51 protein-coding genes and 1 riboswitch (1 of these 52 cut by a window edge) are annotated in these 55,848 nt (G+C 72.9%); of the genes, 8 read left to right on the forward strand and 43 right to left on the reverse strand.

What is annotated here, in order from left to right:
• Positions 1-258 carry the 3' end of a glycoside hydrolase family 18 protein gene (locus ACFOSY_RS25680; RefSeq protein WP_394311007.1) on the forward strand. The gene continues 981 nt to the left of window position 1, outside the view, so only the last 258 of its 1,239 coding nucleotides appear in the window; its start codon lies beyond the left edge, outside the window; its stop codon occupies positions 256-258.
• Positions 259-352: 94 nt separating this feature from the next.
• Here ACFOSY_RS25680 and ACFOSY_RS25685 read toward each other — a convergent pair whose 3' ends face one another.
• The 3 genes from ACFOSY_RS25685 to ACFOSY_RS25695 form a co-directional block, all read right to left on the reverse strand.
• The gene (locus tag ACFOSY_RS25685; protein WP_394311009.1) at positions 353-1,009 is read right to left on the reverse strand and encodes a TetR/AcrR family transcriptional regulator; all 657 of its coding nucleotides are present in this window, start codon (positions 1,007-1,009) and stop codon (positions 353-355) included.
• Positions 1,010-1,121: 112 nt separating this feature from the next.
• Positions 1,122-1,262 carry an SCO1431 family membrane protein gene (locus tag ACFOSY_RS25690; RefSeq protein ID WP_394311011.1) on the reverse strand — a complete coding sequence of 47 codons (141 nt, stop codon included), beginning with the start codon at positions 1,260-1,262 and terminating at the stop codon, positions 1,122-1,124.
• A 154-nt stretch (positions 1,263-1,416) separates the two neighbouring features.
• Positions 1,417-2,790 (reverse strand): peptidase C39 family protein, encoded by a 1,374-nt coding sequence (locus ACFOSY_RS25695; protein ID WP_394311013.1) that lies wholly within the window; start codon positions 2,788-2,790, stop codon positions 1,417-1,419.
• Between the two features lie 315 nt (positions 2,791-3,105).
• On the opposite strand from ACFOSY_RS25695, the gene ACFOSY_RS25700 reads away from it, so the two are divergent.
• Positions 3,106-3,663: a hypothetical protein gene (locus tag ACFOSY_RS25700; protein ID WP_394311015.1), complete on the forward strand. Its 558-nt coding sequence runs from the start codon at positions 3,106-3,108 to the stop codon at positions 3,661-3,663.
• A gap of 451 nt (positions 3,664-4,114) precedes the next feature.
• The gene (locus ACFOSY_RS25705) at positions 4,115-5,968 is read left to right on the forward strand and encodes an AAA family ATPase (RefSeq protein ID WP_394311017.1); all 1,854 of its coding nucleotides are present in this window, start codon (positions 4,115-4,117) and stop codon (positions 5,966-5,968) included.
• Between the two features lie 34 nt (positions 5,969-6,002).
• Here the strand turns inward: ACFOSY_RS25705 and ACFOSY_RS25710 are convergent, their stop codons facing one another.
• From ACFOSY_RS25710 to ACFOSY_RS25750, 9 genes are all read right to left on the reverse strand, one after another.
• Positions 6,003-7,079, reverse strand: a complete 1,077-nt coding sequence (locus ACFOSY_RS25710) for a hemolysin family protein (RefSeq protein WP_394311019.1) — start codon at positions 7,077-7,079, stop codon at positions 6,003-6,005.
• Entirely contained in the window at positions 7,076-8,407 is a 1,332-nt protein-coding gene (locus ACFOSY_RS25715; protein WP_394311021.1) for a hemolysin family protein, read from the reverse strand. The genes ACFOSY_RS25710 and ACFOSY_RS25715 overlap by 4 nt, the downstream gene beginning before the upstream one ends.
• 254 nt (positions 8,408-8,661) lie before the next feature.
• Complete coding sequence (locus ACFOSY_RS25720; RefSeq protein WP_394311023.1) at positions 8,662-9,123, reverse strand: PH domain-containing protein; 462 nt, start codon at positions 9,121-9,123, stop codon at positions 8,662-8,664.
• Positions 9,124-9,139: 16 nt separating this feature from the next.
• Positions 9,140-9,988 (reverse strand): ATP phosphoribosyltransferase, encoded by an 849-nt coding sequence (gene hisG, locus ACFOSY_RS25725; RefSeq protein ID WP_394311025.1) that lies wholly within the window; start codon positions 9,986-9,988, stop codon positions 9,140-9,142.
• A gap of 45 nt (positions 9,989-10,033) precedes the next feature.
• Positions 10,034-10,306: a phosphoribosyl-ATP diphosphatase gene (locus tag ACFOSY_RS25730; RefSeq protein WP_004990764.1), complete on the reverse strand. Its 273-nt coding sequence runs from the start codon at positions 10,304-10,306 to the stop codon at positions 10,034-10,036.
• 34 nt (positions 10,307-10,340) lie between these two features.
• Positions 10,341-10,826, reverse strand: coding sequence for a 6,7-dimethyl-8-ribityllumazine synthase (ribH, locus tag ACFOSY_RS25735; RefSeq protein ID WP_394311028.1), 486 nt, complete (start codon positions 10,824-10,826; stop codon positions 10,341-10,343).
• Between the two features lie 20 nt (positions 10,827-10,846).
• Positions 10,847-12,133 carry a bifunctional 3,4-dihydroxy-2-butanone-4-phosphate synthase/GTP cyclohydrolase II gene (locus ACFOSY_RS25740; protein WP_394311030.1) on the reverse strand — a complete coding sequence of 429 codons (1,287 nt, stop codon included), beginning with the start codon at positions 12,131-12,133 and terminating at the stop codon, positions 10,847-10,849.
• Complete coding sequence (locus ACFOSY_RS25745) at positions 12,130-12,771, reverse strand: nicotinamide mononucleotide transporter family protein (protein WP_394311033.1); 642 nt, start codon at positions 12,769-12,771, stop codon at positions 12,130-12,132. Before ACFOSY_RS25745 ends, ACFOSY_RS25740 begins: the two co-directional genes overlap by 4 nt.
• Complete coding sequence (locus tag ACFOSY_RS25750) at positions 12,768-13,382, reverse strand: riboflavin synthase (protein ID WP_369155021.1); 615 nt, start codon at positions 13,380-13,382, stop codon at positions 12,768-12,770. Before ACFOSY_RS25750 ends, ACFOSY_RS25745 begins: the two co-directional genes overlap by 4 nt.
• 144 nt (positions 13,383-13,526) lie before the next feature.
• Positions 13,527-13,657: riboswitch (FMN riboswitch) on the reverse strand.
• A 375-nt stretch (positions 13,658-14,032) separates the two neighbouring features.
• Between ACFOSY_RS25750 and ACFOSY_RS25755 the strand changes: the two genes are divergently transcribed.
• Positions 14,033-14,791 carry an SDR family oxidoreductase gene (locus ACFOSY_RS25755; RefSeq protein WP_394311036.1) on the forward strand — a complete coding sequence of 253 codons (759 nt, stop codon included), beginning with the start codon at positions 14,033-14,035 and terminating at the stop codon, positions 14,789-14,791.
• 86 nt (positions 14,792-14,877) lie between these two features.
• On the opposite strand, the gene ACFOSY_RS25760 is transcribed toward ACFOSY_RS25755, so the two are convergent.
• Complete coding sequence (locus tag ACFOSY_RS25760; protein WP_394311038.1) at positions 14,878-16,065, reverse strand: ROK family transcriptional regulator; 1,188 nt, start codon at positions 16,063-16,065, stop codon at positions 14,878-14,880.
• 169 nt (positions 16,066-16,234) lie between these two features.
• Between ACFOSY_RS25760 and ACFOSY_RS25765 the strand changes: the two genes are divergently transcribed.
• A complete protein-coding gene (locus tag ACFOSY_RS25765) occupies positions 16,235-17,440 on the forward strand; it encodes an MFS transporter (protein WP_394311041.1) in 1,206 nt (401 codons plus the stop codon).
• Here the strand turns inward: ACFOSY_RS25765 and ACFOSY_RS25770 are convergent.
• The gene (locus ACFOSY_RS25770) at positions 17,400-17,858 is read right to left on the reverse strand and encodes an acyl-CoA thioesterase (RefSeq protein WP_394311043.1); all 459 of its coding nucleotides are present in this window, start codon (positions 17,856-17,858) and stop codon (positions 17,400-17,402) included. The two genes, ACFOSY_RS25765 and ACFOSY_RS25770, sit on opposite strands and share 41 nt — an antisense overlap.
• Before the next feature lie 173 nt (positions 17,859-18,031).
• Here ACFOSY_RS25770 and ACFOSY_RS25775 point away from each other — a divergent pair, with 173 nt between their 5' ends.
• Entirely contained in the window at positions 18,032-19,426 is a 1,395-nt protein-coding gene (locus ACFOSY_RS25775) for a uracil-xanthine permease family protein (RefSeq protein WP_006136638.1), read from the forward strand.
• Here ACFOSY_RS25775 and ACFOSY_RS25780 read toward each other — a convergent pair.
• Positions 19,408-20,511 (reverse strand): glycoside hydrolase family 6 protein, encoded by a 1,104-nt coding sequence (locus ACFOSY_RS25780; protein ID WP_394311046.1) that lies wholly within the window; start codon positions 20,509-20,511, stop codon positions 19,408-19,410. The two genes, ACFOSY_RS25775 and ACFOSY_RS25780, sit on opposite strands and share 19 nt — an antisense overlap.
• 173 nt (positions 20,512-20,684) lie before the next feature.
• On the opposite strand from ACFOSY_RS25780, the gene ACFOSY_RS25785 reads away from it, so the two are divergent.
• Positions 20,685-21,371 (forward strand): DUF5995 family protein, encoded by a 687-nt coding sequence (locus ACFOSY_RS25785; protein WP_394311049.1) that lies wholly within the window; start codon positions 20,685-20,687, stop codon positions 21,369-21,371.
• A gap of 2 nt (positions 21,372-21,373) precedes the next feature.
• On the opposite strand, the gene ACFOSY_RS25790 is transcribed toward ACFOSY_RS25785, so the two are convergent.
• From ACFOSY_RS25790 to fmt, 14 genes are all read right to left on the reverse strand, one after another.
• A complete protein-coding gene (locus tag ACFOSY_RS25790) occupies positions 21,374-23,071 on the reverse strand; it encodes a flavin monoamine oxidase family protein (protein WP_394311051.1) in 1,698 nt (565 codons plus the stop codon).
• 31 nt (positions 23,072-23,102) lie between these two features.
• Entirely contained in the window at positions 23,103-23,891 is a 789-nt protein-coding gene (locus tag ACFOSY_RS25795; RefSeq protein WP_394311053.1) for a carbon-nitrogen hydrolase family protein, read from the reverse strand.
• 479 nt (positions 23,892-24,370) lie between these two features.
• The gene (locus ACFOSY_RS25800; RefSeq protein ID WP_394311055.1) at positions 24,371-25,570 is read right to left on the reverse strand and encodes an MFS transporter; all 1,200 of its coding nucleotides are present in this window, start codon (positions 25,568-25,570) and stop codon (positions 24,371-24,373) included.
• 139 nt (positions 25,571-25,709) lie between these two features.
• Positions 25,710-27,890, reverse strand: coding sequence for a bifunctional polysaccharide deacetylase/glycosyltransferase family 2 protein (locus ACFOSY_RS25805; RefSeq protein ID WP_394311057.1), 2,181 nt, complete (start codon positions 27,888-27,890; stop codon positions 25,710-25,712).
• Positions 27,890-28,612, reverse strand: a complete 723-nt coding sequence (locus tag ACFOSY_RS25810) for a hypothetical protein (RefSeq protein ID WP_394311058.1) — start codon at positions 28,610-28,612, stop codon at positions 27,890-27,892. Before ACFOSY_RS25810 ends, ACFOSY_RS25805 begins: the two co-directional genes overlap by 1 nt.
• A gap of 96 nt (positions 28,613-28,708) precedes the next feature.
• The gene (locus tag ACFOSY_RS25815) at positions 28,709-29,161 is read right to left on the reverse strand and encodes an Lrp/AsnC family transcriptional regulator (RefSeq protein WP_033275118.1); all 453 of its coding nucleotides are present in this window, start codon (positions 29,159-29,161) and stop codon (positions 28,709-28,711) included.
• A gap of 10 nt (positions 29,162-29,171) precedes the next feature.
• The gene (locus ACFOSY_RS25820; protein ID WP_394311060.1) at positions 29,172-30,650 is read right to left on the reverse strand and encodes an amino acid permease; all 1,479 of its coding nucleotides are present in this window, start codon (positions 30,648-30,650) and stop codon (positions 29,172-29,174) included.
• Positions 30,651-30,895: 245 nt separating this feature from the next.
• Positions 30,896-32,338: a GuaB1 family IMP dehydrogenase-related protein gene (locus ACFOSY_RS25825; protein ID WP_394311507.1), complete on the reverse strand. Its 1,443-nt coding sequence runs from the start codon at positions 32,336-32,338 to the stop codon at positions 30,896-30,898.
• Positions 32,339-32,430: 92 nt separating this feature from the next.
• Positions 32,431-32,799, reverse strand: coding sequence for a barstar family protein (locus ACFOSY_RS25830; protein ID WP_394311062.1), 369 nt, complete (start codon positions 32,797-32,799; stop codon positions 32,431-32,433).
• Entirely contained in the window at positions 32,796-33,197 is a 402-nt protein-coding gene (locus ACFOSY_RS25835) for a ribonuclease domain-containing protein (RefSeq protein ID WP_394311064.1), read from the reverse strand. The genes ACFOSY_RS25830 and ACFOSY_RS25835 overlap by 4 nt, the downstream gene beginning before the upstream one ends.
• A 40-nt stretch (positions 33,198-33,237) precedes the next feature.
• Positions 33,238-34,281 (reverse strand): sugar-binding transcriptional regulator, encoded by a 1,044-nt coding sequence (locus tag ACFOSY_RS25840; protein ID WP_394311066.1) that lies wholly within the window; start codon positions 34,279-34,281, stop codon positions 33,238-33,240.
• A gap of 78 nt (positions 34,282-34,359) precedes the next feature.
• Positions 34,360-35,046 carry a ribulose-phosphate 3-epimerase gene (gene rpe / locus ACFOSY_RS25845; RefSeq protein WP_394311068.1) on the reverse strand — a complete coding sequence of 229 codons (687 nt, stop codon included), beginning with the start codon at positions 35,044-35,046 and terminating at the stop codon, positions 34,360-34,362.
• A gap of 475 nt (positions 35,047-35,521) precedes the next feature.
• Positions 35,522-36,940 carry an RsmB/NOP family class I SAM-dependent RNA methyltransferase gene (locus ACFOSY_RS25850; protein ID WP_394311070.1) on the reverse strand — a complete coding sequence of 473 codons (1,419 nt, stop codon included), beginning with the start codon at positions 36,938-36,940 and terminating at the stop codon, positions 35,522-35,524.
• A gap of 75 nt (positions 36,941-37,015) precedes the next feature.
• Entirely contained in the window at positions 37,016-37,948 is a 933-nt protein-coding gene (gene fmt / locus ACFOSY_RS25855; protein ID WP_394311073.1) for a methionyl-tRNA formyltransferase, read from the reverse strand.
• A gap of 294 nt (positions 37,949-38,242) precedes the next feature.
• Here fmt and ACFOSY_RS25860 point away from each other — a divergent pair, with 294 nt between their 5' ends.
• On the forward strand, positions 38,243-38,791 hold the full coding sequence (locus ACFOSY_RS25860) for a hypothetical protein (RefSeq protein WP_394311075.1): 549 nt from the start codon (positions 38,243-38,245) through the stop codon (positions 38,789-38,791).
• A 156-nt stretch (positions 38,792-38,947) separates the two neighbouring features.
• Here the strand turns inward: ACFOSY_RS25860 and ACFOSY_RS25865 are convergent, their stop codons facing one another.
• The 14 genes from ACFOSY_RS25865 to pyrR form a co-directional block, all read right to left on the reverse strand.
• On the reverse strand, positions 38,948-41,104 hold the full coding sequence (locus ACFOSY_RS25865) for a primosomal protein N' (protein WP_394311077.1): 2,157 nt from the start codon (positions 41,102-41,104) through the stop codon (positions 38,948-38,950).
• Positions 41,105-41,268: 164 nt separating this feature from the next.
• The gene (gene metK / locus ACFOSY_RS25870; protein ID WP_394311078.1) at positions 41,269-42,477 is read right to left on the reverse strand and encodes a methionine adenosyltransferase; all 1,209 of its coding nucleotides are present in this window, start codon (positions 42,475-42,477) and stop codon (positions 41,269-41,271) included.
• 237 nt (positions 42,478-42,714) lie between these two features.
• Complete coding sequence (coaBC, locus tag ACFOSY_RS25875) at positions 42,715-43,917, reverse strand: bifunctional phosphopantothenoylcysteine decarboxylase/phosphopantothenate--cysteine ligase CoaBC (protein ID WP_394311080.1); 1,203 nt, start codon at positions 43,915-43,917, stop codon at positions 42,715-42,717.
• Positions 43,918-44,039: 122 nt separating this feature from the next.
• Positions 44,040-44,312 carry a DNA-directed RNA polymerase subunit omega gene (gene rpoZ / locus ACFOSY_RS25880; RefSeq protein ID WP_006131222.1) on the reverse strand — a complete coding sequence of 91 codons (273 nt, stop codon included), beginning with the start codon at positions 44,310-44,312 and terminating at the stop codon, positions 44,040-44,042.
• A gap of 62 nt (positions 44,313-44,374) precedes the next feature.
• Positions 44,375-44,968 carry a guanylate kinase gene (gene gmk / locus ACFOSY_RS25885; RefSeq protein ID WP_225655373.1) on the reverse strand — a complete coding sequence of 198 codons (594 nt, stop codon included), beginning with the start codon at positions 44,966-44,968 and terminating at the stop codon, positions 44,375-44,377.
• A 60-nt stretch (positions 44,969-45,028) separates the two neighbouring features.
• The gene (locus tag ACFOSY_RS25890) at positions 45,029-45,352 is read right to left on the reverse strand and encodes an integration host factor (protein WP_003977346.1); all 324 of its coding nucleotides are present in this window, start codon (positions 45,350-45,352) and stop codon (positions 45,029-45,031) included.
• A 297-nt stretch (positions 45,353-45,649) separates the two neighbouring features.
• A complete protein-coding gene (gene pyrF, locus ACFOSY_RS25895; RefSeq protein ID WP_394311083.1) occupies positions 45,650-46,495 on the reverse strand; it encodes an orotidine-5'-phosphate decarboxylase in 846 nt (281 codons plus the stop codon).
• Entirely contained in the window at positions 46,492-47,598 is a 1,107-nt protein-coding gene (locus ACFOSY_RS25900; RefSeq protein WP_394311085.1) for a quinone-dependent dihydroorotate dehydrogenase, read from the reverse strand. The genes pyrF and ACFOSY_RS25900 overlap by 4 nt, the downstream gene beginning before the upstream one ends.
• Positions 47,599-47,646: 48 nt before the next feature.
• Complete coding sequence (carB, locus tag ACFOSY_RS25905; protein ID WP_394311098.1) at positions 47,647-50,961, reverse strand: carbamoyl-phosphate synthase large subunit; 3,315 nt, start codon at positions 50,959-50,961, stop codon at positions 47,647-47,649.
• Complete coding sequence (gene carA / locus ACFOSY_RS25910; RefSeq protein WP_394311101.1) at positions 50,954-52,096, reverse strand: glutamine-hydrolyzing carbamoyl-phosphate synthase small subunit; 1,143 nt, start codon at positions 52,094-52,096, stop codon at positions 50,954-50,956. Before carA ends, carB begins: the two co-directional genes overlap by 8 nt.
• Positions 52,093-52,662 (reverse strand): PH-like domain-containing protein, encoded by a 570-nt coding sequence (locus tag ACFOSY_RS25915; protein WP_394311103.1) that lies wholly within the window; start codon positions 52,660-52,662, stop codon positions 52,093-52,095. Before ACFOSY_RS25915 ends, carA begins: the two co-directional genes overlap by 4 nt.
• Positions 52,659-53,945: a dihydroorotase gene (locus ACFOSY_RS25920; protein ID WP_394311105.1), complete on the reverse strand. Its 1,287-nt coding sequence runs from the start codon at positions 53,943-53,945 to the stop codon at positions 52,659-52,661. The genes ACFOSY_RS25915 and ACFOSY_RS25920 overlap by 4 nt, the downstream gene beginning before the upstream one ends.
• Positions 53,946-53,950: 5 nt before the next feature.
• Positions 53,951-54,934 carry an aspartate carbamoyltransferase catalytic subunit gene (locus ACFOSY_RS25925; protein ID WP_394311107.1) on the reverse strand — a complete coding sequence of 328 codons (984 nt, stop codon included), beginning with the start codon at positions 54,932-54,934 and terminating at the stop codon, positions 53,951-53,953.
• A 106-nt stretch (positions 54,935-55,040) separates the two neighbouring features.
• The gene (pyrR, locus tag ACFOSY_RS25930; protein ID WP_369155053.1) at positions 55,041-55,625 is read right to left on the reverse strand and encodes a bifunctional pyr operon transcriptional regulator/uracil phosphoribosyltransferase PyrR; all 585 of its coding nucleotides are present in this window, start codon (positions 55,623-55,625) and stop codon (positions 55,041-55,043) included.
• Positions 55,626-55,848: the final 223 nt, after the last annotated feature.

A 55,848-nucleotide genomic window follows, 5' to 3' on the forward strand; every position in this document is an offset into this window, starting at 1 on the left:
ACCGCGACCGGTCCCGCGCCGGGCACGTACGAGCCGGGGATCGACGACTACAAGGTCCTCAAGGACAAGTGCCCCGCGACCGGCACGGTCGGCGGCACCGCCTACGCCAAGTGCGGCGACCAGTGGTGGAGCTACGACACCCCGCAGACCGTCGCCGCCAAGACGGACTGGAAGAACGAGCAGGGTCTGGGCGGCACGTTCTTCTGGGAGCTCAGCGGCGACACCGCGGACGGCGAGCTGATCAAGGCCATCCGGTAAGGGCTGCCCGAGCCGGACGCGCGCGGGGCGGGGATTCCACGGGGGGATTCCCGCCCCGCGTGTGTCTCCCCCGGCTGTCGGCCGCGGCCCTCCGTCAGCCGTCGCGGCGCGCGGGCCCGGGGGCCGGGTGGGACGGATCCAGTTCCTCGATGGCGCGCATCGCCCCGCCGAGCGTCTTCACCAGCAGCTCGCACATGGTCTCGCGGGACAGGTCGGGGCGGTCGATCCAGGCCAGCACCGCGCCCTCCACGCTGCACACCCAGGCCAGCAGCCCCATCCGGGCCACCGGGGCGATGTCGGAGCGGCCGTAGGCGCCCTCGGCGATGGTCGCGACGATCGCCTCGCGCACCCCGTCCCGGACGGCGTGCACCTCGGCGTCGAAGCCGACGCCGCCGCTCACGATCGCGCGGTAGGCGGCCTGGTTGTGCTCGGCGTACCGCAGATAGCTGTCGATGGTGCGCTGCACGCGCTCCTTGGGCGGCAGTTCGTCGCCGCTCGCGGCCATCGTGACCAGCCCGGCCACCGAGTCCTCGATGATGGCCAGGTAGTAGCCGCGCTTGGAGTGGAAGTAGTAGTAGATCAGGCCCTTGGCGACCCGCGCCTGGCGTGCGATGTCGTCCATCGACAGCGCGTCGTAGGACCGGTCGGCGAACAAACGGCGTCCGATGGCGATGAGTTCGGCGCGACGGGCCGACGCGCGCCGGGTGTCGCGGGACGAGGTCGGCACGGCGGACTGCTGGATGGTCTTCAAGGGCGGCCCAGGTCTCCTGCGGGGGGCGGGACGGTCCGCAGGAGTATGGCAGGTCGGCCCGCGCGGCGGCAGGGCGCTTCGCGTCCCGACGAGCCCCGGGGCCTCAGCCGGGCTACAGCAGTCCCAGCTGCGTCACGAGCATGGCGACGACCACGACGAGGGTCCAGCCCAGCACATGCTCGACGATCTTCGGACCGTCCTCACGGGGGCCGCCGGTACGGGCACGGGTGACGGTGGCTGCGGTGGCGCTCATGACTTCTACCTGGTCTCCGTTGGTGCGTGGATCCCCCCAAGCGACGTCGTCCACCTTGCCACCGGAAACGGCGGTCGCGGCCGAGAGGTTGCTCACACGCGGCGGGCCCCGGTGGCGGCCGGGGCCCGCCGCGTGCCGGTTCGGCACGCGTCGGTCAGCGCACGCCCACCGCCGCGAGCGCCTTGCGCTGGCGCGGGGTCGGGCGGGCCGGGAAGTACAGGTAGCAGACGCCGCCGGTGCCGGAGACGACCTTTCCGGAGGCGTTGTACCGCTTGGTGCGCAGCCAGATGTTCTCCCACTCGCGCCGCTTGTAGATCCGGCGCACGGCCTCGTTGTCGTCCGAGGCGGGGTCGTTGGCGATCACGTCGCCGTCGGCGGTGAAGCCGATGACGGTCATCAGGTGCCCGGAGGTGCCGTAGCCCGCCCCGGTCAGCTCCTCCTTCAGGAACGACTGGGAGGTGATGGCCGGGATGCCCGCGGCGATCAGCGTCTCCAGGTCGGTCAGCGACCGCAGCCGGGTGACGACGCCCTGGAGGCCGGGGAAGGTCGCCGCGTAGGCCGCGTTGAACGGCCAGTTGCCGCACCCGGCGTACTGGTAGTCGTAGGTGTGGCGGGCCGCGTGGCAGATCTGCGGGTCGGCGTAGGCCGGGTCGACCCAGCGAAGCTGCTCCTCGGTGAGCCGGCCGCCCCAGTACTCGATGATCATCTGCGAGGAGGTGGGGCTGCACCAGGCCTCGCCGCCGTTGTCGTACTCCGGGTACTGGCCCTTGTGGACCTCCTGCGAGTAGCGCGGGACGAGCAGTTCCCTGGCGAGTCCGGGCGTCGAGGCGGGGACGGTGAACCGGTCGGGGACGTCGGAGCCCATCACGCCGAGCCGCCACACGGTCGGGGTGAGGCGGGTGCCGGGGCGGCGGTACAGGGTGAGGCGCAGCCGGCAGGAGGCGAGGCGCAGCCCCGAGGCCGCGTCGTCGACGGCGAACGTGTCCGTCCAGACGCTGCTCTTCCCGTCGCCCTGGTCGTCCACGGAGGTGCGCCTGATGTCGGCGTCGCCGGCCGCCCAGCGGCCCATCACGTACCAGGGGGTGTCCGTGCCGTCCGAGTACGTGCCCTTGAGCTCGACCTGGAGCCAGGTGCCCTCGGGGGTGCGGGCGTTCCAGGAGGCGATCGCCTCGGTGGCGGGGACCGCGAAGCGGTGGACGGGCGAGGTCCAGGTCGCGTACTCCCAGGCGGCCGTGCGGCCGGTGTGCGGGTCGGTGTAGTCCGTGGTGCCGGCCGCCCTGGCGAGCACCAGGCCGGGGCGGACGCCGGCCACCGCACGGGTGCCGGCGGCGCTGCCGGAGCGCCAGTCGGTGTACGTCGTCCAGGCACGGTTGTCGACGGTGCGGGCGGCGGCGCGCCCGGGCGCCGCGGGCCGGGTGGCGCCGGCGGTCGGGACGGCCGCGGACGCCGTCGCCGCGCTTCCGGCGACGGTGGCGACGACCGCCGCGGCCAGAAGGGTTCTGCGGGACGGCAGTTCGGCTCTGCTCATGGGCGGGGGACCCCCAGGTGTCGGAGTCGGGACGGGACCGGTGCACGGCCGCCGGACGGTGTGCGTCCGGCGGATGGAGCGGGTGTGCGCCCCACTATGAACGCAGCCGGGCGGGTCCTGCCAGCATCCGGGCCGCGCGGCGTCGACCAACATGGGACTCGACCAATGGCGGAAGCGCCGCAGGTGGCGACGGCGTCCGGGGTGCTGTCGTCCGGGGCCTAGAGTGCTCCCGTCCGCCCACCCTCACAGCCCCGGGAACCAGCCATTCACACGCTCGCCTCCCGCATCCGCCGGCTTCCTCCCTCGTGCGGCCCGGTGCGGCTCGTCGCCGTCGACGGGCACGCCGGGTCCGGGAAGTCGACGTTCGCCGGGCTGCTGGCCGACCGGCTCGGCGGCGCCCCGGTGCTGCGCCTCGACGACATCGCCCGCCACGACGAGCTGTTCGACTGGACCGCGCGGCTGCGCGACGAGGTGCTCGCCCCGCTCTCCCGCGGCGCGACCGCGCGCTACGCCCCCTACGACTGGCGCGCCCGCCGCCCCGGACCGCCGCGTCCGCTGCCCGCCGCGCCGGTGGTGGTGGTCGAGGGCGTCGGCGCGGGACGCGCGGCGCTGCGCCCGTACCTGGCGCTGCTGCTGTGGATGGACGTGCCGCGTGCGGAGTCCTGGGCGCGGGGGCGGGCGCGGGACGGCGAGGAGCAGCGGGAGTTCTGGGACGGCTGGGAGCGGGCGGAGCGAGCGCACTTCGCCGGTGATCCCTCACGCCCCTTCGCGCACCTGCTGGTACGGCAGCGACAGCAGGGGTACGAGCTGGTTCCCGGGCCTGCCGGGACGGGTGAGACACCCTGTTCGATCACGTACGGTGACGGGTCGTAGCCGATGTGGTGAACCTGTGAAGAGCGGCTTCGGACAAGTTGCCGCAGTCCCCCAACTCGGCTTGACCGAGGGCCCGTACAGGTCTTACGTTCTCAATGTGCGGCCCTTCGGGAGCCGCCGGCAGACACGAAGCCCCCGGTTGTTCCCCCGTGATCGGGGGCTTCGTTCTGCCCTTTTCACGCTTTCCGGGCGCGCAGCGGCATATGACGATCACCCTCGGTGAGGATCACCTTCCGCGCGCCTCCCACGCGCCCCCTTTCCCTCTCCGTTTCACCTGCTCCGCACCCTGCGGACGCGGCGCCCCCGCAGGTACGATGCCCTCGGTGCGACCGGCGACGAAGCTTCGCGCACCTTGCAACTCCGGTCCGCGGCACAGCGGTTCGGCCACAGGGCGCCGGCGGCCGAGGGGCCGGCCGGCACACCGACGGGGGCACGGTTTGTGGGGGACGTGATGGACTTCGGCGCGCAGGCCCCGGCCGACCTCGCCTGGCTGCGGGGCGTGGACGCGTACACGATGGGCGCCTATCCGCAGGCGGAGGAGGAGTTCCGGACCGCCGTACGGATCGACCCGGGGATGGCCGACGGCTGGCTCGGACTGCACGCGCTGCGCGTCGACACGACGACCGCGCTGCTGCGGATGTTCCGCCACCGCGACCGCTTCGGCGAACAGCGCACGCGGCACGACCGCACCCTCAACTCCTGGTACTGGCTGGGCTGGTGGGTGCAGCCCGTCCTGGAGACCCCGCGCGACCTGCTGCTCGCCCACGCCTCGCACTGGCTGGACGGGCGGCACGTCCCCGAGCTGGACCGCGCGCTCGCCGGACTGCCCCCGGTGGACGCCGACCCGCAGGTGCGCTTCCTGCACGCCTGCCGCGCCTATCTCGTCAAGGACTGGGAGCAGCTGGTCCGGCACACCGACCCGCTCGTCGACGACCCGCTGCTGGGCATCGAGGCGGGCCTGTTCGGCGGCATGGCCCGGGTGCGCCTCGAGATGTACGGGCAGGCGGAGCCGCTGCTGGCGGCGGCGCTGATGCGGTGCCGCAGCGAGCAGCCGCAGCGCAAGGAGCTGCGCTACTGGCTGGCGCGCGCCCGCGAGGGCACGGGCCGCAGTGCCGCCGCGCTCCCGCTGTACCGGGCGGTGCACCGGGTCGATCCGGCCTTCATGGACACCGCCGCCCGGCTCGCGGCGATCGCCGAGGGCGACGGCTACGACGACTCCGCCGACCTGGCCGCGATCACCCTCACCGGCGCGGGGCAGGACACCGTGGACGGCCCCGACACGCTGGACCCGCTCTTCGGGACGGAGGGCCGCGACCTGCGGCTGTCCGACGCGGACCCCGCCCCTCCCCCGATGCCGTCGTTCGCAGGGTCCGGGGTGCGCGAACGGGCCGGCGGCCCGGGCCCGGCGCTGCCGGCGGGGCCCACCGACCCGGCGCTGCTGGAGGAGGCGCTCGCGGAACTGGAGCGCATGGTCGGTCTGGAACCGGTGAAGCGCCAGGTCAAGGCGTTGTCCGCGCAGTTGAACATGGCGCGGCTGCGGGCCGGCCAGGGGCTGCCGGTGCAGCCGCCGAAACGGCACTTCGTCTTCTCCGGCCCCTCCGGCACGGGCAAGACCACGGTCGCCCGCATCCTCGGCCGGGTCTTCTACGCCCTCGGACTGCTCGGCGGCGACCACCTGGTGGAGGCCCAGCGCGCGGACCTGGTCGGCGAGTACCTCGGGCAGACGGCGGTGAAGGCCAACGAGCTGATCGACTCCGCGCTCGGCGGGGTGCTCTTCGTCGACGAGGCCTACTCCCTGTCGAACTCGGGCTACGGCAAGGGCGACGCGTACGGCGACGAGGCGCTCCAGGTGCTGCTGAAGCGCGCGGAGGACAACCGCGACCACCTGGTGGTGATCCTGGCCGGCTACCCGGAGGGCATGGACCGGCTGCTGGCGGCCAACCCCGGGCTGTCGTCCCGTTTCACCACCCGCGTGGACTTCCCCTCGTACCGGCCGCTGGAGCTGACGAGGATCGGCGAGGTGCTGGCCGCGGAGAACGGCGACGTGTGGGACGAGGAGGCCGTGGACGAGCTGCGTTCCATCGCCGGGCACGTGGTGGACCAGGGGTGGATCGACGAGCTGGGCAACGGCCGCTTCCTGCGCACCCTGTACGAGAAGAGCTGCGCCTACCGCGACCTGCGGCTGTCGGCGTACCCGGGGCCGCTGTCCCGGGAGGACCTGGCGACGCTGCGGCTGCCGGACCTGATGCAGGCGTACGGGGAGGTGCTGTCGGGGCGGGGCCCGTCGGACCCGTCGGGGCCGTAGAACCCCGACGGGCGTATCGACGTCAGGCCCCCGGTCAGGTGGCCATCGCCTCCTCCGGCGTCCCGCTCGCCCGCTGCGGGGTGAGCGTGACCTCCCGGTGGGCGGGGTCGCGCACCTCGCCGACGAGCATCTCCAGCACGTCCTCCAGGGCGACCAGGCCCAGCACCTTCCCGGACACGTCCGACACCTGGGCCAGATGGCTGGCCGCGCGGCGCATCACCGTGAGGGCGTCGTCCAGCGGGAGTTCGGGACGCAAGGTCGTCATCGGGCGCCACAGCCGCTGCGGGACGGCCCGGTCGGCGTCCTCCAGGTCCAGGACGTCCTTGACGTGCAGATAGCCCATGAAGGCGCCGCCCTCGGCGGCCACCGGGAAGCGCGAGTACCCGGTGCGGGCGGTCAGCTCCACGATCTGCCCCGGCGTGACCGCCGGGGTGACCGTCACCAGGGTCTCGCGGCGCAGCAGGACGTCCGTCACCGGGCGCGAGCCCAGCTCCAGTGCGTCCTCCAGGCGCTCCGCCTCCTCCGGGTCGAGCAGTCCGGCCTGGCCGGCGTCCTCCACCAGCCGGTTGAGCTGCTCGCTGGTGAAGACGGCCTCCACCTCGTCCTTGGGCTCCACGTGGAAGAGCCGCAGGACGCCCTGGGCGCAGGCGCCGAGGGCGACGGTGACCGGTTTGCACAGGCGGGCGAACCACACCAGTCCCGGGCTGAGCCACAGGGCCGCCTTCCCGGGCGCGGCCATCGCCAGGTTCTTCGGGACCATCTCGCCGATCACGAGGTGGAAGAAGACCACGGCGGCGAGCGCGATGACGTAGCCGAGCGGGTGGATCACCCCGTGCGGCAGGTGCATCCACGCGAACACCGGCTCAAGCAGTTTGGCCACGGTCGGTTCGGCGACCGCGCCCAGGGTGAGCGAGCAGACGGTGATGCCGAACTGGGCTGCCGCCATCATGTGCGGCAGATGCTCCAGGCCGTACAGCACCTGGCGGGCGCGGGCGGTGCCGAGCGGTTCGATCTGGCTGCGGCGGACCGACACCAGGGCGAACTCGGCGCCGACGAAGAAGCCGTTGGCGAGCACGAGCAGTGCGGCGAACAGCAGTTGCAGGACGCTCATCCGGCGGCCTCCGCGAGGGGCGCCCGGGCCGTGCGGACCAGGCGGACGCGTTCCGCGCGGTAGTGGCCGACGCGGCGCACCGACAGCCGCCAGCCCGGCAGTTCCGCGCGGTCCCCCACGGCCGGGATCCGGCCGAGCAGATCGGCGACCAGGCCGGCCACCGTCTCGTAGGGGCCCTCGGGGACCTCCAGTCCTATGCGGCGCAGCAGGTCGACCCGGGCGCCGCCGTCGACGTCCCAGGCCGGGTTGCCGTCCTCCGGCGGGGCCGGGGCGAGTTCGGGCACGTCCTGTCCGTCGTGCTCGTCGCGCACCTCGCCGACGATCTCCTCGACGATGTCCTCGAGGGTCACGACGCCGGCGGTGCCGCCGTACTCGTCGACGACGACCGCGATGGGCTGCTCGCTGCGCAGCCGGGTGAGCAGCGGGCGCACCGGCAGGGTCTCGGGGACCAGCAGCGCCGGGCGGGCGATGCGGGCGACCGGGGTGCGCAGCCGCTCGTGCGCGGGGACCGCGAGGGCGTCCTTGAGGTGGACCATGCCGGCGATCTCGTCGATCCGCTCCCGGTACACGGGGAAGCGGGACAGGCCGGTGGCGCGGGTGAGGTTGACCACGTCCTCCGCGGTCGCGGAGGCCTGGAGGGCGCTGACCCGCACCCGTGGGGTCATGACGTGCTGGGCGGTCAGCTCGCCCAGGGACAGGGTGCGGACGAAGAGGTCCGCCGTGTCCTGTTCGAGGGCGCCCGCGCGGGCCGAGTGCCGGGCCAGGGACACCAGTTCGCCGGGGGTGCGGGCGGAGGCCAGCTCCTCGGCGGGCTCGACGCCCAGGGCCCGCACGAGCCGGTTGGCCACGGCGTTCAGTCCGGCGATGACCGGGCGGAACAGGCGGGCGAAGGCGTGCTGCGGGCCGGCGACGAAGCGCGCGACCTGCATCGGCCGGGACACCGCCCAGTTCTTCGGCACGAGCTCGCCGATCACCATCTGCACGGCGGACGCGAGCAGCATGCCGATCACCACGGACACGCCGGGGACCGCGCCCTCGGGCAGGCCGGCGCCGGTGAGCGGGCCGTCCAGCAGCTGGGCCAGGGCCGGTTCGGCGAGCATGCCGACGACCAGGGAGGTGATGGTGATGCCGAGCTGGGTGCCGGAGAGCTGGAACGACAGTTCACGCAGGGACGCGACGACACGGTGGGCGCGCCGGTCACCGGCCGCCGCGGCCTCCTCGGCGTCCGCCCGCTCGACGGTGACCAGGCCGAACTCGGCGGCCACGAAGAAGCCGTTGGCCAGGATCAGCAGGAACGCGGCTGCGAGAAGCAGCAGGGGGGTGCTCATGATGCCGCCGCCTCCGCATGCGCGCCCACCGGGCGGTGAGCGCTATGTCGGCAGGGGGCGGCGCAGGTACTGCAGGACGATCCGTCCATCGCCGGAGAGGGTCACTCCTCGGATAGCTGGGGCCCCTCGGCGCACCGGGCGGGGCGGCAGGGGCGGAGGCGCTGTCGGCGCGCCTCCGCCCCACAGATTAATCAAGACAGGGGCGACTGCGGCAGGTCCGTTTCCCACGGCGCGACGGTGACGGATGTCTCGCGTCAGTCGCGGGGCGCCTCGGCCTCGGGCGCGGAGTGCGCCTCGGCGAGGGCCCGCAGGGCGCGGGCGTCGGCGACCGCGCGCTGCCGGGCGATGCCGGGCTGGATGCCGAGCGCGGGCAGGCTGGTGCCGTCGCTGAGGTCGAGGAAGACCCAGGGATCACCCGAGCGGAGGTTCACCTGAAGGATCTCCGCCCACTCCAGACGGCGCCGGTGCACGATGTTGACGACCGTGACGCCCGTCTCGTCGGCGACGACCTTCGGCCGGGCCAGCAGGAACAGCACACCGGCCAGCAGCGCGGCGGTGAACACGAAGCTGATGCGCTCCCCCGGGCCGAGACCGCTGAGGAGCAGCCCGATCAGGCTGACGACGACGAACAGCGCGACGCCCGCGGTGAGCAGCACGGCACGGGTGCGGCCGGGCCGGAACGTGACGGGCAGCGCGGGGAGTTCGGTGCCGGACATGGTGGTGGCTCCCCCGTCAGAGACGGCAGGCGTGGATCGCCGTGGTGAGGATGGCGCGCGCCCCGATGTCGTACAGGTCGTCCATGATGCGCTGCGCCTCCTTGGACGGGACCATCGCGCGGACGGCGACCCAGCCCTCGTTGTGCAGCGGCGAGACGGTCGGGGACTCGAGGCCGGGGGTCAGCGCGACGGCCTTCTCCAGCTGCTCGACCCGGCAGTCGTAGTCCATCATCACGTACGTACGGGCGACCAGGACGCCCTGGAGGCGACGCAGGAACTGCCGCACCTTGGGGTCTTCGCCGTCTGTGCCGGTACGGCGGACGACGACGGCCTCGGAGGTCATGATCGGGTCGCCGACGACTTCCAGGCCGGCGTTGCGCAGGGAGGTGCCGGTCTCGACGACGTCCGCGATGACCTGGGCGACGCCGAGCTGGATGGCGGTCTCGACCGCGCCGTCCAGGTGGACGACGGAGGCGTCGATGCCGTGCTCCGCGAGGTACGCGGCGACGATGCCCTCGTAGGACGTGGCGACGGTCTTGCCGGCGAGATCGGCGGGGCTGGTGACCGTGCCGGGCTTCGCGGCGAAGCGGAAGGTGGAGCGGGCGAAGCCGAGCGGCAGGATCTCCTCGGCGTCGGCCCCCGAGTCGATCAGCAGGTCGCGCCCGGTGATGCCGATGTCCAGGCGGCCGGAGGCGACGTAGATCGCGATGTCGCGGGGGCGGAGGTAGAAGAACTCGACCTCGTTGACCGGGTCGACGATCCGCAGCTCCTTGGACTCCCGCCGCTGCTGGTAGCCGGCCTCATGCAGCATCTCCGCCGCAGGTCCTGACAGGGAACCCTTGTTGGGGACGGCGATGCGCAGCATGAGGTCGGCTTCCTTTGCGTGAAGGGGTGGGCGGAGCGGGGGTTTCTACAGGTGGGCGTAGACGTCGTCGAGGGAGATGCCGCGGGCGACCATCATCACCTGGACGTGGTACAGCAGCTGCGAGATCTCCTCGGCGGCCGCCTCCTTGCCCTCGTACTCGGCGGCCATCCAGACCTCGGCGGCCTCCTCGACGACCTTCTTGCCGATGGCATGGACGCCCTTGTCCACCAGCTCGGCGGTGCGGGAGGTGGCGGGGTCCCCGTGGGCGGCCTTGTGCTGGAGCTCGGTGAAGAGCTCCTCGAACGTCTTCTTGGACATGGTGGTCCTTACCCTACGCGGTGACGGGGACTGCTCACCGCCAGGGTTCGGACACCGAGCGCAGGCATGCGGCGGTCGCGACGGCCGCGGTGACCGCCTCGTGGCCCTTGTCCTCGCTGGAACCGGGCAGTCCGGCCCGGTCCAGGGCCTGCTCCTCGTTGTCACAGGTGAGCAGGCCGAAGCCGACGGGGACGCCGGTGTCGACGGACACCTGGGTGAGGCCCTGGGTGACGCCCTGGCACACGTAGTCGAAGTGGGGTGTGCCGCCCCTGATGACGACGCCGAGGGCGACGATCGCGTCGTAGCCCCGGCCGGCCAGGACCTTGGCGACGACGGGCAGTTCCCAGCTGCCGGGGACCCTCAGCAGGGTCGGCTCGTCGATGCCGAGGTCGTGCAGGGCGCGCAGCGCCCCGTCCACCATGCCGTCCATCACCTTCTCGTGCCACTGTGCCGCGACGACGGCGACCCGCAGATCACCCACGTTGCGTACCGTCAGCTCCGGTGCACCCTTGCCGCTCACGTCTCTCCTCGTGGTTCGTGTTACTGGTTGCCGCAGGCGGGCACGGTCGGCGTGTCCAGCCAGGGCAGGTCGTGGCCCATCCGGTCCCGCTTGGTGCGCAGGTAGCGGAGGTTGTGCTCGCTCGCGGTGACGGGCATCGGCTCGCGCCGGACGACGTCGATGCCGTGGCGGGCGAGCGCGTCGGACTTGTCGGGGTTGTTGGTCATCAGGCGGACGCTGCGGACGCCGAGGTCGGCGAGGATCTGCGCGCCGGCCGCGTAGTCGCGGGCGTCGGCGGGCAGGCCGAGCTCCAGGTTGGCGTCGAGGGTGTCGCGGCCGCGCTCCTGGAGTTCGTAGGCGCGCAGCTTGGACATCAGGCCGATGCCGCGCCCTTCGTGGCCGCGCAGGTAGACGACGACGCCCCGGCCCTCGGCCTGGATGCGGTCCAGGGAGGCGTCGAGCTGGGGGCCGCAGTCGCAGCGCTGGGAGCCGAAGACGTCGCCGGTGAGGCACTCGGAGTGCATGCGGACGAGGACGTCCGCGCCGTCGCCGAGGTCGCCGTGCACCAGGGCGACGTGCTCGACGCCGTCGGCGGTGGAGCGGAAGCCGTACGCGGTGAACGTGCCGTGGGCGGTGGGCAGCCGGACCTCGGCCTCGCGGCGGACGGTGGGCTCGCTGCTGCGCCGGTAGGCGATGAGGTCCTCGATCGAGATGATCGACAGGCCGTGCTTGCGGGCGAACGGGACCAGTTCGGGCAGCCGCAGCATGCGGCCGTCCTCGCCGGCGATCTCCACGATGGCTCCGGCCGGGCGCAGTCCGGCGAGGCGGGCCAGGTCGACGGCGGCCTCGGTGTGGCCGTCGCGCTCGAGGACGCCGCCGGGGCGGGCGCGCAGCGGGAAGATGTGGCCGGGGCGGACGAAGTCGTCCGGCTCGGCGGTGCCGCCGGCCAGCAGCCGCAGGGTGGTGGCCCGGTCGGAGGCGGAGATGCCGGTGGTCACGCCGTGCGCGGCGGAGGCGTCGACGGTGACGGTGAACGCGGTGCGCATCGACTCGGTGTTCTGCGCCACCATCTGCGGGATGCTCAGCCGGTCGAGCTCCTCGCCCGTCATGGGGGCGCAGATCATGCCGCGGCACTCGGTCATCATGAAGGCGACGATCTCCTCGGTCACCTTCTCGGCGGCGACGATCAGGTCGCCCTCGTTCTCCCGGTTCTCGTCGTCGACGACCACCACGGGGCGGCCGGCGGCGATGTCGGCGATGGCCTGCTCGACGGGGTCGAGGCGGAGGTCGAGGTCTTCGGTGTCGTAAAGGACAGGTGCCGTGCTCATGCGGGCGCTCCTTCCAGTGCGGGCCGCGCGTCGCGGGAGCGCAGCCACCAGTCGCGCATGCCCCACAGGACGAGCGCGCCGTAGATGACGTAGACGAAGCCGGAGAAGGCGAAGCCGTTGGCGAAGTTCAGCGGGACGCCGACGAGGTCGACGAGCAGCCAGGCGAACCAGAACTCGACCATGCCGCGCGCCTGGGCGTACATCGCGACGACCGTGCCGACGAAGATGTAGGCGTCCGGCCAGGGGTCCCAGGACAGGGACGGGTAGGCGGTGAAGAGTCCGCCGACGGCGAGGGTGCCGAGGGCGGCCCCGGCGAGCAGCGCGCCCCGCTCGCGCCAGGTGGCGAACCGTACGGCGACGGAGCCGTCCTGGGCCTGCCGCCGGCCGCGGTGCCACTGCCGGAAGCCCCAGGCGGCGACGAGCATGACGACGACCTGCTTGCCGGCGCTGCCGGAGAGGTGGGCGGTGGCGAACGCGGTGAACAGGATGAGCCCGGAGAGGAACTGGGCGGGCCAGGTCCACAGGGAGCGGCGCCAGCCGAGGGCGAGGGCGATCAGGCCGATCACGTTGCCGGTCATGTCCGACCACTTGATGTGCTGGTCGAACAGGGTGAAGGCCTCGGAGTTGAGCCAGTTCACCGGGAGGCCTCCTCGCCCGCGACGCGGTCGCCGAGCATCCGCTCGACGTACTTGGCGATGACGTCCACCTCGAGGTTGACCGGGTCCCCGGGCTTCTTGATGCCGAGGGTGGTCAGGGCGAGGGTGGTGGGGATGAGGCTGACGGTGAAGTGGTCGCGCCCGGCGTCGACCACGGTGAGGCTGATGCCGTCGACGGTGATGGAGCCCTTCTCGACGACGTAGCGGCTCAGGTGCGCGGGGAGGGAGATCTTCACGATCTCCCAGTGCTCGGACGGGGTGCGGTCGAGGATCTCGCCGGTGCCGTCGACGTGGCCCTGCACGATGTGGCCGCCGAGGCGGTCGCCCACGGCGGTGGGCCGCTCGAGGTTGACGCGGGAGCCGACGGCGAGGGCGCCGAGGCTGGAGCGGTTCAGGGTCTCCGCCATCACGTCGGCGGTGAACTCGTCGCCCTCGTGCTCGACGACGGTGAGGCACACGCCGTTGACGGCGATGGAGTCGCCGTGTTTCGCGCCCTGGGTGACCACGGGGCCCCGCAGGCGGAAGCGACAGGCGTCGCCGAGGGTCTCGACGGCGGTGACCTCGCCCAGCTCTTCGACGATTCCGGTGAACACTTCCCGGGTCCTCCTGCCTCTTCGGGCACGGACTCCGGGGCTGTCGATGACGACAGGAACACGGGCGAGGACACCGGGGGCGACGCCGGACGGAGCTCGCCCGAAGGACGAACCGGTACGACGGCGCGCATGGATGCCCGCCCGCCGCGCACTGCCTCCCATCCGGACTTTAACCGTCGGTCCAGGAATTTCACCTGGTCAACCGGTCGCTGGAGGCGACCGGGTCGCGGACTGTAACCGCCGGTTCGGACTTTCACCGACCCCGGAGTGCGCTGCTACTGGTACAGCCCCAGTCTGCCACGGCCGGGACTCGGCCACGCGGGTGAGTCGTGTGGAGTGAGTCACAGCGCGCTACGTGGAGGCAACCGAGGGTCGCGCGATGCACAACTGCCGCGATTGTGCGCCCCCTTGGCGCCCCCTCCCGCATCCGGTGAGTGATCCACACCTATTGACCCAAGTGGTCTAGTCCTTTTAGTGTCCGAGCCACTCCCTGACCGGCCCGGCGGCGGTGACGACGGCCCTTGCCCGCCGCCGGGCCTCACCACGCGCGCGGATGCGCCCGGCGCCCGGCCCGTCGTAGCTTGATCCCGTACGGCGCCACGCACGACTCTCCCCCCAGGGCGCCGGTGTCCGAAGGGACGTGAGACAGCATGACCGCGATCCTGGTGACCGGCGGTACCGGCACCCTCGGCCGGCCCGTCGTCGAGCGGCTGCGGACGGCCGGCCACGAGGTACGGGTCCTCAGCCGCCGCACCCCGCCCTACGCCGTCGACCTCCGCGAGGGCGGCAGCGGGCTGGACCGGGCCCTGGAGGGCGCGGGCACCGTCGTCCACTGCGCCACCTCGGCGCGCGGCGGCGACGAACAGGCCGCGCGCCATCTGATCACCGCGGCGCGACGGGCCGGGGTGGAGCACCTCGTCCACATCTCGATCGTCGGCGTGGACCGCGTGCCGTACCCCTACTACCGCACCAAGCTGGCGGTGGAACGGCAGATCGAGGACTCCGGCATCGGCTGGACGGTGCTGCGCGCCACGCAGTTCCACGACCTGCTGTACCGGCTGTTCCAGGGCATGTCGAAGTCGCCGGTGATGCCGCTGCCCGCCCGGGTGAAGGACCAGCCGGTGGAGGTCACGGAGGTCGCGGCCCGCCTGGCCGAGCTGGCCCAGGGCGCACCCGCGGGACGCGCCGACGACATGGGCGGCCCCGAGGTGCGGACCTTCGACTCCCTGGCCCGCGCGTACCTCGCGGCGGCCGGCCGCCGCCGCGCGGTGGTGAAGATCCCGCTGCGCGGAGCGGCGTACGAGGCCTTCCGCGCCGGCGGCCACCTGGCCCCGGACCACGCGGTCGGCACCGGCACGTTCGAGGACTACCTGACGAAGCGGTTGGCCGTGACGGGGGCGCGCCGGTAGGCGGCGACCACCCGCGGGCATCGCGCCCGAGCCCCCGTCCCACCCCGGACCGGGGTGCCCCTCGAGCCCGCCCCCGCCGCAACCCCTCAGTGCCCCGGCACCCCGAAAAGCTCGTCCTGGGCGTGGTCACGGGCCGTCAGGAGGGCGCCTCGGAGGACCGCTCCTCCGCCCAGGGTGCTGGGGCGTACCTCGACGGGGAGCGGGGACATCGTGGTCAGGCGGTGCTGGACGCGGGCCGCCAGTTCCGTGCCGCCCGCCTGGCCGAGCTCGCCGCCCAGGACCACGCACCCGGGGTCGAGCAGCGCGACCACGGAGGCGACGCCCACGGCGACCCGGTCGGCCAGGGTGTCGAGGAACCGGGCGTGCGCCGCGCTCCCCGGCGCGGAGACGGCCGCCCGTACCGCGCCCGCCGCCTCCGGGTCGGCCCCGGGTTCCGGCGCGATGCCCTGGTCGGCGGCGAGCCGCGCGACCGCCGCCGCGCCGGCCAGGGAGTGGAAGCCGCCGGTGCAGTCGGTCGCGGACGGCAGCCCCCGGGTGCCCGGGACGGGCAGGAAGCCGATCTCGCCGGTGCCGCCGGAGGCTCCCCGGCGCAGGGCGCCGTCGAGGATCACGGCGGCGCCGGTGCCGTGGCCCAGCCACAGCAGCACGAAGGTGTCCCGGTCACGGGCTGCCCCGTCGCGCTGCTCGGCGAGCGCGGCGAGGTTGGTCTCGTTCTCCACGCTGACCCGGGCCTCGGGCAGCCGTTCCTGGAGCACGGCGACCAGACGCCGGTGCCACTCCGGCAGGCCGGTGGAGTCGCGGAGTTCGCCGGTCGCGGGGTCGATCAGGCCGGGCGCGCCGATGCCCACCGTGTGCAGCCGGTCGGCGCCCGCCTCCTTGGCCGTCCGCTCGACCAGGGCGACGGCCTGCTCGACGGCGGGGCCGGTGCCGGTGTCGTCGGCGATGGGCAGGGAGGCCTCGGCCAGCACCCCGCCGACGAGGTCGGACACGACGAGCGCGACGCCCTCGGTGCGCACGTCCAGGGCGGCGAGGTGGGCGCGGCCCGCGACGATGCCGTAGAGCTTGGCGTTGGGGCCCCGCCGCTGGGCGCGGGCCTCGCCTGCGACCTCGATCAGCCCGGCGGCGGTGAGGCGTTCGACGAGGTCGGCGACGGTGGGCCGGGAGAGTCCGGTGAGCTCTTTCAGCTGCCCCGCGGTCAGCGGGCCCTCCTGCTGGAGCAGGCGCAGGGCGAGCCGGTCGTTGATGGCTCGGGCGGTGCTCGGGGATGCGGCCATGCCGGGATCCTTCCAGATCGGCGGGCCCGGCCGGCGGGTGCCGTGCCCCGGATGCCCCGTTTCTTTCAGGCAGGGTTCCTGATAGTTTACGCCAGCGCACACGCCAGAGGTGGAACGCACACGACACAGGCGCAACGCGTACGACGGTGGATCAGGGAGGGGCGGGTCGATGAGTGCAGTGGTTCACACGCCATGCGAGGTGAGGCGGGCGCGGTACGCCGTGGGCGCGGTGTTCGCCGTGCACGGCGCGGTCACCGGTTCGTTCGCGACCCGGGTCCCCTGGATCCAGGACCACGCGGGGGTCAGCGCCGGGCAGTTGGGCCTGGCGCTGGCCTTCCCCGCGCTGGGCGCGTCGCTGGCGATGCCGCTCGCGGGCAGCATCTCGCACCGCTTCGGCGCCCGTACCGCGCTGCGCGGCCTGCTCGCCCTGTGGACGCTCGCGCTGGTGCTGCCGGCCCTCGCCCCGAACCTGCTCACCCTGTGTCTGGCCCTGTTCGTCTACGGCGCCACGGCGGGCATGTCGGACGTGGCGATGAACGCCCTCGGGGTCGAGGTGGAGAACCGGCTCGACCGGTCGATCATGTCGGGCCTGCACGGCATGTGGAGCGTCGGCGCGGTCGTCGGCTCGGCGGCCGGCACGCTCGCCGCGCACCTGGGCTCGGACGCCCGGCTGCACCACACGCTGGCGGCCGCCGTGCTGACGGTCGTGGGCTTCGCGGCCTGCGCCTGGGTGCTCGACCTCCAGCCGGCCGAGGACGAGGAGCCGCCGCCCCGGTTCGCGCTGCCGCCCCGCTCGGCGCTGCTCATCGGCGCGATCGGCTTCTGCGCGGTGTTCGCCGAGGGGGCGAGCCTGGACTGGTCGGCGGTCTATCTGCGCGACCAGCTGGAGACCTCCGCGGGCCTCGCGGCCGCCTGCACCACCGGCTTCACCCTCACCATGGCGGTCGCCCGGATCGCCGGCGACCGGGTGGTGGACCGCTACGGCGCGGTACGCACGGTCCGCGCGAGCGGTGCGGTCGCCCTGCTCGGCGGCCTCCTGATCGTGTTCGCCGGCCACCCCGCCGTCGCGATGACCGGCTTCGCGCTGATGGGCCTCGGCATCGCGGTGGTCGTCCCGCTCTGCTTCGCCGCCGCCGGCCGCAGCGGCTCCAACCCGAGCCTGGCCATCGCGGGCGTGGCGACCATCACCTACACCTCGGGGCTGATCGCCCCGAGCGCCATCGGCATGCTGGCACAGGCGACCAGCCTGATGGTGTCGTTCGTACTGGTGACGCTGCTGACGTGCGGCATCGCGGGCTTCGCCGGGGTGCTGCGCGCGGGCGACCGGGTGAAGGTCACGCGTCCGGACGCAGCAGTTCCCGAGCCGCGTTCCTGAACCCCTCGCTCCAGGGCGCCGGGCGCAGGGTGGTGGCGTCCAGCCGCACCAGCACCCGGCTGCCCCGGGCGTAGGTCACCGCGCCGTCCGCCGAGCAGAACCGGAAGCCGTAGGTGAGCCCGGTGGTGCCGAGCCGGTCCAGCCACAGGTGGACGGCGTAGGGGCCGGGCCGGGTCACCGGGGCCTCGTAGGTCAGGCGCAGTTCCTTGACCGCGTTGCAGGCGTCGCCGGCGGCCACCCAGTCGCCGTCGAAGGCGACGCCGTGGGCCTGCCACAGCTCGGACCAGGCGCGCTCGACGAGCAGCGGGTAGCGGGCGTTGTGCAGCAGCCCCAGCGCGTCGAGGTCGTCGAAGTGGACGGTCACGGGGATCAGACGGCCGTGGGCGAGGGCGGGCGCGGGCGGGGCTTCGGCGGTCACGGGCGGTGCTCCTGGAACGTACGGGTCGGTGCCGTGTGCATCGATCAACGGCGTGCCCTCATCCTAAGCGGACGCTCAGCAGCCCCCGGGGGCCCGCCCACCTGTGCGAACCACTCCCCGGCGGGCCGCACAATGGTCCGGACACGCTGGCCGCACGACGAAAGCGACAACCCATGGATCTCGGCGTCCGCTGGAAACTGCACGGAGACGGACGCACTCCGGCACCCGGGGCGGTGGTCCGCCCCGACGAGCGCCTCTCCTGGCCGCGCACCGCTGGCCTGGGCGCCCAGCACGTGGTCGCCATGTTCGGCGCGTCCTTCGTGGCTCCCGTCCTCATGGGTCTCGACCCCAACCTGGCGATCATGATGTCGGGCGTCGCGACCGTCGTCTTCCTGCTGGCCACCCGCGGCCGGGTGCCCAGCTACCTGGGCTGCTCGCTCTCCTTCGTCGGCGTCGCCGCGGTGATCCGGGCGGACGGCGGCTCCAGCGCCACGGTGACGGGCGCGGTGTTCGTGGTGGGCGGCGCGCTGTTCCTGGTGGGCCTCGCGGTCCGGCGCTTCGGCGCGCGGATCATCCACGCGGCGATGCCGCCCGTGGTGACCGGCGCGGTGGTGATGCTGATCGGCTTCAACCTCGCCCCGGTGACCGCCTCGACGTACTGGCCGCAGGACCAGTGGACCGCGCTGGCCGTGATGCTGTTCACCGGACTGGCCGTGGTCTGCCTGCGCGGCTTCTGGTCCCGCATCGCGATCTTCCTCGGCCTGATCTTCGGGTACGTGCTGTCCTGGGCGCAGGACCGGATCTTCGGGCAGATCCACTCCGCCGACGCGAGCGGCAAGGTCACCGACCACTGGCGCCTGGACCTGTCCGCCGTGGGCCGGGCCGACTGGATCGGCCTGCCCGACTTCCACGGGCCGTCCTTCGAATGGTCGGCGATCCTGGTCGCCCTGCCGGTGGTCATCGCGCTGATCGCCGAGAACGCGGGCCATGTGAAGGCCGTCGGCGAGATGACCGGCGACAACCTCGACGACAAGCTCGGCACGGCCATCTCCGCCGACGGCATCGGCTCCATGCTGTCCACCGCGGTCGGCGGCCCGCCCAACACCACCTACTCCGAGAACATCGGCGTGATGGCCGCGACCCGCGTCTACTCCACCGCCGCCTACTGGGCCGCCGCCGGCTTCGCCCTGCTGTTCGGCCTGTGCCCCAAGTTCGGCGCGGTCGTCGCGGCCGTCCCCGGCGGTGTGCTGGGCGGCATCACCGTCATCCTGTACGGCATGATCGGCCTGCTCGGCGCGCAGATCTGGCTCAACGCCAAGGTCGACCTGCGCAATCCGCTGAACCTGGTGCCGGCCGCGGCGGGCATCATCATCGGCGTCGGCAACGTGTCCATGGAGTTCACCGACACCTTCTCGCTCAGCGGCATCGCCCTCGGCACGGTCGTCGTCATCACCGGCTACCACGCGCTGCGCGCCTTCGCGCCCGCCCACCTGAAGACGCAGCAGCCGCTGCTCGACGAGGGCACGTCCTCCTACGACACGGGCGAGGATCAGCGCGCCAGGTCGTAGGCGTACGACGGGCTGAAGGTCCCCGGCGCGCCCTTGCAGCCGTCGGACTCACCGGGGAGCTTCACCCACAGGTAGGCGTCGATGCGGGCCTCGCCGGTGGTGAGCGTCGGGGCCCGGCCCAGCGCGCGGCCCTCCGGGTCGCACCACTCGCCGTCGGCGGGGGCGCCGTTGCCGTTGCGGCTGGTGTCGATCACCGCGCCGAGGCCCGTCCCGCCGAGGGCGTCGAGCACGGCACGGTCGTAGGCGATCTCGTCGGCGGTGGCGTGGAAGTTGGACACGTTGCTGAAGACGCCGTCCGACGAGTCGGACGAGGCGGCCCCCGCCTGCCGCAGCAGGTCCGCCTGCTTGGCGGGCGTGTGCCAGCCGGAGTGCCCGGCGTCGTAGTAGACGCGGGCGCGGGGATTGGCCTCCTTGAGCACCCGCCCGGCGCGGGCCAGCGAGGCGAACCGCCGCTCCCGCTGCCCGGCGGACAGACAGTCGGCCTGCGCGACCGAGTCGGGCTCCAGGATCACCACGACCTCCCCGCCGCCGAGCCCGGCGGCGAACCGGTCGATCCAGTCGTCGTAGGCGCCCAGGTCCGGCGCACCGCCCTCGGAGTGGCCGCCGCAGTCCCGCCCGGGGATCGCGTACGGCACGACGACGGGCACCCGCCCCTGCGCGGCCCCGCCGGACGTCACGGCCCTCACCCGCGCGGTGACGGTGTCCGGCGACCAGTCCGCGAACCAGACGGCCGCCGGCTGGTCGGCGATCCGCGACTCGATGACCGCCCGGCGCGGATCGTCGGGGTGCGCCCGCACCCAGTCGAGCACCCGGGACGCGGGATGCCGGTAGAGCCGCGCGGACGGAACAGCACGGCGCTCCTTCCGCGCACCGGTCGAGGCGGAAGGCGACCGCTTCGGCTCGACGGACGGCGAGGCGGACTTCGTGACGGAAGGAGACGCCGAGGGAACGGCGGGCAGCGGCACGAGACGGGGCGACGCGGACGCCACGGGCCGGGCCTCCGGGGCGTCCCGCCCCTGTCCGGCCGCCGAGATCACCCCGGACACGCTGCCGGCCACCACCACGACCGAGGCCGCAGCGACCATCGTGGTCCTCCGCGCGGCACGCCGCCGCTCCGCACGGCGCGCGGACAGTCTCCGGGCACGCGAGCCTGCCACCTTGTGCTTCCCCCTCCCCCACGGCGGGCGCGTTCCCCCGTTCCGGGGAAGCGCCGGGCCCGCCGCCACTGAAGTCAGACTAAAGGTGTCACCCTGCGCTCATGGCGCAATGCGAACAAGTCCTCACCCCGGTCGACGGGGTCGTCGCCCGTATGCGCGCCCTCGACGCGGCCCTGCCCGCGCGGGACGGGGTCGCGGTCTTCAACCGTGTCTACCTCGCCGTGACACGGGCGGTGGACCGGCGCATCGACGCCGGTCTGTTCCCCGACACCCGTGCGGTGATCACCCTGGACGTACGGTTCGCCGACCGCTACCTGGCCGCCGTCGACGCGGCGGCCAAGGGCCGGCGTCCCCCCGCCTGCTGGCGTCCACTGTTCCACTTCCGCCGCCATCCCGGGGTACGTCCGGTGCAGTTCGCGCTGGCCGGCATCAACGCGCACATCGGGCACGACCTCGCGCTGGCCGTCGTGGACACCTGCCGTACGCTCGACTGCGAACCCGTCGACCTGGAGGACGAGTTCGAGGCCGTGGGCGAGATCCTCCTGTCGCTGGAGGAACGCATCCGCGACGAGCTGGTACCCGGCCCCGACGTGCTGAGCATCGCCGACCCGCTGACCCATCTGCTCGGCGCGTGGAGCCTGGACCGCGCCCGGGACGCGGCCTGGACGGCGGCGCGCGCCCTGTGGGCGCTGCGCCGACTGCCCGACGTGGCGGCGGAGTTCACCGAACGGCTGGACACCGCGGTGGGGTTCGCGGGCCGCATGCTGCTCACCCCGCTGCCCGGCTGACCTCAGTCCTCCGGGAGTTCCACGGGCGCGATCTCGTCGTACAGGTCGCCGGGACCCGGGTTGGACGGGTCGGTGGCGCCGCCGAGCTGATGCATCACGCCCCACACCGCGTTGAGTGCGGTCTGCACGGCGCCCTCGGCCCAGCCCGCCGTCCACGAGATGTCGTCGCCGGCGAGGAACAGGCCCCGCTTGTCCTCCGGCAGCCGGTCCTGCATGAAGTGCGTGAACAGCCGCCGCTGGTAGCGGTAGTGCCCCGGCAGGTTCGCCTTGAACGCGCCCATGAAGTAAGGCTCGTTCTCCCAGGAAACGGTCACCGGGCTGCCGATGACGTGCTTCCGGATGTCGACCTTCGGGTAGATCTCGCCGAGCGACTTCAGCATGACCTCCATCCGCTCGTTGGCGGACAGCGGCAGCCACTTCAGACTGTCGTCGCACCAGGTGTACGACAGGCAGATGACCGCGGGCTGGTCGGGACCGTTGTCCAGCAGATAGGTGCCGCGGGTCATGCGGTCGGTGAGCGTCATCGACATGACGTCCCGCCCGGTGTCTTCGTCCTTGTCGAGCCAGAACGGCCGATCGACAGGCACGAACAACTTGCTGGACTCCATGTAGTGGGTGCGCTCGATGGCGGTCCAGTGATCGATCGGGAAGAGCGAGTCGTCACAGTCGATCTTCGACAGCAGCATCCAGGACTGCGCGGTGAAGACGGCGGCCCGATACGTACGGATGTCACCGCGGGCATCGGTCACGGTGATCCCGTTCCCGGCGGTCCGCCCCAGCCGCGTGACGGCGGGCCGCGGCTCCCCGTCCACGTGCAGCGACTTCAGCGACGTTCCGTACGGCCAGTGGACGATCTTCTCGGGCTCCCGCTCCCACAACCTGAGCGGCAACTGCTGCGACCCGCCGACGATCCCCCGGTGGTGATCGTCGGCCTCGGTGTAGACGACCCGCAGAATCTCCAAAATGGAATTCGGGAAATCGGTGTCCCACCCCCCGGTCCCGAACCCGACCTGCCCGAAGATCTCCCGGTGCCGGAACGACTTGAACGCCTCGGACTCGCACAGGAACCCGTAGAAGGTCTGGTTGTCGAGCTTCTCCACCAGCCGCGACCAGATCTCCCGGATCCGCGGCACGTCCCGCTCGCGCAGGGCCCGGTTCATGTCGGAGAAGTCGGCCCCCTCCTCCAGACACCGCGCCCAGGCATCGGCCACATCGCGGTAGACCTGCGGCAGATCGGCCATCGTCTCCGCGTAGTGCGACTCGCCCTTCAGATCCACGACGGTCGAAGGGGTCGCCTCGGCCAGCGGGTTGGGGAAGGGCCGGGTCTCCAGCCCCACGAGATCGATGTAGTGCTGCAACGCCGTCGAGGACGGCGGAAACCGCATGGCGCCCATCTCCGCCGTCAGCGACGGATCACACCCCTCGAACCCGACGGTCCGCAGCCGCCCGCCGATCCGGTCGGCCTCGTACACGACCGGCTTGAGCCCCATCTTCATCAGCTCGTAGGCGGCGACGATCCCGGACAGCCCACCGCCGATGACGGCGACCTCGGTGCCGTGCTCGGTGGCGGGCACCTGCCCGATCCCGGCGGGGTGGGCCAGGAAGTCGTCGTACGCGTACGGGAAGTCAGGGCCGAACATGGTGATCGGCGGCTGCTGCTCGTCGGCGTGCTCGACGGCGTTGGGCACCGTGGACGTCATGGGGTACGGACTCCTTGCAGTGGTGAAGAGATCAGACGAGGGACCCGTAAAGACGGGGCCGACGGTCCCGCAGATACGGATTGGCCTCGCGGGACGCGGCCAGAAGCACCGGGTCGACGTCGGCGAGGAGCAGTTCCTCACCCCGGCCGGCGCGGACGCGGGCGACCCCGTCGGGCCCGGCCAGCGTGGACAGCCCCACGAACTCGAACTCGCCCTCAACACCGACCCGGTTGACGTAGGCGATGTACAGCTGACTTTCGAAGGCCCGCACGGGCACGACGGACTCGGCGACGAACTGGTACGGGTGCAGCTGGGCCGTGGGCACGACCAGCAGGTCGGTGCCGGCGAGGGCGTGGGCGCGGACGTTCTCCGGGAACTCCACGTCGTAGCAGATCATCAGGCCGACGGTGAGGCCGTTCAGCTCGGCCTGGACGACCGTGTTCTCACCTGGGGTGAAGTGATCGTGCTCGAAGCAGCCGTAGAGGTGGGTCTTGCGGTAGTTCGCGAGACGGGTGCCGTCTGGGCCGATGAGCTGCACGGAGTTGTACACGGTGTCGCCGGCGCGCTCGGGGTACCCGTAGGCGACGGCGAGGCCGTGGCGGGCGGCGGTCTCGGCGACCTGGCCGGCGGCGTCGCCGTCGGCGGGCTCGGCGAGGCGGCCGAGATCGTCGCCGATGGCGTACCCGGTGAGGAACAGCTCCGCGGTCACCAGGAGATCTGCGCCCGCTGCGGCCGCGCGGGCGGCGGCGTCGTCGAGAACCTTGAGATTGTCGGCGACGTGGCCGGGGTGGCCGGAGCTTTGGAGCAGGGCGGTGCGCATGGGTGGTCCTCGGCGGGGGGGTGGGGGCACCCATGAAGGTACGGGCGGGCGGCTTTGCCGGACAAGGAGGAGCTGTTGCGCACCGGTGCGGTGGTTGTTGCGTGTGAACCGCCGTTCGCGGCGATTTGTTGCGCGGGGGTGTTGAGGCGCCCGGGGGGTGTCTGCGCCTCTTCTCCAGGCACCGGCGTTGGTGTGGGCCGGGGGGTGTTCGCGCACCTCGGCGCCGACGAGGTGCCGCCGCGCCCACCTGTGCCGCCCCAGGCGGCACGAATGCCCGCAGTTGCGGATATCGCCGACGGCGGGGAGGGGGCGGGGTGGGGGTGGGCGCCCGCAGCGGCTGGCGCGTCCGCGCCCTTGACCATTCAAGCGACTCAATCGCGCCAGACCGAGGACGTCCACCCCCGCCGCGACCCCGCACCACCCACCCCCCGTAGGCGCTACGCGCACCCCCACCGCACCGCAACCCTGCGCCGCAGGCGTCACACCTCAGCCCCCGCCCTCCTGCACCGCACCACCGCGAGCCCCACCGCCAGCACCGCATACGGCACCGCCGCCACCGCGAACGCGGCACCATGACCGTGCCCCGACGCGACCACCGCGTACCCCGCGAACACCGTCAGCGTCACCAGCTCCGTGCCCAGCCCAGCCACCGACGTCAGCGTCGCCCGCCCCGTCGCCTCGATCCGGTGCTGCAACCGCGCCTCCGCCAGCACCGTCGCCGCCTGGAACGCACCGAACGCCACCGCGACCAGCAGCAACCCCGCCACCGTCCCGGCCAGGGCGCCCACCGCCAGTGCGACACCACCCCCACCCACCAGCACAGCGAGCCCACCCGTACCGAACCGCTCCCCCTCCCCCGCCAGCAGACTCCCCGCCGTGGCCCCGCCCCAGATCACCAGCAGCACCCCCGGCACCGCCGCATCCCCCACCCCCGCCTCCCGCACCAGCAACGGCGTGTACTCGTCCAGCGCCCCCCACACCGCCGCGACCGCCGGCACCAACACCAGCGCACCCCGCACGGACCGGTCCCGCCGCGCCTCACGCAGCCCACCCCGCAGAGCCGCGGTCCAGCCCTCCCGCACACCCTTCGCCACCCGGTGCTCGGGAAACCGCAACGCCGTCACCGACGCCACCGCACACACCAGCACACTCGCCGCCCCCACAGCCGCGTGTCCGCCCCACGCCAGCACAGGCCCGGCGAGCCCCATCGCCGCCATCACGGCGACCAGCCCCGCCGCCCGCGCCCGCCCCAGCACCCGGGCGTACCGGTCCGCCGCCCCGCCCCGCTCCAGCTCGTCGTAGACGAGAGCCTCCAGCGCACCGGAGCTCAGTGCCCCACCGGTCCCCCACAGCACGAATCCCACCGCGAACGCGGCGTACGACGGCACGAGCACCCACAGTGCGAATCCCGCGCCCGTCAACAGCGGACCGAGGACCAGCAGCAGCCGCCGCGAGACCGCGTCGGCCCACGCGCCGGACGGCACTTCCAGCACCACGGCCGTGACGGACCACAGGGCGAACAGGGAGGAGATCTGCCACACGGACAGCCCGGCGTCGCTGAACAGCAGCGCGTACACCGGGTACAGCAGAACGAATTCTTCGAGAAACGAGTAGCCGTACAGCGTGGTCGTCAGCCGACGCACGCGCACGTCGACGGCACGCGTGGGCGTGAGAGTCATGAGGCCTTCCCGTAAGGGCGGTTCGGACACCGGACGCTGAGGTCGAACGGCGCCCGAGGCGGCCCTCGGGAGGCACTACGCGTGGATCCACTCGATCCACGCGATCCACGCGATCCACTCGTGAATCAATGTCGCCAGGTCATACCCCCGAGCGTAGCCCTCCCCCGGCCGGCGGCACCACCACATTCCCCTTCCGCCTGAGCCGCTGCCAGGGCAGCCGGTACCCGCTCAGCGCGGTGAGACAGGCCTGCATCAGCACCAGGTACATCACCTGCCGGTACACGACCTGCTGCACCGGCAGCGCCCACAGCGGCCGCAGCCGCTCCCCGTCGAGACGGAACGCGTACGCGGCGCACACCCCCTGCACCGCCAGGACCCCGCACCACGCCAGCAGCGTGAGCGCCGCGTTCCCGAACACCAGCCCGTACACGGTCAGCAGGTCGATCAGCGGGGCGAGCAGCGGCGTGAGGATCTGGAACACGGCGAGCAGCGGCAGCCCCACCCGCCCGAACCGCCCGGCGTGCCCCCGCTCGACGAGGGCGTGCCGGTGCTTCCAGGCGGCCTGCATGGTGCCGTAGCTCCAGCGGTAGCGCTGCCGCCACAGCTGCCGCAGGGACCCGGGCGCCTCGGTCCAGGCGACGGCGTGCTCGGCGTAGCGCACCTGCCACCCGGCCCGGTGCAGGGCCATGGTGAGGTCGGTGTCCTCGGCCAGCGTGTCCCCGCTGAGCATCCCGGCCTGGCGCAGGGCACGCACACGGAAGGCTCCGACGGCGCCGGGGACGGTCGGCATGCAGTGCAGCAGGTCGTACATGCGCCGGTCGAGGTTGAAGCCCATGACGTACTCGATGTGCTGCCAGCGGCCGAGCATGCCGTCGCGGTTGCCGACCTTGGCGTTGCCGGCCGTGGCGCCGACGGCCGGGTCGGCGAACGGCTCGACGAGGCGCCGGACGGTCGAGGGCTCGAAGACGGTGTCGGCGTCCAGCATCACGACGATCTCGTGCGAGGCCCGCAGCACACCGGTGTTGAGCGCGGCCGCCTTGCCCCGGTTGGGCGTGCGCACCACGGTCACCCCGGGCAGCCGCAGCGCCTCGGCGGCGTCCGCGGTCCCGTCGTCGGACCCGTCGTCCACGACGACGATCTCCACGGGGAGATCGCTCGCGGCCAGCGACCGCAGCGTCTTGCTGATGCACACCACCTCGTTGTACGCGGGCACGACCACGCTGACGGGCCCCACGCCCGGCGGCCCGAGCCCGACCCGCGGACGACGCCGCGCGACCCGCGCATGACGGTGGGCCAGCCCCAGCATCACCACGCACCGCGCCAGCACCAGCCCCCCGACGACGAGCAGCAGCGCGCCCAGCACGGACACCGTCGTCCCCGACACGGTCACGGCGGTCACGAACACCCGCCCCCGCCATCGCTCCGCGGTGCCGACCCCACCCGTGAGGCGTTCCACCCCCACCAGCTCGGCGATCGTGGAGAAGCGGTATCCGTCGGCCTTGAGCCGCGGCACCAGCGTCTCAATCGCCCGCACGGTCTGCGAGCGGTCGCCGCCGGAGTCGTGCAGCAGGACGATCGTGCCCCGCCCTGGCACCTCCGGGACGGCCGCGTCGGCGATGGCCCGGGCGCCGGGCCGGCTCCAGTCCCGCGTGTCCTGGTCGACGAAGGCGAGCACGTACCCCTGCTCGCCGAGGTGCCGGGCGACGGACCAGGAGGGCCCGTCCAGGGCGCCCACCGTGGAGGAGTACGGCATCCGCACCAGCGAGCTGTGGACGCCGGCGGCGCCCGCGAGGGCGAGCTGGGTGAACGCCAGCTCGCGGTCGACCGCGTCCTCGGACTGCGTGGCCAGGTCGGGGTGGGAGAAGGTGTGCACCCCGATCTCGTGCCCGGAGCGGATCAGGTCCCGTACGAGGTCCGGGTGGCGGGCGGTCTGCCGTCCGGTGACGAAGAAGGTGCCGGGGACACCCTGGCGGTCGAGGACCTCGCGGATGCGGGGCGTCCACACGGGGTCGGGCCCGTCGTCGAAGGTCAGCACGACCGTTCCGGCGGGCGCCCGGTAGGAGCGCGGCGGATCGTGGCCGGCGTCGACGACCGGCCCCCCGTCCGCGACCTGCCGGGGCACCCCGGCCCCGCTCCGCTCGGCGCGTTCCCCGCGCCCCGCCTCGTCCCCGGCGAAGCCGCGGGAGGTGTACCCCTCGACGGCGAGGACGGAGACGACGAAGGCCAGCAGGACCAGCGGCACCACGATGCGGAACCGGTGCCGCCGCGGCCCCGGGGTCACGGGCGGTCGAGCGGCCGGTCGGTGGGATCGCCGCCGCATCAGGGGGTCCCGGCGGCCGGCGGGTCGTCGGGCAGGGAGGTGCCGGGGTTCCCGGACGGCGCCTCGGGTGTGGGCTGCGGTGTCCCGGGCGGGTCGGACGGGGCGTCCGTACCGGGCTCCGGAGGCTCACCGGTGTCGGGCGGGGGCGGCTCGGAACCACCGCCGTCAGGAGGCGCGGACGGCTCACCGTCACCCGGCTCGGCGGGTTCCCCGGGCTCGTCCGGCTCCTCGGACCCGCCGGGTTCCCCGGCCCCGCCGGGCTCCTCGGAGGGCTCCGGTCCGTCCGTGACCTCGACCCCGTCCCCGTCCGCGTCCGGCGGCTCCACCGGCACCCCGGCGACGCTTCCGGGATCGGCGCCGGGCGGCAGCAGCAACGAGCCCGCCGGGTTCTCCCCGACGATCAGCGGAATGAGCGGCGAACCCGGCCCCACCGCGGCCCCGCCTCCCTCCTGCGGAGACCGCGCGTCCCCGTCCGCGTCCTGCCGCAGCGGCGCCGTGGGCGAGGACTCCCCGGGCAGCGGCGGCAGCAGGGCCTCCGGGGCGAACGGGGTCGCCCCCATCAGGCTCAGCGCGAGCACGCTCAGATATCCGGCGGCCAAGCCGGCGGCTCCGTACCCGGCCCGCCGGAGCAGCCGGGCCCGCCGACCGGAGGCGTCGACGAACACAGGATCCGGCCCCTCGGGCTCGCCGGTCACCGCACCGGCATCGGAGGGCTGCCGCATATGCCCCAGATTACGCCGGTTCGGCGACCCTCACGCGGGGACGGCGCACGGGAGACGGCGCACCGGGGCGGCGGACCTGCCCCGTACTGACGTCACTTACGTCGGCGAGCCGGACGAGAACCGCCGCAGCAGCGGCGACAGCACCAGCACGGACTTGGTCCGCTCGACGAACGGCTCGCCGGCGATGCGCTCCAGCACCCGTTCGAAGTGCCGCATGTCGGAGGCGAAGACCTGGGCGACGGCGTCCGCGTCCCCGGTGACGGTGGACGCGGCGACGACCTCCTGGTACCGCTCGAGGCCCCGCTGGATGGTCTCCGGGGAGGTGTTGCTGCGGCAGTAGATCTCGACGAACCCCTCCGTCTCCCAGCCGAGGGCGGCGGGGTCCACCCGTACGGTGAATCCGGTGATGGCCCCGGTGGCGCGCAGCCGGTCCACGCGCCGTTTGACGGCGGGCGCGGAGAGGCCGACGAGCTGGCCGATGTCCGCGTAGGAGCGGCGGGCGTCCTCGGCGAGGGCGTGCACGATGCGTTCGTCGAGATCGTTCAGCACTGCGGGTCGTTCACTTCGCTTCCGACGGGGCGGGGGCGGCGAGCCGGGAGCGGCGGTAGCCGTAGAGGAAGTAGAACACGAGCCCGACGGCCATCCAGACACCGAAGACGACCCAGGTGACGGTGGACAGGCTGCCCATCATCCACAGGCAGAAGCCGAAGCCGAGAGCCGGCAGCAGCGGGGACAGCGGGACGCGGAAGGTGCGCGGCATGTCGGGGCGGCTGCGGCGCAGCACCACCACGGCGATGTTGACCAGCGCGAAGGCGAAGAGGGTGCCGATGCTGGTGGCGTCGGCGAGCTGGCCGAGCGGGACGGCGGCGGCGAGCACACCGCAGAACAGGGAGACGATCAGGGTGTTGGCGCGGGGCGTGCCGGAGCGCGGGCTGACCCGGGCGAACACCTTGGGCACCAGTCCGTCGCGGGCCATGGCGAACAGGATGCGGGTCTGGCCGTAGAGCACGGTGAGGACGACGCTGGCGATGGCGATGACGGCGCAGAACGCCAGCAGGGTGCCCCAGAAGCTCTGGCCGGTGACCTCGCGCATGATCTGGGCGAGGGTGGCCTCGGAGTCGGTGAACTGCCGCCAGGGCTTGGCGCCCACGGCGACGGCGGCGACCAGGACGTACAGCGCGGTGATGATGGCGAGGGACAGCAGGATCGCGCGCGGCAGGTCGCGCTGGGCGTTCTTGGCCTCCTCGCCGGCGGTGGAGGCGGCGTCGAAGCCGATGTAGGAGAAGAACAGGGTGGCTCCGGCGGCGCTGACGCCGGCCATGCCGAGCGGCATGAAGTTCTCGTAGTTGCCGGAGCGGAAGCCCTGGACGCCGATGGCGCAGAACAGCACGAGGGCGCCGATCTTGACGAGGACCATCACGGTGTTGGCGCGGGCGGACTCGCGGGCGCCGCCGAGCAGGAACGCCATGGCCAGCAGGACGACGATCAGCGCCGGCGCGTTGAAGACGCCGCCGTCGCCGGGCGGGGCGGACAGCGCGGCGGGCAGGGTGACGCCGATGGTGCCGTCGAGGAGTTCGTTGAGGTACTCGCCCCAGCCGACGGCGACGGCGGCGACCGAGACGCCGTACTCCAGCATCAGACACCAGCCGCAGACCCAGGCGATCAGTTCGCCCATCGTTGCGTACGCATACGAGTAGGAGGAGCCGGAGACCGGGATGGTGCCGGCCAGCTCCGCGTAGGAGAGGGCGGAGAAGAGGGCCGTCAGACCGGCGATGACGAAGGACAGGGTGACCGCGGGTCCGGCCTTGGGGACGGCCTCGCCGAGGACGACGAAGATGCCGGTGCCGAGCGTGGCACCGATGCTGATCATGGTCAGCTGCCACAGTCCGAGGGAGCGGCGCAGGGTGCCGCCCTCGCCGTGGCCGCCCTCGGCGACCAGGCGTTCCACGGGCTTGCGGCGCATCAGACGCATGCCCACGCCTTCGGAGTGCGGGGCGGCGGGGCCGCCGTTGTGCGGGGGTGCGCCATGGTCGAGCACGCGGTGACTCCTTGATCGCTGCCGGGCTTCCGCGGCCGGGGACCGACGGCGCCCCGCGACAGCCGGGACCCGTCGAGCGGGGTCCCCGCCACACACGTACAGCGCGTAACCCTACGAGGTTCTTCGTTGCTGCTGAAATGCAGCAACCTTGCGCACCACCGCAAGATCATTGCGTTCCTCGAGGTGAGGCGGGTGTTCGTTGCGCCGGCCGTGTGGGCCGTCGCACACCCGCCTCACCGGACGGGTCAGCTCCAGCTGGCGTGCAGCGGCTTGCCCTCGGCGTAGCCGGCCGCGCTCTGGACGCCGACGACGGCCTTCTCGGCGAACTCCTCCAGCGTGGCGGCGCCGGCGTAGGTGCAGGAGGAGCGGACGCCCGCGATGATCGAGTCGATCAGGTCCTCGACGCCGGGGCGCTCCGGGTCGAGGAACATGCGGGAGGTGGAGATGCCCTCCTCGAACAGCGCCTTGCGGGCGCGGTCGTAGGCGGACTCCTCGGAGGTGCGGTTGCGCACGGCGCGGGCGGAGGCCATGCCGAAGGACTCCTTGTAGGGGCGGCCGTTCGCGTCGTGCTGGAGGTCGCCCGGGGACTCGTAGGTGCCGGCGAACCACGAGCCGATCATCACGTTGGACGCGCCGGCCGCGAGGGCCATGGCCACGTCGCGCGGGTGGCGGACGCCGCCGTCGGCCCACACGTGCTTGCCGTACTTCTTCGCCTCGGCGGCGCACTCCAGCACGGCGGAGAACTGCGGCCGGCCGACGCCGGTCATCATGCGCGTGGTGCACATGGCGCCGGGGCCGACGCCGACCTTGACGACGTCCGCGCCGGCCTCGATGAGGTCGCGGACGCCCTCGGCGGAGACGATGTTGCCGGCGACGAGCGGGACCCGCGGGTCGAGCCCGCGCACCAGGCGGACGGCGTTGACCATCGACTCCTGGTGGCCGTGCGCGGTGTCGATGACAAGGGTGTCGACGCCCGCGTCGAGGAGCTGCTTGGCCTTGCCGGCGACGTCGCCGTTGATGCCGACGGCGGCGGCGACGCGCAGCCGTCCCCGGTCGTCCGTGGCGGGCGTGTACAGGGTGGCGCGCAGGGCGCCCTTGCGGGTGAGGATGCCCGCGAGGCGGCCTTCGGCGTCCACGGCGGGCGCGTAGCGGCGGTTGGCGCCGTCGAGGGTGTTGAAGGCCTCGCGCGGGTCCATGTCGGCGTCCAGGAGGAGCAGGTCCTTGGACATGACCTCGTCGAGCTGGGTGAAGCGGTCCACGCCGGACAGGTCGGCGTCGGTGACCACGCCGACGGGCCGGCGCTCCTCGTCGACGACCACGCCCGCGTTGTGCGCCCGCTTGGGCAGCAGGGACAGCGCGTCTGCCACGGTCTGGTGCGGGGCCAGCACGATCGGGGTGTCCAGCACCAGGTGGCGGGCCTTCACCCAGGAGACGACCTCGGCGACGACCTCGATCGGGATGTCCTGCGGTATGACCACCAGTCCGCCGCGCCGGGCGACCGTCTCGGCCATGCGGCGGCCGGCGATGGCGGTCATGTTGGCGACGACGAGCGGGATCGTGGTACCCGTGCCGTCCGGGGAGCTGAGGTCCACACCCTGCCGCGAGCCGACCGCGGAGCGGCTCGGCACCATGAAGACGTCGTCGTACGTCAGGTCGTAGGGGGGCTGGATGTCGTTGAGGAAACGCACGTGCTGCACATCCCAGTCGATCAGAGGTGGCCCCCGGACAGGTCAGCCAGGGGGAAGAGCACGTACTTCATTCTCCCACGGCGACCGGAATGTCAGGCCCGGTCGGATCGTCCAGCCCCGCCGGGACGGTGCTCGGCGGATCCTCCAACGGCGAGCGCCACGGTGAGCGACGGGGCGCGTTCCGCGGCCTCGGCGAACACCTCCTGGGCGGTCGCCCACTCCTGGGGGCGGGCGTCGGCGTAGGCCCGCCAGCCGCGGACGACGAGCAGCAGCCCGCGTCCGTCCGCGCCCTCGGGCCAGACGGCGCGGTCGGACAGGGAGTCCGCCAGGGCGTCCCAGTTGCGGCCGAACCAGTCGGGCAGGCCCAGCGCGCGGGCGCACCGGTCCATCAGGCCCGCCTTGTCGGTCACCCCGTCGAGGTCGAGGGGGACCACGAGCCGGCCGGTGAGGTCGTGGGTCATCTCGGTACCGCCGTGAACGATGCGTAGTGGTCGTCGGTGTAGTACGTCTCGCCGTTCCGGCCGGTGACGATGCGCCGGGCGCCCCGGTCGTCCGATCCGGGCGTGGGGACGGTGTACTCACGGTAGTAGCCGCGCTCGCGCCGGGGCAGCAGCCCTTCGAAGTTGCCGAACACGGAGCCGTCCCGCTCGTAGGGGAACGGGCCGCCCGCATCGATGAGTCGCAGCGTGCGGCGGGCCTCGGCGGGCAGCTCGGACACCTCGGCGACGGGCATCCCGCGGGCCCAGGCCGGGACTCCGCCGCCGTCGCCGCCGTCGTCACCGCCGGCCGAGCAGCCCGCCAGCAGGGCGAGCAGCAGGCAGGCCACGAGACGCGGGAGAAGGGCCCGGGGCGGCATCATGCGGCCGATGCTGCCAGCCTCCTCCAGGTCCCACCCTCCGTCAGGGGCCGTCCGGGTCCGCGCGGTTCAGGGCGGAGCGCGGGGCGGGTCCGGCGGTCATCAGGTAGTCGGCGGCCGACGTGTCGGTCACCAGGCTGGTGACCAGGCCGGAGCGCAGCACCGCGTCGATCGCCGGTCCCTTGCGCTGTCCGCCGGCGATGGCGACGACCTCGGGCACCTTGCGCAGCTGGTCGGTCTTGACCGTGATGCACCGCTCCCCCAGGTCGCGGCCGACCCGGCGCCCCTCGGCGTCGAAGAGGTGGGCGGACATCTCGGCGGCCACGCCGAGGGAGGCGTAGTGGGCCCGCTCCTCGTCGCTGAGCATGTCGTGCACCGTGGAGATGCCGGGCTCCCAGGAGCCGATGGAGACACAGGCGACGGTGACCTTGTCGAAGTACTCGAAGGCCCGCGCGATGCCCGTCTGGTGGCGCAGCGCCTCCGCGGTGGCGGCGTCGGGCAGCAGCATCGGCGCGTAGATGGGGTGGGCGTCGCCGCCCGACACCTGCGCGGCGCGGCGCACGGCCTCGACCGAGCCGCGCTCCGCCGTGCCCGCGTCGTAGACGCCGGTCAGCTGGACGACCGTGCAGGGCGGCAGCCGGTCCAGGGCCGCCGCCATGTGGATGGTGGAACGCCCCCAGGCGAGGCCCAGCACGTCCCCCTCGTTGACCAGCTCGCCGAGCAGGTCGGCGGCCACCTCTCCCAGGTTCTCGGGATCGGGCGTCTCCTCGGCCTCGGCCGGGGACTCGACCACGACGGCGTGCCGCAGGCCGTAGCGGGCGCGGAGCGCGTCCGAGCGCTCGGCGTCCAGCTCGGCGGGCACGCGGATCTCGATGCGTACCAGATCCCACTCGAGGGCGGTCTCCAGGACCCGGGCCACCTTGAAGCGGCTGACGCCGAACTCCTCGGCGATCTGGATCTTGGACTTCCCCTCGAGGTAGAAGCGGCGGGCCATGGCCGCCGCCTGCACCAGCTCAGCGGGTCCCATCCGCATGGCTGACCGGCCCGCCGACATACCCGACACGGCGATCTCCTCACTGCTGTTCACACTCTGGACTCGCCGTTCATCCTTGCAGATCCGGCGCTGCCGATCAGCCCTGCCGACCGCCGTTCACGTATATGACGCTCAGTGGTCAGGCAACCACGACGCCTTGGCCGTCGCCGCCTCCGCCTGCGCGCGCAGGGCACGCACCGCCTCGGCCGGATCCGATGCCCCGTACACGGCGGAGCCCGCGACGAAGACGTCCGCCCCGGCCTCGGCGCACCGCTCGATCGTCGAGGCCGACACGCCGCCGTCGACCTGGAGCCACAGCTCCAGGCCGTGCTTGCTGATCAGCTCACGGGTGCGGCGGATCTTCGGCAGCATGATGTCGAGGAACGCCTGCCCGCCGAAGCCCGGCTCAACCGTCATGATCAGCAGCATGTCCAGCTCGGGCAGCAGATCCTCGTACGGCTCGACCGGCGTCGCGGGCCGCAGCGCCATGGAGGCGCGGGCGCCCTTGGCCCGGATCTCCCGGGCGAGCCGGACGGGCGCGGTGGCCGCCTCGACGTGGAAGGTGACGGACCCCGCCCCCGCCTCCACGTACTGCGGCGCCCAGCGGTCGGGCGCCTCGATCATCAGATGGCAGTCCAGCGGCGTGTCCGTGGCCCGGGCGAGCGACTCGACGACCGGCACGCCGAGCGTCAGGTTCGGCACGAAGTGGTTGTCCATCACGTCGACGTGGAGCCAGTCGGCTCCCTCCACGGCCTTCGCCTCCTCGGCGAGCCGGGCGAAGTCGGCGGACAGGATGCTGGGGCTGATCTGCGGGGCCATGCGCCAAGGGTATGCGGTGCGGGGCGCGACGGTACGGACGGTCCGGGGACTGGTCAACGCCCTCGCGCCGGCTGCGCCGAACCCCGGCGCCTGTGGGTCACGCGGCGGCCCCATACGCCCGGGCGCCTGCCGGATACCTGCGGCTGGCAGGGTATCGGGCACCGGCGTTGGTGCGGGCCGGGGGGTGTCGGCGCAACTCGGCGCCAGCGAGGTGCCGCCGCGCCCACCCGTGCCGCCCCAGGCGGCACGAATGCCCGCAGTTGCGGATATCGCCGACGGCGGGGAGGGGGCGGGGTGGGGGTGGGCGCCCGCAGCGGCTGGCGCGTCCTCCCCCCGCACCTCGTAAACACGCACTCTCGCGCCAGACCGAGGACGTCCACCCCCAGCGCGACCCCGCACCACCCACCCCCCGCAGGCGCTACAGCAACCCCCACCGGACAGAACCCTGCGCCGCAGGCATCCGACCGCAACCAGGTCAGCCCGTCCGGCGCAGCAGCGCCAGATACATGGCGTCCGTGCCGTGCAGATGCGGCCACAGCTGGATGTCAGGGCCGTCGCCCAGGTCAGGCACATCCTCAAGCAGAGGACGCGCGTCGATCAGTTCCGCGTCCGGGAACTGCTTGAGCAGGTCCCCCACCACCGCCCGCGTCTCCGCGAGATGCGGCGAGCACGTCGCGTAGCCGACGACACCACCCACCCGCACCGACTCCAACGCACTGCGCAGCAACCCCCGCTGAAGCGGCGCGAAACCGTCCAGATCCTCCGGGCGCCGCCGCCACCGCGCCTCGGGCCGCCGCCGCAGCGCGCCCAGACCGGTGCACGGCACATCCACCAGCACCCGGTCGAAGCTCCCGGGCCGCCACGGCGGACGCGTCCCGTCCGCGGCGACCACGCCATACGGCCCCGGATTCCCGGCCAGCGCTTTCGCGACCAGCCCCGCCCGATGCGGCTGCTTCTCCGAGGCCAGCAGCACGGCCCCCCGCTCAGCGGCCAGCGCCCCGAGCAACGCCGCCTTGCCGCCAGGCCCCGCGCACGCGTCCAGCCACCGCCGGTCCGGCCCGTCCACAGGCGCGGAAGCCAGCGCGAGCGCGACCAGCTGGCTGCCCTCGTCCTGCACCCCGGCCCGCCCCTCGGCGACCGCGGGAACCGCGCCGGGCTCCCCGCCCTCGCTGAGCCGCACCGCGTACGGGGACCAGCGCCCGGGGACGGCGGCCTCCTCGGCGAGCAGCTCCTCGGTGGTGGCCCGCCCGGGACGGGCGACCAGCGTCACCTCGGGCCGCTCGTTGTCGGCCCGCAGCAGCTCCTCCACGCCGGCGCGCCCGCCGCCGAGGGAGTCCCACAGCGCGGAGACGACCCAGCGCGGGTGGGAGTGGACGACGGCGAGGTGGTCCTCGGGGTCCTCGTCGTACGGCGGCGCGACCCGCTCCAGCCAGCCGTCCAGGTCGTCCTGGGCGATCTTCCGCAGCACGGCGTTGACGAACTTGGCGCGCCCGTCGCCGAGCACGACCCGGGCCAGTTCCACGGTGGCGGACACGGCGGCGTGCGTCGGGATCCGCGTGCCGAGGAGCTGGTGCGCGCCGAGGCTCAGCACGTCCAGCACCGGCGGGTCCACCTCGCGCAGCGGCCGGTCGACGCAGGCCGCGATGACGGCGTCGTAGGTGCCCTGGCGGCGCAGGGTGCCGTACACCAGCTCGGTGGCCAGCGCCGCGTCCCGCGCGTCGAAATCGTCCTTCTCCCGCGCCTTGCGCAGCAACGGAGGCAGGACGAGGTTGGCGTACGCGTCACGCTCGTCCACGGCCCGCAGCGCCTCGAAGGCGAGGATGCGGACGGGGTCCTTCTTGGGACGGCGGTAAGGCTTGGCGGGCCTGCGGGGCCGACGGGGCTGGTCGCTCACGAAAAAGGTGCTCCGGATGTGGGGTGAGGTGCGCGCTCAAGCGTACGTCGTGCAGCACCCAGGGGCTGAGGTGCGTCAGTCCCCCAGCGTCTCCCCCGCCGCGATCCGCACCCCGCGCGCCCAGTCCGCGGCGCGCATCGGCTTCTTGCCCTGCGGCTGCACCCACAGCAGCTCCACGGCGTAGGAACCGGTCCCGACGTGCACGTCGTTCTTCCCGGCGGACAGCAGCCCGGGCGTCAGGTCCGTCCGCTCCGGTACGGGCCGGGCCTGGACGATCTTCAGCCGCTCGCCGCGGAAGGTGGTCCACGCGCCGGGCGCGGGCGTGCAGCCGCGCACCACCCGGTCGACGCGCAGCGCCGGGGCGCGCCAGTCGACGTGGGCGTCCTCGACGTTGACCTTGGGGGCCAGGCTGACGCCCTCGGCGGGCTGCGGCACGGCCTTGAGCGTGCCGTCCTCGATGCCGTCCATGGTCGCGGCGAGCAGTCCGGAGCCGGCGAAGGCGAGCCGGGTGAGCAGGTCGCCGCTGGTGTCGGTGGGGCGGATCTCCTCGGTGACGGTGCCGTAGACGGGCCCGGAGTCCAGCCCCTCCTCGATGAGGAAGGTGCTGGCGCCGGTGATCTCGTCGCCCGCCATGATCGCGTGCTGCACGGGGGCGGCTCCCCGCCAGGCGGGGAGCAGCGAGAAGTGCAGGTTGACCCAGCCGTGGGCGGGGATGTCGAGGGCCACGCGCGGCAGGAGCGCGCCGTAGGCGACGACGGGGCAGCAGTCGGGGGCGATCTCCTTGAGCCGCTCGAGGAAGTCGGGGTCCTTCGGCCGGACCGGCTTCAGCACCTCGATGCCGGCCTCCTCCGCCCGCTCGGCGACCGGCGAGGCGACCAGCCTGCGCCCCCGCCCGGCGGGCGCGTCGGGCCGCGTGACGACGGCGGCGACCTCGTGCCGCCCGGAGGCGAGAAGAGCGTCCAGTGCGGGAACGGCGACCTCGGGGGTACCGGCGAAGACGAGCTTCATGGGGTGCGGCGGGCCTCTCGGGCGGGAACGGTTCGGGCGACGCACCAGTCTATGGGCCGGGCGTCTCGCGCGGACGCAGGGACGGAATCCGCGTCCGTGCCCGTCGCCTCACGGTGCAGGAACGTTCCGAGCTGGGACCGGTCCCGGCCGCCACAGCTCCCGGCGGGGGCGTACGCATATGCCGCCGCGCCCCAGCCCGTGACCCGGGGACGGGAGCCGCGTTGGTCAAGAAAGAGTTGACCACGGGCCCCGACAGGGTCCATCCCTTTCAACGCCGGTTCGAGAGGCTTGTTCATGGCCGACCACGCAACCCACGACGCCCAGGCTCGGGCCAGCCTGCACTTGCTGGTGCGGGACATCGAGCGGGTCCGCCGGCAGGTGGACGCACTGCGCACGCTCACCGCCCAGCTCGGCAACGTCTACCGCCCGCGCCGCTCCGGCCCCTCCACGGGCTTCGTCGTCTACGGGCGGGCCCCCGCCCCGACCGTCCGCCTCGCCCAGGAACTGCGGGACAGCGTCGAGACCCTGGTCACGGCCGCCGTCGACTTCGACCGCTCCCTGGGCTTCTCGTGGGACGCGGTGGGCTCCGCGCTCGGGGTGACCAAGCAGGCGGTGCACCGCCGGTACGGGGCGCGCCGGGCGGCCGCGCAGGCGGCGGCGTCCGCCGAGACCGAGCGGGCCCCGGAGTCGACGGCCGCCCGCACGGTCAACGTCGGCTCCGGCGTGACCACGGTGCCGACGGTGCCGGCGGCCCGCGCCATGCCGACCCAGCCCACGGCGGGCAGCCCGTCCCTCCGTGACGACCCACGCCCCACGGCCTTCCCGACCCCCCGCAACGGCTGACCCCGCCCGCCCTCCCGGCGACCCCGGGAGGGCGTGCCTCGCGTTCGAAGGCACGCCCGGTTCCGCCTCCCCCGGGGCCGCAGCCGCTGTCGCACCCCGCGCCTCGCACCCCGCGCGCCGTGTGCCGCGCGCCCCGTTCCGCGTGCCGCGTCGCCCCTACCCGATGTCCGGCGGATCGATCCGCACCCACACCGGCGTGCTCCCGCCCCGCGCACCCCGTGCCATCCGCGCCGCCTGCGCGGCCTTCAGCGCGCCCGCCAGGGCCGCGCCGCTGCCCGGGGGCACGCGGATCAGGGAGCGGTCCCACTGCTCCCCCGGCGGGGGCGCGCCCGGGCGGCGGGGGCGGCCCGCCGGGGTGACCGGCATCGGCACCGGACCCAGCACCTCCGCCTGGGGCGGCAGTTCCACGGCGCGCAGGAACTCGGCCACCGCCTCCCCCGGCCCCGCCACCGCCGCCATCCGCGACACCGGCGGGAAGCCCAGCTCGCCCCGCTCCCCCAGCTCCCGTACCGCGTAACCGGCCGGGTCCCAGCGCACCAGCGCCTGCACCGGGCGCAGGGTAGGTTCGGCGACCACGACCACCGTGCCGCCCGCCGTCTGCGGCCGGACCAGCGACGCCGCGCCCATCCACCGCCGCAGCGCGTCCTCCCCGGCCCGCAGGTCGGGGCGGCTCAGCATGGCCCACCCGTCCAGCAGCAGCGCCGCCGCGTACCCGCCCTCGGCCACCGGTTCCGCGCCCGGTGTGCTCACCACCACCGCCGGCGTCCCCGGCACCGTGTCCAGCACGTGCTCGCGCCCCGACGTACGGACCGGGACCGCGGGGAACGCCCGCCCCAGCTCCTCGGCGGTCCGCCGCGCCCCCACCACCTGCGCCCGCAGCCGGAAGCCGCCGCACTCGGGACAGTGCCAGCCGCTCTCCGTGCGCCCGCACCACCCGCAGCGCAGGTCGTCGGAGCCGTGCGCCTGAAGCGGTCCGGAGCAGTGGCGGCACCGCGCCGGCGCCCGGCAGGTCGCACACGCCATCCGCGGGACGTAACCCCGCCGGGGCACCTGGACCAGCACCGGGCCGTGCCGCAGCCCCTCCCGGACGGCCTGCCAGGCGAGCGTGGGCAGGCGGGCGGCCCGGGCGGCCTCGTCCCGCGCGACGTCCTGGTCGCCCACGGTCCGCACCAGCGGCGCGGCGGCCCGCACCCGCTCCCGGGCGGCCTGCAACGGCCGCGCCCAGCCGGTGTCCACGAGCTGGGCGGCCTCCACGGTGCAGCTCCAGCCGCCCAGCAGGAAGCCGCACCGGTCCTGCGCGGCCCGCAGCAGCAGCACCTCGCGGGCATGCGGCTGGGGGGCGTGCTGTTCGCTGTGGTTGTCGTCGCCGTCGTCCCAGACGGCGACCAGACCGAGGTCGCGCACCGGGGCGAACATCGCCGCCCGCGTCCCGATCACCGCCCGCACCGACCCGCGCCGCACGGCGAGCCACTGGGCGTAACGCTTCTCGGGTCCGGCGTCGGCGGTGAGCACCGCGTGGCGGCCCTCCCCCAGCAGGCCGGTGAGCGCGGCGTCGAGCCGGGCCACGGCCCGTCCGTCCGGCAGGACGACCAGCGCGCCCCGGCCCGAGGACAGGGTCGCCGCGACCGCCCGGGCGATCTCCTCGCACCACAGCGGACCGGGCAGCGCGCTCCACACGGCTCGCGGGCTGCCGCCCGAGGCCAGCGACTCCAGGAAGGCCGGGCCCTGCTCGTACCGCGCCCAGGATTCCGCCGCCGGAGCCGGGGGCGGCGGCAACGGGTCGGGGGACGCGCGCCGCTCGGCGCGGGCGTTGCGCGGCGGCACCGCGAGCTGGAGGACGTCGGCGAGGCTGCCCGCGTACCGGTCGGCGACCGCGCGGGCGAGACCGAGCAGCTCCTCGTCCAGCACCCGCTCGGGCGAGACGACCTGGGCCAGCGCGGCCAGCGGGCCCGAGTAGTCGGACTCGGCCCGGCGCTCGATCAGGAACCCGTCGATCAGGCCGCCGCCCTCACGCCGCCCGCCCTGCACCCGGTGCCGGCCGGCGCCGAAACGCACCCGCACCCGGACCCCCGGCTGGGCCTCGGCGTCCAGCTCCTCGGGCACGGCGTAGTCGAAGTAGCGGTCGAGGTGGAGGACGCCCTTGTCGACGAGGACCCGGGCGACGGGCAGCTCCTTGGCGAGGGCGGCGCCGCGCCAGGTGCGGGGCTTGGCCCGGGGGGCCTTGGCCTGCCGCACGCTCTCGCGGATGAGCGCGAGCTGTTCGGGCGGCGCTCCCTGCGCGCCGCCGTCCCCGGGTCCGTCCTCGCTGCTCACCCCTGCATTGTTCCAAACGCGACTGACACCACCCCTGCCGCCGGTGCGCCCCGCGGCAGGCCGGCCGCAGGAGCCACCGAGTCCCGCCCCCTGGACGCGCCTGGGCCCGGCGCCCCTCCGCACGGAGAGGGCACCGGGCCCGGGCGACGGGACGGCCTGCGGGACTACAGCCCCGTGGCCTTGCGCAGCGCGTCCACGCGGTCCGTACGCTCCCAGGTGAAGTCCGGCAGCTCACGGCCGAAGTGGCCGTAGGCGGCGGTCTGGGCGTAGATCGGGCGCAGCAGGTCCAGGTCGCGGATGATCGCGGCGGGACGGAGGTCGAAGACCTCGTCGATCGCCCGCTCGATCTTCTCGGGCTCGACCTTGGCGGTGCCGAAGGTCTCCACGAACAGACCCACCGGCTCGGCCTTGCCGATCGCGTACGCGACCTGCACCTCGCAGCGGGCGGCCAAGCCGGCCGCGACCACGTTCTTGGCGACCCAGCGCATCGCGTACGCCGCCGAGCGGTCCACCTTGGACGGGTCCTTGCCGGAGAAGGCGCCGCCGCCATGGCGGGCCATGCCGCCGTAGGTGTCGATGATGATCTTCCGGCCGGTGAGGCCGGCGTCGCCCATCGGGCCGCCGATCTCGAAGCGGCCGGTCGGGTTCACCAGCAGCCGGTAGTTCTCGGTGTCGAGCTTGATGCCGTCCTCGAGCAGCGCCTTCAGCTCCGGCTCCACGACGAACTCGCGGATGTCGGGGGCGAGCAGCGACTCCAGGTCGATGTCGGAGGCGTGCTGCGAGGAGACGACCACGGTGTCCAGGCGGACCGCCTTGTCGCCGTCGTACTCGATGGTGACCTGGGTCTTGCCGTCCGGGCGCAGGTAGGGGATGGTCCCGTTCTTGCGCACGTCGGACAGGCGCTTGGAGAGCCGGTGGGCGAGGAAGATCGGCAGCGGCATCAGCGTCGGCGTCTCGTCCGTCGCGTAGCCGAACATCAGGCCCTGGTCGCCCGCGCCCTGCCGGTCCAGCTCGTCGTCGTCGCCCTCGACCCGGGTCTCGTACGCCGTGTCGACGCCCTGTGCGATGTCCGGGGACTGCGCGCCGATCGACACGGACACGCCGCAGGACGCGCCGTCGAAGCCCTTCTTCGAGGAGTCGTAGCCGATCTCCAGGATCTTGCTGCGCACCAGCGTCGCGATGTCCGCGTACGTCTTGGTGGTGACCTCGCCGGCCACGTGCACGAGGCCGGTGGTGATCAGGGTCTCGACGGCGACCCGGGAGGTCGGGTCCTCGCGGAGCAGCGCGTCGAGAATGGTGTCGCTGATCTGGTCAGCGATCTTGTCGGGGTGACCCTCGGTCACGGACTCCGAGGTGAACAGACGACGGGACACAATGCTCCCTGGGGTTGCAGCGGCTGCTGGCTGATCATGGGCGAACGGCGGGGGCTGCACCCGACGCCGTCCGTGGAACAGTTTATCGGTCGTACGTCGCCACGGGTCCCCCCGTCTCGCCTCGCGAGAGCGCTGTGACCTGCGGCACGGGCATTCTGCCCAGGCGGCGCGCGGTTCGCCAGAGGCGCCACCCCCCGGATGGGGGCATTCCGGGGATGCGGGTCATGGTTGAGCCATTCATGTGAGGCGCTCGGCGACGAGGTCCCAGACGGTGTCGGCGAGGGCCTCTTTCGGCCCGTGCGCCACGGGCGTCTCGCTGCCGTCGGCGCCCAGGACAAGGGCCTCGTTGGTCTCGGCGCCGAAGGTTTTCGCCTCTCCCACCTCGTTCACCACGAGGAGGTCGCACCCCTTGCGCTTCAGCTTGGCGCGGCCGTTGGCGAGCACGTCGTCGGTCTCCGCGGCGAAGCCGACGATCACCTGTCCGGGCCTCACCCGGTCGCCGGAGACCTCCGCGAGAATGTCCGGATTCCGTACCAGGGTGATGGGCTCGGGCTCCTGGTCGTCCTTCTTCTTGATCTTCCCGGCCGCGTAGACGGCGGGGCGGAAGTCGGCGACGGCGGCGGCCATCACGACCGCGTCGGCGTCGGCGGCGACGTCGAGGACGGCCTCGCGCAGCTCCACGGCCGTGCCGACGCGGACGACGTCCACGCCGGCCGGGTCGGGCAGCGCGGTGTTGGCGGCGATCAGGGTGACCCGGGCGCCGCGGGCGGCGGCGGTGCGGGCGAGGGCGTAGCCCTGCTTGCCGGAGGAGCGGTTGCCGAGGAAGCGGACCGGGTCGAGGGGCTCGCGGGTGCCTCCGGCGCTGACGACGACGTGCCGTCCGGCGAGGTCGGGGGCGGTGCCGCCGCGGGCCAGGACGCGACGGCAGACCTCGAAGATCTCGGCGGGGTCGGGCAGCCGGCCCTTGCCGGTGTCGACGCCGGTGAGGCGGCCCACGGCGGGCTCGACGACGACGGCGCCGCGGGCGCGCAGGGTGGCCACGTTCTCCTGGGTGGCCGGGTGCTCCCACATCTCCGTGTGCATGGCGGGGGCGAAGACCACCGGGCAGCGCGCGGTGAGGAGGGTGTTGGTGAGGAGGTCGTCGGCGAGGCCGTGGGCGGCCTTGGCGAGCATGTCGGCCGTGGCGGGCGCGACGACGACCAGGTCGGCGTGCTGTCCGATGCGGACGTGCGGCACCTCGTGGACGTCGGCCCAGACCTCCGTGGAGACCGGGTTGCCGGAGAGGGCGGACCAGGTGGCGGCGCCGACGAAGTGCAGCGCGGAGGCGGTGGGGACGACGCGCACGTCGTGTCCCGACTCGGTGAGCCGCCTCAGCAGCTCACAGGCCTTGTAGGCGGCGATGCCGCCGCTGACCCCCAGAACGACCTTCGGCTTGTCCACCGTCTCTCCCCGCACCTCGGAATGCTGCTGCCATCACCCATGAGACACCACAGGCCCGGCAGACGTGCTGCCGGGCCTGTGGAAAAGTCAGCTGCGAGCTGATGGTACGACGTACTGACCGATCACTGGTTGGGGCCGTCGACGGCCTCGGAGGTCAGCAGTCCCGCGTTGATCTCGCGCAGGGCGATCGACAGCGGCTTCTCGTGGACGTGGGTGTCGACGAGAGGGCCGACGTACTCGAGCAGGCCTTCGCCGAGCTGCGAGTAGTACGCGTTGATCTGGCGGGCCCGCTTGGCCGCGTAGATCACGAGGCTGTACTTCGAGTCCGTGGCCTCGAGGAGCTCGTCGATCGGCGGGTTGATGATGCCCTCGGGCGCGGAGATGGAAGAGGACACGCTCTACCTTCCGATGGATGGGAAAGATTCAGTCGTTCCGACCGGCGGACGGTCATCCACGGTCACACGACGTTCATCAAGGCTAGCAGCTCGCGCGCGACCTCCTCGACGGAGGTGTTGACCAGGGTCGTGTCGAACTCCGGCTCGGCCGCGAGCTCGGTCCGCGCGGCCTGAAGGCGGCGCTCGATGACCTCGGGCGACTCGGTGCCCCGGCCGGTGAGCCTGCGGACCAGCTCCTCCCAGGAGGGAGGGGCCAGGAACACCAGCTGGGCGTCGGCCATGGACTCGCGGACCTGCCGCGCGCCCTGGAGGTCGATCTCCAGGAGGACGGGCACACCGGCGTCCAGGTGCTCCAGCACGGCCGCGCGGGGCGTGCCGTAGCGGTTCCCCGCGAACTCGGCCCACTCCAGCAGCTCGCCGTTGGCGATCAGCTTGTCCATCTCCTCGTCGGTGACGAAGAAGTAGTGGACGCCGTGCTGCTCACCGGGGCGGGGCGTGCGGGTGGTCGCCGAGACGGAGAGCCAGACCTCGGGGTGTTCCTTGCGCATGTGCGCGACGACCGTGCTCTTGCCGACCCCGGAGGGGCCGGAGAGCACGGTCAGTCGCGGACGATCGTCCGGGGGTACGGGGGTCGCCCCCCGGGGTGTTGCAGCCATGCGGCGATTATTCCAGCAATCGCGGGGCGTCCGGGACGCCGGTCCCGGACCGCCCGTGCGTCAGGAGCCGGTGCTGCCGAACTCACGCTCCAGGGAGGCGATCTGGTTCGAACCGAGACCCCGCACGCGGCGGCTCTCGGAGATGCCCAGACGCTCCATGATCTGCTTGGCGCGGACCTTGCCCACGCCCGGCAGGGACTCGAGCAGGGCGGAGACCTTCATCTTGCCGATGACGTCGTTCTCCTGGCCCTGCTTGATGACCTCGTGCAGGGAGGCACCGGAGTGCTTGAGTCGATTCTTGACCTCGGCCCGCTCCCGGCGAGCCGCGGCGGCCTTTTCGAGCGCGGCTGCGCGCTGTTCAGGGGTAAGGGGCGGAAGAGCCACGCCTACGTCACCTCGGATGTCGAACTGTCGGATACGGACCGGTGAGGAACCTGGCGGCCCCACACCGGGGGAGCCACGAGCACCACGTGCGCGTTCTCCCCCACTGCCTGGTAAGGCGTGGGAGGTACCCCCACGCGTCGGAGACTAGCGGCCATCGCGCCCTGAGTCAGCGAGAACAGCGGAAAAGTCCTGGTCAGCCTCCGCCAGGCCGGACATTCCAGACATTTTTCCTCGGATTTTCTCGGATTTGAGGGTGTATCCAGAGTGCGACGACCTCGGAGTCCTCCCCCGGACCGCTCAGGCGGAGGTCACCGCGGCGCGGATCTCGTCCGCGAACCGCTCTGCGGCGTCACGCAGAGCGACCGCGTCGGGACCGTGGCGCAACACCCCGCGGCTGACGTTCGGCACGACGTTGCGCACCGCGCGCCCGAACACCGCCGGGAGGTCGGCCGGCGTCGCCCTCTGCGCCCCGATGCCCGGCGCGAGGATCGGCCCGCCCATGTCGAGGTCGTACGAGGAAAGGTCACCGAGCGTGGCGCCGACGACCGCGCCGAAGGAGCCGAGCGGATCCTCCCCCGCGTTCTCCAGCGCGAGGTGGCCGAGGACCGTCGCCCCGACCGTGCGCCCGTCGGCCCGCACCGCGTGCTGCACCTCGCCGCCCTCCGGGTTGGAGGTCAGTGCCAGCACGAACAGTCCGGCGCCGGACTCCCGGGCCAGCGCCACGGCGGGGCTCAGCGAGCCGTAGCCGAGGTACGGGGAGACGGTGAGCGCGTCGGAGAACAGCGGCGCGTCCTTGTGCAGGAACGCCTCCGCGTAGGCGGCCATGGTCGAGCCGATGTCGCCGCGCTTGGCGTCCATGACGACCAGCGCCCCGGCCTCCCGGGCCTCGCGAACGGTGGTCTCCAGCACGGCGAGGCCCCGCGAGCCGAACCGTTCGAAGAACGCGCTCTGCGGCTTGAGCACGGCGACCCGGTCGGCCACGGCCTCGACGACGGTGCGGCTGAAGCGCTCCAGGCCGTCGACGCCGTCGCCCAGCCCCCACTCGGACAGCAGGGAGGCGTGCGGGTCGATGCCCACGCACAGCGGGCCCCGCTCGTCCATCGCGCGGCGCAGCCGTGCGCCGAAGGGTTCCTGTCCGGTCATGCGGAGGTCCTCACGTCGGCGCCCACCGCGTCGGCGAGCGTGGCGTAGGGGCTGGTGCGCAGGCGCGCGGCGAGCCCCTTGTGGATGGAGCGGGCCCAGAAGGGACCCTGGTAGATGAAGGCGCTGTACCCCTGGACCAGCGTGGCACCGGCCAGGATGCGCTGCCAGGCGTCCTCGGCGTTCTCGACGCCGCCGACGCCGACCAGGGTGATCCGGTCGCCCACGCGCGCGTAGAGGCGGCGCAGCACCTCCAGGGAGCGTGCCTTGAGGGGCGCGCCGGACAGGCCGCCGGTCTCCTGGACCAGGGCGGGCGGGGAGGTCAGACCGAGGCCCTCGCGCGCGATGGTGGTGTTGGTGGCGATGATGCCGTCCAGGCCGAGGTCGACCGCGAGGTCGGCGACGGCGTCGACGTCCTCGTCGGCCAGGTCGGGGGCGATCTTCACCAGCAGCGGTACCCGGCGGGCCGGGACCGCGCGGTCGGCGGCCTCGCGCACGGCGGTGAGCAGCGGGCGGAGCTGGTCCACCGCCTGGAGGCTGCGCAGGCCCGGGGTGTTCGGGCTGGAGACGTTGACCACCAGGTAGTCGGCGTGGGGCGCGAGCCGCTCGGCGGACTTCACGTAGTCGGCGGCGGCCTCGGACTCGGGGACGACCTTGGTCTTGCCGATGTTGACGCCCACGACCGTCCGGAACACCGGCCTGCGGGAGGCCAGGCGGGCGGCGACGGCGAGCGAGCCGTCGTTGTTGAAGCCCATGCGGTTGATCAGCGCGCGGTCGGCGACCAGCCGGAACAGCCGCTTCCTGGGGTTGCCGGGCTGCGGCTCGCCGGTCACGGTGCCGATCTCGACGTGGTCGAAGCCGAGCATCGCCAGGCCGTCGATGCCGACGGCGTTCTTGTCGAAGCCGGCGGCCAGCCCGAAGGGGCTGTGCAGGCGCAGTCCGAGCGCCTCGGTGCGCAGCTCCGCGGAGCGCGGCGCGAGCACCGCGGCGACGAAGGTGCGCAGGACGGGGACGCGGGCGACGCGGCGGATCCACCGGAAGGCCAGGTGGTGGGCCTCCTCCGGGTCCATCCGGGAGAAGAGCAGGGTGAAGAGAATCCTGTACATGGTGTCCTCATGGAGAGGGGGACACCGTTTCCGGTGTCCCCCTTCGGGCTACTGGTCCTCGCGGGCCGCGGTGAGATGTTCCGCGTGTTCCTGGAGCGAGCGGACGCCCACGTCGCCCCGGTTGAGCGCGTCGATGCCCTGGACCGCGGCGGCGAGCGCCTGGACCGTGGTCAGGCAGGGCACCGAGCGGGCCACGGCCGCGGTGCGGATCTCGTAGCCGTCGAGCCGGCCGCCCGTGCCGTAGGGGGTGTTGACGATGAGGTCGACCTCGCCGTCGTGGATGAGCTGGACGATGGTCTTCTCGCCGTTCGGGCCGGTGCCCTCGAACTGCTTGCGCACCACGGTGGCCTTGATGCCGTTGCGCTTGAGGACCTCGGCGGTGCCGGAGGTGGCGAGCAGCTCGAAGCCGTGCGCCACCAGCTCACGCGCCGGGAAGATCATCGAGCGCTTGTCGCGGTTGGCGACCGAGATGAAGGCGCGGCCCTTGGTGGGCAGCGGGCCGTAGGCGCCGGCCTGCGACTTGGCGTACGCCGTGCCGAAGACGGAGTCGATGCCCATGACCTCGCCGGTGGAGCGCATCTCCGGGCCGAGGACGGTGTCGACGCCGCGGCCGTGGATGTCCCGGAAGCGGGACCACGGCATCACGGCCTCCTTGACGGAGATCGGCGCGTCCAGCGGCAGCTCGCCGCCGTCACCGGCGGCCGGGAGCAGGCCCTCGGCGCGCAGCTCGGCGATGGTGGCGCCGAGCGAGATGCGCGCGGCGGCCTTGGCGAGCGGCACCGCGGTCGCCTTCGAGGTGAAGGGGACGGTGCGGGAGGCGCGCGGGTTGGCCTCGAGGACGTAGAGGATGTCCCCGGCCAGGGCGAACTGGATGTTGATCAGTCCGCGCACGCCGACGCCGCGCGCGATGGCCTCGGTGGAGGCGCGCAGCCGCTTGATGTCGTGGCCGCCGAGGGTGATCGGAGGCAGGGCGCACGCCGAGTCGCCGGAGTGGATGCCGGCCTCCTCGATGTGCTCCATGACGCCGCCGAGGTAGAGCTCGGTGCCGTCGTAGAGGGCGTCGACGTCGATCTCGATGGCGTCGTCGAGGAAGCGGTCGACGAGGACCGGCCGGGAGGGGCTGATCTCGGTCGACTCGGCGATGTAGGCCTCCAGCCGGGTCTCGTCGTAGACGATCTCCATGCCGCGTCCGCCGAGCACGTAGGACGGGCGGACGAGGACCGGGTAGCCGATCTCGTCGGCGATGGCCTTGGCCTCGGCGAAGGTGGTGGCGGTGCCGTGCTTGGGGGCGGGCAGGCCGGCCTCCTTGAGCACGCGGCCGAAGGCGCCGCGGTCCTCGGCCGCGTGGATGGCCTCCGGGGAGGTGCCGACGACCGGTACGCCGTTGTCCTTGAGCGCCTGGGACAGGCCGAGCGGGGTCTGCCCGCCGAGCTGGACGATCACGCCGGCGACCGGGCCGGCCTGCCGCTCGGCGTGGACGATCTCCAGGACGTCCTCCAGGGTGAGCGGCTCGAAGTAGAGCCGGTCGGAGGTGTCGTAGTCGGTGGAGACGGTCTCCGGGTTGCAGTTGACCATCACGGTCTCGTAGCCGGCGTCGCTCAGCGCGAAGGAGGCGTGGACGCAGGAGTAGTCGAACTCGATGCCCTGGCCGATGCGGTTGGGGCCGGAGCCCAGGATGATCACGGCGGGCTTCTCGCGGGGCGCGACCTCGGTCTCCTCGTCGTAGGAGGAGTAGAAGTACGGCGTCTGCGCGGCGAACTCGGCGGCGCAGGTGTCGACCGTCTTGTAGACCGGGCGGATGCCGAGCGCGTGCCGCACCTCGCGGACGACGTCCTCGCGCAGGCCGCGGATCTCGCCGATCTGCTGGTCGGAGAAGCCGTGCCGCTTGGCCTCGGCGAGCAGGTCGGGGGTCAGCTCGCGGGCGGCGGCCAGCTCGTCGGCGGTCTCCTTGATGAGGAAGAGCTGGTCGACGAACCACGGGTCGATCTTCGTGGCCTCGAAGACCTCCTCGGGGGTGGCGCCCGCGCGGATGGCTTGCATGACGGCGTTGATGCGGCCGTCGGTGGGGCGGACCGCCTCGCGCAGCAGCTCGGCCTTGTCGCCGGGCTCGCCGGTGAAGGTGAACTGGCTGCCCTTCTTCTCCAGTGAGCGCAGCGCCTTCTGGAACGCCTCGGTGAAGTTGCGGCCGATGGCCATGGCCTCGCCGACCGACTTCATGGTGGTGGTCAGCGTGGAGTCGGCCTGCGGGAACTTCTCGAAGGCGAACCGGGGGGCCTTGACGACCACGTAGTCGAGCGTCGGCTCGAAGGAGGCCGGGGTCTCCTGGGTGATGTCGTTGGGGATCTCGTCGAGGGTGTAGCCGACGGCGAGCTTGGCGGCGATCTTGGCGATGGGGAAGCCGGTCGCCTTGGAGGCGAGCGCCGAGGAGCGGGAGACGCGCGGGTTCATCTCGATGACGATGACCCGGCCGTCCTCGGGGTTCACCGCGAACTGGATGTTGCAGCCGCCGGTGTCGACGCCGACCTCGCGGATGACGGCGATGCCGATGTCGCGCAGGATCTGGTACTCGCGGTCGGTGAGCGTCATCGCGGGGGCGACGGTGATCGAGTCGCCGGTGTGCACGCCCATCGGGTCGAAGTTCTCGATGGAGCAGACGACCACGACGTTGTCGTGCTTGTCGCGCATCAGCTCCAGCTCGTACTCCTTCCAGCCGAGGATGGACTCCTCCAGGAGCACCTCGGTGGTCGGCGAGAGGGTCAGGCCCTGCCCGGCGATGCGGCGCAGCTCCTCCTCGTCGTGGGCGAAGCCGGAGCCGGCGCCGCCCATGGTGAAGGAGGGGCGGACGACGACCGGGTAGCCGCCGAGCTCCTCGACGCCCTTGAGGACGTCGTCCATGGAGTGGCAGATGAAGGAGCGGGCTGACTCGCCGTGGCCAATCTTGGCGCGGACGGCCTCCACCACCTCCTTGAACTGGTCGCGGTCCTCGCCCTTGTGGATCGCCTCGACGTTGGCGCCGATCAGCTCGACGCCGTACTTGTCGAGGACGCCGTTCTCGTGCAGGGAGATCGCCGTGTTGAGGGCCGTCTGGCCGCCCAGGGTGGGCAGCAGGGCGTCCGGCTGCTCCTTGGCGATGATCTTCTCGACGAACTCGGGCGTGATCGGCTCGACGTAGGTCGCGTCGGCGATCTCCGGGTCGGTCATGATCGTCGCCGGGTTGGAGTTGACCAGGATCACGCGCAGGCCCTCGGCCTTGAGCACGCGGCACGCCTGGGTGCCGGAGTAGTCGAACTCCGCGGCCTGGCCGATGACGATCGGGCCGGAGCCGATGACCAGGACGGACTGGATATCGGTGCGCTTAGGCACGCTGGCCCTCCATCAGGGAGACGAAGCGGTCGAACAGGTAGGCGGCGTCGTGCGGGCCCGCGGCCGCTTCGGGGTGGTACTGGACGCTGAAGGCCGGGCGGTCGAGCAGCCGGAGGCCCTCCACCACGTTGTCGTTGAGGCAGACGTGGGACACCTCGGCGCGGCCGAACGGGGTGTCGGAGACCGTGTCGAGCGGGGCGTCGACGGCGAAGCCGTGGTTGTGCGCGGTGACCTCGACCTTGCCGGTGCCGCGGTCCTGCACCGGCTGGTTGATGCCGCGATGGCCGTACTTCAGCTTGTAGGTGCCGAAGCCGAGGGCGCGGCCGAGGATCTGGTTGCCGAAGCAGATCCCGAAGAGCGGGGTGCCACGCTCCAGGACCGCCCGCATCAGGGCGACCGGGTGGTCGGCGGTGGCGGGGTCGCCGGGGCCGTTGGAGAAGAATACGCCGTCCGGGTTCACCGCGTACACCTCGTCGACGGACGCGGTGGCGGGCAGCACGTGCACCTCGATGCCGCGCTCGGCCATGCGGTACGGGGTCATGCCCTTGATGCCGAGGTCGACGGCGGCGACGGTGAACTTCGTCTCGCCCTGCGCGGGGACGACGTAGGTCTCCTTGGTGGCCACCTCGGCGGAGAGGTCGGCGCCCGTCATCTCGGGGGCCTGGCGGACCTCGGCGAGCATGGTGCCCTCGTCGGGCAGGGCGTTGCCGGAGAAGATGCCGACGCGCATGGCGCCGCGCTCGCGCAGGTGGCGGGTGAGGGCGCGGGTGTCGACGCCGCTGATGCCGACGACGCCCTGGGCGGCCAGCTCCTCGTCGAGGGTGCGGCGGGAGCGCCAGCTGGACGGCACGCGCGCGGGGTCGCGCACGACGTACCCGGAGACCCAGATCCGCTTCGACTCGGCGTCCTCGTCGTTGACGCCGGTGTTGCCGACGTGCGGGGCGGTCATCACCACGACCTGGCGGTGGTACGACGGGTCGGTGAGGGTCTCCTGGTAGCCGGTCATGCCGGTGGAGAACACCGCTTCGCCGAAGGTCTCCCCCACCGCCCCGTAGGCACGGCCGCGGAAGATCCGGCCGTCCTCCAGGACGAGTACGGCGGGAACCCTGGCGGCTCCCCTGGTGGAGGTTGTCATCGTGCGCCTTCCGTCTTGTTGATCATGTTCGTGAGGGCCTCGACCCACTCGGTGTGCTCCGCCGCGTGGTCGGAGCGGAAGCCGGAGTCGATGAGCCGGTCGCCGTGCTGCCAGGTGACCACCAGCAGGCCGCCCTCGGTGAGGACCTTGCCGGCGATGCCCTTGTCGAGCCGGGCCTCGCGCAGGGCGCCCGCCGGGACGAAGAAGTCGTCCGCGCCGGGGCGCACGACGTCCAGTCCGGCGTCGCTGAGCGTCAGCTCGGCACGGCTGCGGGTGCCCAGTCCGTGCGCCACGATGCGGTCCAGCCACTGCCCCGCGGTGGTCGAGCCGTGGTAGCGGCCGCTCATGGTCAGTGTCGCCGGTCCGGGGTCGTCCGGCGCGCTCGGCAGCTCGGGCAGGTCGCTCTGGAGCGTGCCGCGCCACTTCCAGCCCTCGCGCATCAGCCAGTAGACGAGCGCGACGAAGAGGGCGAGGCCGACGACCCAGCCGATCCGGGCGGCCCAGTCGGTCACTTCCGCCGATTCCTTCTCGGCGGCCAGCAGGATTACCGGTGCTGCAGATGTCACGTGAGCTTCCCGTCGACGAGCGTGGCCTTGCCCCGGAGCCAGGTGTGGGTGACACGGCCCGGCAGCTCGCGGCCCTCGTAGGGCGTGTTGCGGCTGCGCGAGGCGAAGCCCGCGGGGTCCACAGGGCCACGGTATGCCGTGTCGACGAGGGTGAGGTTGGCGGGCTCACCTGCCGAGACGGGGCGGCCGTGGCCCTCGGCGCGTCCGATGCGCGCGGGCGCGTGGGACATGCGGTCGGCGACGCCGGCCCAGTCCAGCAGGCCCGTGTCCACCATCGTCTCCTGGACCACCGACAGCGCGGTCTCCAGGCCGACCATGCCCATGGCGGCCGCGGCCCACTCGCAGTCCTTGTCCTCGTGCGGGTGCGGGGCGTGGTCGGTGGCGACGATGTCGATGGTGCCGTCGGCGAGCGCCTCGCGCAGGGCCAGCACGTCGCGCTCGGTGCGCAGCGGCGGGTTGACCTTGTAGACCGGGTTGTACGACCGGACCAGCTCGTCGGTGAGGAGCAGGTGGTGCGGGGTGACCTCGGCGGTGACGCGGATGCCGCGGGACTTGGCCCAGCGGACGATCTCCACGGAGCCGGCGGTCGACAGGTGGCAGATGTGGACGCGGGAGCCGACGTGGTCGGCGAGCAGCACGTCGCGGGCGATGACCGACTCCTCGGCGACGGCCGGCCAGCCGCCGAGGCCCAGCTCGGCGGAGACGACGCCCTCGTTCATCTGGGCGCCCTCGGTGAGCCGGGGCTCCTGGGCGTGCTGGGCGACGACGCCGTCGAAGGCCTTCACGTACTCCAGGGCGCGGCGCATGATCACGGCGTCGTGGACGCACTTGCCGTCGTCGGAGAAGACGGTGACGCCGGCCGCGGACTCGTGCATGGCGCCCAGCTCGGCGAGCTTGCGCCCCTCCAGGCCGACGGTGACGGCGCCGATCGGCCGCACGTCGCAGTAGCCGTGCTCCTTGCCGAGCCGCCAGACCTGCTCGACGACGCCGGCGGTGTCGGCCACGGGGAAGGTGTTGGCCATGGCGAACACGGCGGTGTAGCCGCCGCTCGCGGCGGCGCGGGTGCCGGTGAGGACGGTCTCGGAGTCCTCGCGGCCGGGCTCGCGCAGATGGGTGTGCAGGTCGACCAGGCCCGGCAGCAGCACCTTGCCGGCGGCCTCGACGACCTCCGCGCCCTCGGCGGAGAGGCCGGCGCCGACCTGGATGATCGTTTCGCCGTCGATCAGGACGTCCTGCGGCTCGCCGCCGAGCACCTTCGCACCACGGATCAGGGTCTTGCTCATCGTTCCTACTTCTCCTCGGTGGTGGTACGGGCGGGGGTGACGGCGGGTTCGTTGCCGCCCAGCAGCAGGTAGAGGACGGCCATCCGGATGGACACGCCGTTGGCGACCTGTTCGACGACGGTGCAGCGGTCGGAGTCGGCGACCTCGGCGGTGATCTCCATGCCACGGACCATGGGCCCGGGGTGCATGACGATCGCGTGCTCCGGCATCCGCGCCATGCGGTCGCCGTCGAGGCCGTAGCGGCGGGAGTACTCGCGCTCGGTGGGGAAGAACGCGGCGTTCATCCGCTCGCGCTGGACGCGCAGCATCATCACCGCGTCGGACTTGGGCAGCGTGGAGTCGAGGTCGTAGGAGACCTCGCAGGGCCAGGTCTCGACGCCGACCGGGAGCAGGGTGGGCGGGGCGACGAGGGTGACCTCGGCGCCGAGGGTGTGCAGCAGGTCGACGTTGGAACGGGCGACGCGGCTGTGCAGGACGTCGCCGACGAGGGTGATGCGGCGGCCGTTCAGGTCGTGGCCGAGCCCGGCGTCCCGGCCGACGAGCCGGCGGCGCATCGTGAACGCGTCGAGCAGCGCCTGGGTGGGGTGCTGGTGGGTGCCGTCGCCCGCGTTGATGACGTGGGCGTCGATCCAGCCGGAGGTGGCGAGCCGGTAGGGGGCGCCGGAGGCGCCGTGCCGGATGACGACCGCGTCGACGCCCATGGCCTCCAGGGTCTGGGCGGTGTCCTTGAGGGACTCGCCCTTGGAGACGCTGGAGCCCTTGGCGGAGAAGTTGATGACGTCCGCGGACAGCCGCTTCTCGGCGGCCTCGAAGGAGATCCGGGTGCGGGTGGAGTCCTCGAAGAAGAGGTTGACGACGGTACGGCCGCGCAGGGTGGGGAGTTTCTTGATCGGCCGGTCGGCCACCCGGGCCATCTCCTCGGCGGTGTCGAGGATGAGGACGGCGTCGTCGCGGGTGAGGTCGGCGGCCGAGATGAGATGACGCTGCATCTGTCAGGCTCCGTAAAGGCAGTTCAATGAGGCGAAATCGGGCAGACGGGTACGCGCGAGGGCGTGCCGCGCCGGCGCACGCCCGTCCGGCGTGCGCTTCGCGGTGCTACTGGGGGGTCTGCTTGGCGCCGAGCAGCACGGTGTCGCGGCCGTCCTCCTCGGCGAGCAGGACCTTGACCGTCTCCCGCAGCGACGTGGGGAGGTTCTTGCCGACGTAGTCGGCGCGGATGGGCAGTTCGCGGTGGCCGCGGTCGACGAGCACGGCCAGCTGGACCGCTCGGGGGCGGCCGATGTCGTTCAGCGCGTCGAGGGCGGCGCGGATGGTGCGGCCGGAGAAGAGCACGTCGTCGACGAGGACGACCAGGCGGCCGTCGATGCCGTCACCGGGGATCTCGGTGCGGGCCAGCGCGCGCGGCGGCTGCATGCGCAGGTCGTCGCGGTACATGGTGATGTCGAGGGAGCCGACCGGGACCTTGCGCTCGGTGATCTGCTCGAGCTTGTCGGCGAGCCGCCGGGCGAGGAAGACGCCCCGGGTCGGGATGCCGAGGAGCACCACGTCGTCGGCGCCCTTGGCGCGTTCGACGATCTCGTGGGCGATGCGGGTCATGACCCGGGCGATGTCGGGGGCCTCGAGAACGGGCCGTGCGTCCGTGCCCGACGGGGGCGGCGGTTGCGGGTCGTGCGTGTCCATACGAAACGGACCTCCTTCTCCGCCTCACGGGACGGACCTTAAAGGACGTCGGATTGCGTTCCTCAGGCTAGCAGGTCGGTTTCCGGCCGCAGCGACACCCCCGATCACCCGGATGGAGCAACCGATCTTCGCTACCACGGAAGAGTCGGTGTGGACCATTCGGCTTGACGCACGAGAGTAACGCTGCGTAACCTCACAGTGAGTTACCAGCCGCGCGGCATGG

The sequence above is a fragment of the Streptomyces lusitanus genome (genome assembly GCF_042647945.1).
GTDB lineage: Bacteria > Actinomycetota > Actinomycetes > Streptomycetales > Streptomycetaceae > Streptomyces > Streptomyces pseudogriseolus.

Bases quoted from the DNA above. Each gene is read 5' to 3' on its own strand.
- ACFOSY_RS25690 (WP_394311011.1), bottom strand. From the start codon at position 1,262: ATGAGCGCCACCGCAGCCACCGTCACCCGTGCCCGTACCGGCGGCCCC.
- ACFOSY_RS25695 (WP_394311013.1), bottom strand. From the start codon at position 2,790: ATGAGCAGAGCCGAACTGCCGTCCCGCAGAACCCTTCTGGCCGCGGCG.
- ACFOSY_RS25705 (WP_394311017.1), top strand. From the start codon at position 4,115: ATGGACTTCGGCGCGCAGGCCCCGGCCGACCTCGCCTGGCTGCGGGGC.
- ACFOSY_RS25710 (WP_394311019.1), bottom strand. From the start codon at position 7,079: ATGAGCGTCCTGCAACTGCTGTTCGCCGCACTGCTCGTGCTCGCCAAC.
- ACFOSY_RS25715 (WP_394311021.1), bottom strand. From the start codon at position 8,407: ATGAGCACCCCCCTGCTGCTTCTCGCAGCCGCGTTCCTGCTGATCCTG.
- ACFOSY_RS25720 (WP_394311023.1), bottom strand. From the start codon at position 9,123: ATGTCCGGCACCGAACTCCCCGCGCTGCCCGTCACGTTCCGGCCCGGC.
- hisG (WP_394311025.1), bottom strand. From the start codon at position 9,988: ATGCTGCGCATCGCCGTCCCCAACAAGGGTTCCCTGTCAGGACCTGCG.
- ACFOSY_RS25730 (WP_004990764.1), bottom strand. From the start codon at position 10,306: ATGTCCAAGAAGACGTTCGAGGAGCTCTTCACCGAGCTCCAGCACAAG.
- ACFOSY_RS25740 (WP_394311030.1), bottom strand. From the start codon at position 12,133: ATGAGCACGGCACCTGTCCTTTACGACACCGAAGACCTCGACCTCCGC.
- ACFOSY_RS25755 (WP_394311036.1), top strand. From the start codon at position 14,033: ATGACCGCGATCCTGGTGACCGGCGGTACCGGCACCCTCGGCCGGCCC.
- ACFOSY_RS25760 (WP_394311038.1), bottom strand. From the start codon at position 16,065: ATGGCCGCATCCCCGAGCACCGCCCGAGCCATCAACGACCGGCTCGCC.
- ACFOSY_RS25765 (WP_394311041.1), top strand. From the start codon at position 16,235: ATGAGTGCAGTGGTTCACACGCCATGCGAGGTGAGGCGGGCGCGGTAC.
- ACFOSY_RS25775 (WP_006136638.1), top strand. From the start codon at position 18,032: ATGGATCTCGGCGTCCGCTGGAAACTGCACGGAGACGGACGCACTCCG.
- ACFOSY_RS25780 (WP_394311046.1), bottom strand. From the start codon at position 20,511: ATGGTCGCTGCGGCCTCGGTCGTGGTGGTGGCCGGCAGCGTGTCCGGG.
- ACFOSY_RS25785 (WP_394311049.1), top strand. From the start codon at position 20,685: ATGGCGCAATGCGAACAAGTCCTCACCCCGGTCGACGGGGTCGTCGCC.
- ACFOSY_RS25790 (WP_394311051.1), bottom strand. From the start codon at position 23,071: ATGACGTCCACGGTGCCCAACGCCGTCGAGCACGCCGACGAGCAGCAG.
- ACFOSY_RS25795 (WP_394311053.1), bottom strand. From the start codon at position 23,891: ATGCGCACCGCCCTGCTCCAAAGCTCCGGCCACCCCGGCCACGTCGCC.
- ACFOSY_RS25800 (WP_394311055.1), bottom strand. From the start codon at position 25,570: ATGACTCTCACGCCCACGCGTGCCGTCGACGTGCGCGTGCGTCGGCTG.
- ACFOSY_RS25805 (WP_394311057.1), bottom strand. From the start codon at position 27,890: ATGCGGCGGCGATCCCACCGACCGGCCGCTCGACCGCCCGTGACCCCG.
- ACFOSY_RS25810 (WP_394311058.1), bottom strand. From the start codon at position 28,612: ATGCGGCAGCCCTCCGATGCCGGTGCGGTGACCGGCGAGCCCGAGGGG.
- ACFOSY_RS25830 (WP_394311062.1), bottom strand. From the start codon at position 32,799: ATGACCCACGACCTCACCGGCCGGCTCGTGGTCCCCCTCGACCTCGAC.
- ACFOSY_RS25835 (WP_394311064.1), bottom strand. From the start codon at position 33,197: ATGATGCCGCCCCGGGCCCTTCTCCCGCGTCTCGTGGCCTGCCTGCTG.
- rpe (WP_394311068.1), bottom strand. From the start codon at position 35,046: ATGGCCCCGCAGATCAGCCCCAGCATCCTGTCCGCCGACTTCGCCCGG.
- fmt (WP_394311073.1), bottom strand. From the start codon at position 37,948: ATGAAGCTCGTCTTCGCCGGTACCCCCGAGGTCGCCGTTCCCGCACTG.
- ACFOSY_RS25860 (WP_394311075.1), top strand. From the start codon at position 38,243: ATGGCCGACCACGCAACCCACGACGCCCAGGCTCGGGCCAGCCTGCAC.
- gmk (WP_225655373.1), bottom strand. From the start codon at position 44,968: ATGGCTGCAACACCCCGGGGGGCGACCCCCGTACCCCCGGACGATCGT.
- pyrF (WP_394311083.1), bottom strand. From the start codon at position 46,495: ATGACCGGACAGGAACCCTTCGGCGCACGGCTGCGCCGCGCGATGGAC.
- ACFOSY_RS25900 (WP_394311085.1), bottom strand. From the start codon at position 47,598: ATGTACAGGATTCTCTTCACCCTGCTCTTCTCCCGGATGGACCCGGAG.
- carA (WP_394311101.1), bottom strand. From the start codon at position 52,096: ATGACAACCTCCACCAGGGGAGCCGCCAGGGTTCCCGCCGTACTCGTC.
- ACFOSY_RS25920 (WP_394311105.1), bottom strand. From the start codon at position 53,945: ATGAGCAAGACCCTGATCCGTGGTGCGAAGGTGCTCGGCGGCGAGCCG.
- ACFOSY_RS25925 (WP_394311107.1), bottom strand. From the start codon at position 54,934: ATGCAGCGTCATCTCATCTCGGCCGCCGACCTCACCCGCGACGACGCC.
- pyrR (WP_369155053.1), bottom strand. From the start codon at position 55,625: ATGGACACGCACGACCCGCAACCGCCGCCCCCGTCGGGCACGGACGCA.